At 33.4% G+C, this 57,671-nt stretch carries 58 protein-coding genes and 9 tRNA genes (2 of these 67 cut by a window edge); 38 read left to right on the top strand and 29 right to left on the bottom strand.

The genetic code is table 11. The annotated features are described in order from the left end of the window. A protein-coding gene (locus QY322_00695) for a phosphotransferase (protein WKZ25814.1) crosses the window boundary here: on the bottom strand, positions 1-669 show its 5' portion. It extends 405 nt beyond the left edge of the window; only the first 669 of its 1,074 coding nucleotides appear in the window; its start codon is at positions 667-669; its stop codon lies off the left edge, out of view. Between the two features lie 7 nt (positions 670-676). Beyond that, a complete protein-coding gene (locus QY322_00690) occupies positions 677-1,891 on the bottom strand; it encodes a methyltransferase (protein WKZ25813.1) in 1,215 nt (404 codons plus the stop codon). A 46-nt stretch (positions 1,892-1,937) separates the two neighbouring features. Between QY322_00690 and QY322_00685 the strand changes: the two genes are divergently transcribed. Both QY322_00685 and QY322_00680 read left to right on the top strand, forming a co-directional pair. After that, positions 1,938-2,960 (top strand): hypothetical protein, encoded by a 1,023-nt coding sequence (locus QY322_00685; protein ID WKZ25812.1) that lies wholly within the window; start codon positions 1,938-1,940, stop codon positions 2,958-2,960. A 10-nt stretch (positions 2,961-2,970) separates the two neighbouring features. After that, entirely contained in the window at positions 2,971-3,579 is a 609-nt protein-coding gene (locus QY322_00680) for a hypothetical protein (GenBank protein WKZ25811.1), read from the top strand. A 164-nt stretch (positions 3,580-3,743) separates the two neighbouring features. Here QY322_00680 and QY322_00675 read toward each other — a convergent pair. Then, positions 3,744-3,829: transfer RNA gene (locus QY322_00675), tRNA-Ser, on the bottom strand. A 282-nt stretch (positions 3,830-4,111) separates the two neighbouring features. Here QY322_00675 and QY322_00670 point away from each other — a divergent pair. The 5 genes from QY322_00670 to QY322_00650 all read left to right on the top strand — a co-directional run bounded on the left by QY322_00670 (position 4,112) and on the right by QY322_00650 (position 9,090). Continuing rightward, the gene (locus tag QY322_00670; protein WKZ25810.1) at positions 4,112-7,336 is read left to right on the top strand and encodes an AAA domain-containing protein; all 3,225 of its coding nucleotides are present in this window, start codon (positions 4,112-4,114) and stop codon (positions 7,334-7,336) included. A 15-nt stretch (positions 7,337-7,351) separates the two neighbouring features. After that, positions 7,352-7,780, top strand: a complete 429-nt coding sequence (locus QY322_00665; protein WKZ25809.1) for a hypothetical protein — start codon at positions 7,352-7,354, stop codon at positions 7,778-7,780. Between the two features lie 129 nt (positions 7,781-7,909). Then, positions 7,910-8,167 carry a hypothetical protein gene (locus QY322_00660; protein ID WKZ25808.1) on the top strand — a complete coding sequence of 86 codons (258 nt, stop codon included), beginning with the start codon at positions 7,910-7,912 and terminating at the stop codon, positions 8,165-8,167. Between the two features lie 2 nt (positions 8,168-8,169). Then, the gene (locus QY322_00655; protein ID WKZ25807.1) at positions 8,170-8,562 is read left to right on the top strand and encodes a hypothetical protein; all 393 of its coding nucleotides are present in this window, start codon (positions 8,170-8,172) and stop codon (positions 8,560-8,562) included. A 9-nt stretch (positions 8,563-8,571) separates the two neighbouring features. Then, positions 8,572-9,090, top strand: a complete 519-nt coding sequence (locus QY322_00650) for a thermonuclease family protein (GenBank protein ID WKZ25806.1) — start codon at positions 8,572-8,574, stop codon at positions 9,088-9,090. 1,972 nt (positions 9,091-11,062) lie between these two features. Here QY322_00650 and QY322_00645 read toward each other — a convergent pair. The 7 genes from QY322_00645 to QY322_00615 all read right to left on the bottom strand — a co-directional run bounded on the left by QY322_00645 (position 11,063) and on the right by QY322_00615 (position 16,279). Further along, positions 11,063-11,133: transfer RNA gene (locus tag QY322_00645), tRNA-Gly, on the bottom strand. Positions 11,134-11,187: 54 nt separating this feature from the next. Then, positions 11,188-11,260, bottom strand: a tRNA-Phe gene (locus tag QY322_00640). A 109-nt stretch (positions 11,261-11,369) separates the two neighbouring features. Continuing rightward, a tRNA-Val gene (locus QY322_00635) sits at positions 11,370-11,443 on the bottom strand. A gap of 16 nt (positions 11,444-11,459) precedes the next feature. Further along, positions 11,460-11,541, bottom strand: a tRNA-Leu gene (locus tag QY322_00630). Positions 11,542-12,187: 646 nt separating this feature from the next. Further along, a complete protein-coding gene (locus QY322_00625; protein WKZ25805.1) occupies positions 12,188-13,087 on the bottom strand; it encodes an EamA family transporter in 900 nt (299 codons plus the stop codon). A 29-nt stretch (positions 13,088-13,116) separates the two neighbouring features. Beyond that, positions 13,117-15,054 (bottom strand): arginine--tRNA ligase, encoded by a 1,938-nt coding sequence (gene argS / locus QY322_00620; protein ID WKZ25804.1) that lies wholly within the window; start codon positions 15,052-15,054, stop codon positions 13,117-13,119. 1 nt (position 15,055) lies between these two features. Continuing rightward, positions 15,056-16,279, bottom strand: coding sequence for an arginine deiminase family protein (locus QY322_00615; protein WKZ25803.1), 1,224 nt, complete (start codon positions 16,277-16,279; stop codon positions 15,056-15,058). Positions 16,280-16,434: 155 nt separating this feature from the next. Between QY322_00615 and QY322_00610 the strand changes: the two genes are divergently transcribed. Beyond that, positions 16,435-17,517: a M20/M25/M40 family metallo-hydrolase gene (locus QY322_00610; protein ID WKZ25802.1), complete on the top strand. Its 1,083-nt coding sequence runs from the start codon at positions 16,435-16,437 to the stop codon at positions 17,515-17,517. Here QY322_00610 and QY322_00605 read toward each other — a convergent pair. Next, positions 17,500-18,012, bottom strand: a complete 513-nt coding sequence (locus QY322_00605) for a GNAT family N-acetyltransferase (protein ID WKZ25801.1) — start codon at positions 18,010-18,012, stop codon at positions 17,500-17,502. The two genes, QY322_00610 and QY322_00605, sit on opposite strands and share 18 nt — an antisense overlap. Before the next feature lie 132 nt (positions 18,013-18,144). Beyond that, the gene (locus QY322_00600; protein ID WKZ25800.1) at positions 18,145-18,414 is read right to left on the bottom strand and encodes a hypothetical protein; all 270 of its coding nucleotides are present in this window, start codon (positions 18,412-18,414) and stop codon (positions 18,145-18,147) included. A 59-nt stretch (positions 18,415-18,473) separates the two neighbouring features. On the opposite strand from QY322_00600, the gene QY322_00595 reads away from it, so the two are divergent. Next, complete coding sequence (locus tag QY322_00595; protein WKZ25799.1) at positions 18,474-19,271, top strand: hypothetical protein; 798 nt, start codon at positions 18,474-18,476, stop codon at positions 19,269-19,271. A gap of 1,951 nt (positions 19,272-21,222) precedes the next feature. Here the strand turns inward: QY322_00595 and QY322_00590 are convergent. Beyond that, positions 21,223-21,307, bottom strand: a tRNA-Leu gene (locus QY322_00590). 127 nt (positions 21,308-21,434) lie between these two features. On the opposite strand from QY322_00590, the gene QY322_00585 reads away from it, so the two are divergent. The 6 genes from QY322_00585 (at position 21,435) to QY322_00560 (ending at position 24,660) form a co-directional block, all read left to right on the top strand. Then, positions 21,435-22,055, top strand: a complete 621-nt coding sequence (locus QY322_00585; protein ID WKZ25798.1) for a hypothetical protein — start codon at positions 21,435-21,437, stop codon at positions 22,053-22,055. Positions 22,056-22,178: 123 nt separating this feature from the next. Beyond that, a complete protein-coding gene (locus QY322_00580) occupies positions 22,179-22,940 on the top strand; it encodes a class I SAM-dependent methyltransferase (GenBank protein ID WKZ25797.1) in 762 nt (253 codons plus the stop codon). A gap of 209 nt (positions 22,941-23,149) precedes the next feature. Beyond that, positions 23,150-23,231: transfer RNA gene (locus QY322_00575), tRNA-Leu, on the top strand. Positions 23,232-23,367: 136 nt separating this feature from the next. Then, positions 23,368-23,916 (top strand): hypothetical protein, encoded by a 549-nt coding sequence (locus QY322_00570; protein WKZ25796.1) that lies wholly within the window; start codon positions 23,368-23,370, stop codon positions 23,914-23,916. 12 nt (positions 23,917-23,928) lie between these two features. Continuing rightward, a complete protein-coding gene (locus tag QY322_00565; protein WKZ25795.1) occupies positions 23,929-24,165 on the top strand; it encodes a hypothetical protein in 237 nt (78 codons plus the stop codon). After that, entirely contained in the window at positions 24,166-24,660 is a 495-nt protein-coding gene (locus QY322_00560; protein WKZ25794.1) for a DUF192 domain-containing protein, read from the top strand. It begins immediately after the preceding gene. Here the strand turns inward: QY322_00560 and QY322_00555 are convergent. From QY322_00555 to QY322_00545, 3 genes are all read right to left on the bottom strand, one after another. After that, complete coding sequence (locus tag QY322_00555; protein ID WKZ25793.1) at positions 24,632-25,837, bottom strand: hypothetical protein; 1,206 nt, start codon at positions 25,835-25,837, stop codon at positions 24,632-24,634. The genes QY322_00560 and QY322_00555 overlap by 29 nt on opposite strands. Continuing rightward, positions 25,807-26,037 (bottom strand): hypothetical protein, encoded by a 231-nt coding sequence (locus tag QY322_00550; protein WKZ25792.1) that lies wholly within the window; start codon positions 26,035-26,037, stop codon positions 25,807-25,809. The genes QY322_00555 and QY322_00550 overlap by 31 nt, the downstream gene beginning before the upstream one ends. A 74-nt stretch (positions 26,038-26,111) precedes the next feature. Further along, positions 26,112-26,597: a hypothetical protein gene (locus tag QY322_00545; protein WKZ25791.1), complete on the bottom strand. Its 486-nt coding sequence runs from the start codon at positions 26,595-26,597 to the stop codon at positions 26,112-26,114. Positions 26,598-26,620: 23 nt separating this feature from the next. Here QY322_00545 and QY322_00540 point away from each other — a divergent pair, with 23 nt between their 5' ends. Then, positions 26,621-27,625: a prolyl oligopeptidase family serine peptidase gene (locus QY322_00540; GenBank protein ID WKZ25790.1), complete on the top strand. Its 1,005-nt coding sequence runs from the start codon at positions 26,621-26,623 to the stop codon at positions 27,623-27,625. Positions 27,626-27,637: 12 nt separating this feature from the next. On the opposite strand, the gene QY322_00535 is transcribed toward QY322_00540, so the two are convergent. Then, a complete protein-coding gene (locus QY322_00535) occupies positions 27,638-27,889 on the bottom strand; it encodes an RNA-binding protein (protein ID WKZ25789.1) in 252 nt (83 codons plus the stop codon). A gap of 95 nt (positions 27,890-27,984) precedes the next feature. Here QY322_00535 and QY322_00530 point away from each other — a divergent pair, with 95 nt between their 5' ends. The 7 genes from QY322_00530 (at position 27,985) to QY322_00500 (ending at position 31,815) form a co-directional block, all read left to right on the top strand. Then, positions 27,985-28,161: a hypothetical protein gene (locus QY322_00530; GenBank protein WKZ25788.1), complete on the top strand. Its 177-nt coding sequence runs from the start codon at positions 27,985-27,987 to the stop codon at positions 28,159-28,161. Between the two features lie 44 nt (positions 28,162-28,205). Next, on the top strand, positions 28,206-29,024 hold the full coding sequence (locus tag QY322_00525) for a trigger factor (GenBank protein ID WKZ25787.1): 819 nt from the start codon (positions 28,206-28,208) through the stop codon (positions 29,022-29,024). Between the two features lie 23 nt (positions 29,025-29,047). After that, positions 29,048-29,686 (top strand): DUF5660 domain-containing protein, encoded by a 639-nt coding sequence (locus tag QY322_00520; protein ID WKZ25786.1) that lies wholly within the window; start codon positions 29,048-29,050, stop codon positions 29,684-29,686. A 219-nt stretch (positions 29,687-29,905) separates the two neighbouring features. Then, the gene (locus QY322_00515; protein ID WKZ25785.1) at positions 29,906-30,124 is read left to right on the top strand and encodes a hypothetical protein; all 219 of its coding nucleotides are present in this window, start codon (positions 29,906-29,908) and stop codon (positions 30,122-30,124) included. Between the two features lie 135 nt (positions 30,125-30,259). After that, the gene (locus QY322_00510) at positions 30,260-31,591 is read left to right on the top strand and encodes a M20/M25/M40 family metallo-hydrolase (GenBank protein ID WKZ25784.1); all 1,332 of its coding nucleotides are present in this window, start codon (positions 30,260-30,262) and stop codon (positions 31,589-31,591) included. A gap of 56 nt (positions 31,592-31,647) precedes the next feature. Further along, positions 31,648-31,721 (top strand) — tRNA-Val (locus tag QY322_00505). Positions 31,722-31,744: 23 nt separating this feature from the next. Then, a tRNA-Ala gene (locus QY322_00500) sits at positions 31,745-31,815 on the top strand. A 1,880-nt stretch (positions 31,816-33,695) separates the two neighbouring features. Here the strand turns inward: QY322_00500 and QY322_00495 are convergent. From QY322_00495 to QY322_00465, 7 genes are read right to left on the bottom strand one after another with little or no spacing between them, the layout of a single operon-like run. Continuing rightward, a complete protein-coding gene (locus QY322_00495; protein ID WKZ25783.1) occupies positions 33,696-34,334 on the bottom strand; it encodes a PhzF family phenazine biosynthesis protein in 639 nt (212 codons plus the stop codon). A 2-nt stretch (positions 34,335-34,336) separates the two neighbouring features. Further along, entirely contained in the window at positions 34,337-35,296 is a 960-nt protein-coding gene (locus QY322_00490; GenBank protein ID WKZ25782.1) for a hypothetical protein, read from the bottom strand. Next, a complete protein-coding gene (locus QY322_00485) occupies positions 35,297-36,289 on the bottom strand; it encodes a phosphotransferase (GenBank protein ID WKZ25781.1) in 993 nt (330 codons plus the stop codon). Continuing rightward, positions 36,286-36,792: an SET domain-containing protein-lysine N-methyltransferase gene (locus QY322_00480; protein WKZ25780.1), complete on the bottom strand. Its 507-nt coding sequence runs from the start codon at positions 36,790-36,792 to the stop codon at positions 36,286-36,288. Before QY322_00480 ends, QY322_00485 begins: the two co-directional genes overlap by 4 nt. Continuing rightward, on the bottom strand, positions 36,789-37,364 hold the full coding sequence (locus QY322_00475) for a hypothetical protein (GenBank protein ID WKZ25779.1): 576 nt from the start codon (positions 37,362-37,364) through the stop codon (positions 36,789-36,791). The genes QY322_00480 and QY322_00475 overlap by 4 nt, the downstream gene beginning before the upstream one ends. Before the next feature lie 2 nt (positions 37,365-37,366). Then, the gene (locus QY322_00470) at positions 37,367-37,693 is read right to left on the bottom strand and encodes an ASCH domain-containing protein (GenBank protein ID WKZ25778.1); all 327 of its coding nucleotides are present in this window, start codon (positions 37,691-37,693) and stop codon (positions 37,367-37,369) included. 2 nt (positions 37,694-37,695) lie between these two features. Then, positions 37,696-38,910, bottom strand: a complete 1,215-nt coding sequence (locus tag QY322_00465) for a bifunctional class I SAM-dependent methyltransferase/NUDIX hydrolase (protein ID WKZ25777.1) — start codon at positions 38,908-38,910, stop codon at positions 37,696-37,698. A gap of 640 nt (positions 38,911-39,550) precedes the next feature. Here QY322_00465 and QY322_00460 point away from each other — a divergent pair. Together QY322_00460 and typA are read left to right on the top strand one after the other, a co-directional pair. Further along, entirely contained in the window at positions 39,551-39,883 is a 333-nt protein-coding gene (locus tag QY322_00460; GenBank protein WKZ25776.1) for a hypothetical protein, read from the top strand. A 117-nt stretch (positions 39,884-40,000) separates the two neighbouring features. After that, a complete protein-coding gene (gene typA / locus QY322_00455; GenBank protein WKZ25775.1) occupies positions 40,001-41,815 on the top strand; it encodes a translational GTPase TypA in 1,815 nt (604 codons plus the stop codon). On the opposite strand, the gene QY322_00450 is transcribed toward typA, so the two are convergent. After that, positions 41,808-42,050: a hypothetical protein gene (locus QY322_00450; protein ID WKZ25774.1), complete on the bottom strand. Its 243-nt coding sequence runs from the start codon at positions 42,048-42,050 to the stop codon at positions 41,808-41,810. The genes typA and QY322_00450 overlap by 8 nt on opposite strands. A gap of 190 nt (positions 42,051-42,240) precedes the next feature. Between QY322_00450 and thrS the strand changes: the two genes are divergently transcribed. Beyond that, positions 42,241-44,007: a threonine--tRNA ligase gene (thrS, locus tag QY322_00445; protein WKZ25773.1), complete on the top strand. Its 1,767-nt coding sequence runs from the start codon at positions 42,241-42,243 to the stop codon at positions 44,005-44,007. 80 nt (positions 44,008-44,087) lie between these two features. Here thrS and QY322_00440 read toward each other — a convergent pair whose 3' ends face one another. Next, positions 44,088-44,546: a hypothetical protein gene (locus tag QY322_00440; GenBank protein WKZ25772.1), complete on the bottom strand. Its 459-nt coding sequence runs from the start codon at positions 44,544-44,546 to the stop codon at positions 44,088-44,090. Between the two features lie 34 nt (positions 44,547-44,580). On the opposite strand from QY322_00440, the gene QY322_00435 reads away from it, so the two are divergent. The 9 genes from QY322_00435 to pheT all read left to right on the top strand — a co-directional run bounded on the left by QY322_00435 (position 44,581) and on the right by pheT (position 50,112). Further along, positions 44,581-45,099 (top strand): dihydrofolate reductase, encoded by a 519-nt coding sequence (locus QY322_00435; GenBank protein WKZ25771.1) that lies wholly within the window; start codon positions 44,581-44,583, stop codon positions 45,097-45,099. A 66-nt stretch (positions 45,100-45,165) separates the two neighbouring features. Then, on the top strand, positions 45,166-45,720 hold the full coding sequence (infC, locus tag QY322_00430) for a translation initiation factor IF-3 (protein WKZ25770.1): 555 nt from the start codon (positions 45,166-45,168) through the stop codon (positions 45,718-45,720). Beyond that, a complete protein-coding gene (locus QY322_00425; GenBank protein WKZ25769.1) occupies positions 45,689-45,955 on the top strand; it encodes a bL35 family ribosomal protein in 267 nt (88 codons plus the stop codon). The genes infC and QY322_00425 overlap by 32 nt, the downstream gene beginning before the upstream one ends. 1 nt (position 45,956) lies before the next feature. Next, on the top strand, positions 45,957-46,301 hold the full coding sequence (gene rplT, locus QY322_00420; protein WKZ25768.1) for a 50S ribosomal protein L20: 345 nt from the start codon (positions 45,957-45,959) through the stop codon (positions 46,299-46,301). A gap of 36 nt (positions 46,302-46,337) precedes the next feature. Then, positions 46,338-46,556, top strand: a complete 219-nt coding sequence (locus QY322_00415; GenBank protein ID WKZ25767.1) for a hypothetical protein — start codon at positions 46,338-46,340, stop codon at positions 46,554-46,556. Between the two features lie 34 nt (positions 46,557-46,590). Beyond that, positions 46,591-46,728, top strand: coding sequence for a hypothetical protein (locus QY322_00410; GenBank protein ID WKZ25766.1), 138 nt, complete (start codon positions 46,591-46,593; stop codon positions 46,726-46,728). A 118-nt stretch (positions 46,729-46,846) separates the two neighbouring features. After that, the gene (locus QY322_00405) at positions 46,847-47,026 is read left to right on the top strand and encodes a hypothetical protein (GenBank protein WKZ25765.1); all 180 of its coding nucleotides are present in this window, start codon (positions 46,847-46,849) and stop codon (positions 47,024-47,026) included. A 10-nt stretch (positions 47,027-47,036) separates the two neighbouring features. Then, the gene (gene pheS / locus QY322_00400; GenBank protein WKZ25764.1) at positions 47,037-48,080 is read left to right on the top strand and encodes a phenylalanine--tRNA ligase subunit alpha; all 1,044 of its coding nucleotides are present in this window, start codon (positions 47,037-47,039) and stop codon (positions 48,078-48,080) included. A 4-nt stretch (positions 48,081-48,084) separates the two neighbouring features. Then, positions 48,085-50,112, top strand: coding sequence for a phenylalanine--tRNA ligase subunit beta (pheT, locus tag QY322_00395; GenBank protein WKZ25763.1), 2,028 nt, complete (start codon positions 48,085-48,087; stop codon positions 50,110-50,112). On the opposite strand, the gene QY322_00390 is transcribed toward pheT, so the two are convergent. Beyond that, complete coding sequence (locus tag QY322_00390; protein ID WKZ25762.1) at positions 50,109-52,637, bottom strand: PBP1A family penicillin-binding protein; 2,529 nt, start codon at positions 52,635-52,637, stop codon at positions 50,109-50,111. The genes pheT and QY322_00390 overlap by 4 nt on opposite strands. A 107-nt stretch (positions 52,638-52,744) precedes the next feature. On the opposite strand from QY322_00390, the gene tyrS reads away from it, so the two are divergent. From tyrS to QY322_00375, 3 genes are all read left to right on the top strand, one after another. Beyond that, positions 52,745-53,905, top strand: a complete 1,161-nt coding sequence (tyrS, locus tag QY322_00385) for a tyrosine--tRNA ligase (GenBank protein ID WKZ25761.1) — start codon at positions 52,745-52,747, stop codon at positions 53,903-53,905. A 107-nt stretch (positions 53,906-54,012) separates the two neighbouring features. Then, positions 54,013-55,941: an ATP-dependent DNA helicase RecG gene (gene recG, locus QY322_00380; protein ID WKZ25760.1), complete on the top strand. Its 1,929-nt coding sequence runs from the start codon at positions 54,013-54,015 to the stop codon at positions 55,939-55,941. Between the two features lie 30 nt (positions 55,942-55,971). Next, the gene (locus QY322_00375; GenBank protein ID WKZ25759.1) at positions 55,972-56,640 is read left to right on the top strand and encodes a hypothetical protein; all 669 of its coding nucleotides are present in this window, start codon (positions 55,972-55,974) and stop codon (positions 56,638-56,640) included. A 1-nt stretch (position 56,641) separates the two neighbouring features. On the opposite strand, the gene QY322_00370 is transcribed toward QY322_00375, so the two are convergent. Together QY322_00370 and QY322_00365 are read right to left on the bottom strand one after the other, a co-directional pair. After that, positions 56,642-56,893, bottom strand: coding sequence for a hypothetical protein (locus QY322_00370; protein ID WKZ25758.1), 252 nt, complete (start codon positions 56,891-56,893; stop codon positions 56,642-56,644). Beyond that, a protein-coding gene (locus tag QY322_00365; protein WKZ25757.1) for a radical SAM protein crosses the window boundary here: on the bottom strand, positions 56,877-57,671 show its 3' portion. Its footprint extends 576 nt past the window's final position; the window shows 795 of its 1,371 coding nt (coding positions 577-1,371); its start codon lies beyond the right edge, outside the window — the gene reads right to left on this strand; it ends in the stop codon at positions 56,877-56,879. The genes QY322_00370 and QY322_00365 overlap by 17 nt, the downstream gene beginning before the upstream one ends.

The raw sequence follows: 57,671 nt of genomic DNA, 5'->3' as shown, positions 1-57,671 counted from the left end.
AGGATCTAAGTGAACATAGGCCAGAGGCATCTCACCTAGTATTGTTAGTCGAGCATTTACTAACATTATTAATTTATCAAATTGATCTTGAGATATAATTTTTCTGTTTAAAATATATTTTGCAGCGTGATTAACTTTATCTAATACAATTTTTGAGGGAGTTCTATTCTCAGGCTCAATGATTGGAACAGTCGACAATTTTGATAAAATTCTACCAAACTCATGATATATAGTTAATCTGGATTCAGGCGATCTTGCTAATAGACGGTCAGCACTTATCCCATCAACAAAATTCATTACAATGTATTGTCTTTTTTGGCTGTCGATTATTGTTTCTCCTTTTAATATTATTTCAGGCACAGATATTTTATGCTCATTTAGGTGTGCCATACGTTCTTGAGCACCTTGAAATTTGTTTGGGTTGTTCTTTTCTTCAAATTTAGATACTTTGGTTAAATTTGGAGGTGCAAATTGGCATACGAATAATTTTTGTGAGCTTTTCAACACAAAAGATACAGTGTTAGTACTTCTTGTCAATTGACCCAATATATCCATATTTGGACAAATAATATTTAATGCTTTTTCATATTTACTCACGTCTATTTCTTTTCTTTCCCATTGTGAAGGTAAATATTTTCCCGAAAATATATCACTTGATAAGTCCAACATAATATATTTATTTTTTACTTTTAAATTTGAAGGATATGAAGCTATCTCCTTTATATCTAATTCTTTTTATAGTTTGTAACTCCTTAACTTTTTTTATTTTCCTTTCAATTTGTGTAATTATGTTTGAGCTTGAGACAATATACGCAACCCCTTTGTCAGTCAGTTGGCTTACAATTTGATCAATGGTTAAATCATTTACACTTCTTTCATCCTTTTTGTTAAGTATGCCAACTACACAGTCAATTTTAGATAAATTTATACTAATACCTACTTGGTGTTTTACAATTATATTTTCTTTTAAGAATCCGTTATTTATTAGATTTCTTTCAGTCACTTTTAGTGATTGTAAATTTCTATCAACAACTATCATCTTATCTACCTTAGTCAAAAGAGTAATTGCAACAGGAATGTGGCCTTGATTAACATTAAACACAAGGCAGTTGGAAATATTTTGGTTTTTAATATCTGTAACGTTATTTAAAAGCATTTGAGTTTCATAACTCATTTCATCAAACTCAGGCAAGTTAAAAGATGATTTTAACACTGCTTCCTTGCCACCTATTTTAAGTGTGTTCTCATCTCTATCGTACAATCCTGAATCAAAACTATTAACTACTGTGTTAACTTTTGATGTGTGAGGAGAATTGAATTTGTAATGAAACACTGTATGACCAGGCCAAGATTTTTGCAATACTATTTCAATCTCTGGATTAGACAATATGTCTTTGACATCCTCTAATATTGCATCAACAACGACAATTGCAACAAAACCATCATTGCTTAAAAAATATTTTGAATCAATTAACATGTGTGACAAAACATTTTTACCAACCTTAGCAGGAATGTTTGAAATTATTAAATCAAAGTCTTTGGTATCTACTGAGTCATATCCTAAGCTTGCATATATTTTATAGTTGTTAGTTTTATTTAGGCCAGCATTTATCTGTGCATATTCGAGTGCCAGTGCATCTCTGTCTACCATATGAATTTCTGAGTTAGGATATAAAGTTTTTAATGTTATTCCAATTGGTCCATATCCACATCCCAAATCTAAAATTTTGTTAAAAAAACCGTTACTATTCATGAATGTTCTGAGAAGCCTCTGAGTTCCAGAATCTATAATATGCGAGCTGAATAAGGCTTGTGAAACTTTAAATTTCAATTTTTTATCTTGAAATGTAAAGTCAATTGTTTTTTTATAATATGCGTCTAGTATGTCCATATTTTTGGTTAACTGATATAGTATAATCGATTTCTAAGGAAAATAAATGAAAATAGCATTTGTTGGTAATTATCAATATAACTGTGGATCTAGTAATGCATTGCTGGGATATGTAAATGCCGGCAAGATATTAGGACATGATGTTAGAGTATCTGAGTTTGGTTACATTGATGAAGAAATAAGGAAAGTTGTACCTGTTGCAGAAAGATCTTGGGATTTAGATATTTTAGTTATAGTTTATGAATCCTATCCATTTTTATCAAATGAGGATTTAGACGAAATCAGGAAAAGTATACCAAGATCAAAAATATTACTAATCGATCCTGATTGCAAATATTTGGAACCGTCAGTTTTGGAAAATGATACAAATCATCCAACTCCCGATTCATACGAATACTGGACAACACTTTACGACAGTCTATCAGATAAAATTCTCCAACCGACATTGGATAAAATAACAAAAGAAAAGGTATCCAAATTTATTTATTTTGGAATTGATGCTGATAATAATTTCGAAAATATTAAAAAAGATTTTGATTTTCTTTATGTAGGTAATAATTGGTATCGATGGGATGATATAACAAAACTTGCAAAATCGACAAACTCAATTAGAAATGTATTAAAGAGAATAGGTGTCATGGGAAGTCATTGGGATGAAAAAGTGATGAAAGGTTTTGAAGAAGCCACCTATTCCGATCCAAATTTTCTTAAGGCGAATAATGTAGAAATATTAAAATCAGCACCTTATGGAAAAGTAGAATCATCAATGAGTAGAGGGCTAATTAATCCAATTTACATTAGGCCGATACTTAATAAGTTAAAACTGGTAACACCAAGAATGCTTGAAACTTTTGCAGCCGATACAGTTCCTGTCATTCCTGAATATTTCGCTCACGCATCGGAACTTTATGGTGATACTGTAAAAGAATTGGTTTTGTCTAACGAAAAACTACTGATGATTATGAAGGATTACAAAAAATATTCAGATATTAGTAAAGGTATACGAAACAAATTAGTAGCTGAACATTCCTATGAAGTAAGATTAAAAGAATTAATTAAATTTGTTTAAAATAATTAAAATGGATATCCCAAGTTTAAAATTTGTAAGTAACAAATCAGACACTCTAGATGTTTTACTTCATGGTAGTTCAGGTGGCATGAATTATTCGTTGATGCAAATGATATTTGATGAATGTGTAAAACAAGGCCATTCAGTAGTTAATTTTAATTTTCCATATTATGAAAGAGGGGAAGAACAATCTTCAGGACCAGAATTAAAAGAAGAACTAGAAACATTACGATCTATTTTAGATGAGTGTAGAGCAAAGGAGTATAAACATGTTAGGTTAATAGGAAAATCACTAGGAGCAATAATTGCTAGTTATTATCTAAAATCGTTACCGAAAGAAGAACAATCAAAATATTCAGCAATAGTTTTTGGATATGTTACAGGAAGTATAGATTTAAAAACTTTTGAAGGAAAAATAGATATTATTCAAGGTGAGAAAGACAAGTTTGGAAACATAGAGGTTGTTAAAAATGATTTAAAAACGGCAGTTTCAAAAGATATAAATTATTTTGAAATTAAAAATGCAGATCATAGTTATAGAGTTCCAGAAACCAAAGAACCTATTTACGAAGATGAAGCCGTAAAAATTGCATTTGATAAAAGTACAATAAAAAGTTGAAATCTACTAAAAATATGGGTAAAATCGGAAACCTATCTGATTTACTCCTTCAACGCAGTCGTTGTTGACATCGCAGGGAAATAAATGTTTAATGAAAGTTAGATTAACTTTTGTACAACAATTACAAAAAGCACTTAATTAGTTGAATGTTCTGTTAAGGATACTGGTGAGCTCGACGAGATTTGAACTCGTAATCCTGAGAGGAAATAGTTCTCTGAACTATCGCGTGTACCAGTTTCGCCACGAGCTCCCACTATCCTTAGCAAAGTACTTAACTAAAACTTCAGATACATATAAACACAGATCTAAGTCTTATAGCTAATCTGAGGCTATATGCCTATGTTCTAACACTAGGGATAGTGAGTCAACTAGTAACTTTTAGTGACAAACCATATCACCTTCAAGCCTATGCAGGTTCATAAAAACTGTTTTTATAACTGCTTGCGGATAATATGAGGTAATGTTTCATTTTTTTAGTTACAATATTAGTTAATACAGACAGGCGAGTATTATAATAGTTTAACTGAACCAAATGACTGATAATCAAAACATTATAGATGAGATGATGTTAGCCCTTGATGCTAATATTAAATATCTTCAAAAAGAAGGTGGCTCCAGTATTCGACTAACAAACGGCCAGTTAACATCTGTCGTAGGAGAGTTACATATCTACGAATTTGTTATGGATTTTTTACAAGATATTGACTCTGATTCTGAAATTGAAATTCGTATCAAAAATGAGTCTGTATCTGGTAAAGTTATTGGCATAAATGAAAATATAATTGAGGTCCAATTAGAGAAAAATATTGGGTCAACAATTTCTGAAGCAATGATGATAATATCAAGTTATTATTTGTTGCAGCTTTTGTATAACAAACTCCAAAAAATTAAAAATGGTGAAATCAAAATAACAGATTTAGCCAATAAAACGTTTAATCCTGATACTTCAAAGTCAATGATTGATAATGACTATATTATCCCCTCAGTTGGGGAATCCTTGAACGAATTTCAAGAGAGGGCATTAAGACTCGTAATGGGAAGTGAAGTTTCCTATATCTGGGGACCTCCAGGAACTGGCAAAACACATTTAATTGCTAAAATGCTCGAAGGCATGTTGTCTCTAAACTACAGTACTTTGCTTTTGTCACATACAAATAAGGCAACTGATGAGGCTTTGAACAAAACAGTTCAGTATCTGTTGCAAACGAAGCAGTTAAGTGATCTTGAATCTGGAAACATCATACGTATTGGGAAGGTAAATGCTGATAGTAAGCTCTACGAAACAGAAAAGGATTTAAAATCAATTGATTACGTTGATCCCGGTAAGGCACTAGAAATTAAGGGTAGTCCGATCAGAAAAGAGATTGGAGATCTTAACGCCAAAATTGATAAAATCAATAAAGAATGTGAATACTCAGAAAAAATTGTTGAATTATTTGATAATCTTGATAATTGTGATAAGGATATAGAAAAAATAAGTAGAGAGTTAGTCTCTAACAAAAACAAATTAATATCTTCAAAAGAATTAGTGACGGGACATAAACATAAATTAGCTGATATTAACCAAAGAATCGCAAATTATCAAAATTCAAACAGTATTATGAGGTTCTTTTCTGGAACAAATCTATCCCAATTAATCTCTGAAAAAACAAAGTTACTTGAAAATATTGAAAATCTAAAACAGAAAAATGAAGCAACTATTTATCAAATTGAAACAATTGAAGGTAGGTTGCGAATATTTACGGAGGAGGCAGAAAAGCTTAGAAATGATTTAAGGGATAACTCTAGAGAAGAAAATGAAGCCAAAGTCCTTGCCAATAGAAAGATAATAAAAGATTTAGATTCACAAAAAAGTGAATTAGAAAATCAGTTGAACAACCTCATTTCGTTGGTAGTCAAAAATGCAAAAATAATTGCGACGACGTTAACAAAAAGTTATAGTTCAAGTGAAATATTGAGTCGTGAATACGACTGCGTTATTATTGATGAGGCTTCAATGGCTCCATTACCTGCCGTGTGGCACGCTTGTGGTTTATCAAAAACTAAAACAGTTATTGTTGGTGATTTTCTTCAACTTCCGCCAATTGCAAAACATAAAGTTCTCGATAACAGGAATCTATCTGATGAACAAAAGCAGGCAGAGCAAGACCTCGTGGATAAATGGCTAAAACGAGATGTTTTTAAGGCATCGGGAGTTGAAGACAATCTTAGAAATAAAACATTGGTTAACTGCTTACAGCAACTTAGAAGGCAATACAGAATGCACCCAGACATCTCAAATTTAGTTAACCATCTTGTCTATTCAAAAATCGGTAAAGACTATGAATTAATATCTGACATTAAAGCGACTTCTGATAAAGGTAGTGTGTTACTGTCAAAGCCACCATTACCCGATTTTCATATTGGTGTTTTTGACACGAGCGAAGTGGGAACAATTGCTGTAAAAACTGATTCTGGGTCATATTACAATCTTTATAACGCATTATTGGCAGTAGATATAGCAAAGCAAGCAATCAAGAGCGGTTACAAAACCATCGGAATAATTTCACCATTTAGAGCTCAGGTAAATTTAATTCAAAAAATTCTGAAAGACGAAAATACAGATGATAAAGTTGTGGTAGATACTGTACACAAGTTTCAAGGTGGAGAAAAGCAAATAATTATTTTTGATGTAACGACAGCTAATCAAACGAAACTTACAGACGATAGTCAGGATGGTGGTGATGACGAAAAGCTTATAAATGTCGCTTTTTCGCGAACCCAAGAAAAATGTATTGTAATAGTAGATTCAAAAAGTTTATTAGTGAAACATAGTTTGTCGTCAAAGTTAAGAATGTTTGTAGAATATTCGCGTTTAAATAATTATCCATTCGTTAATGCAAAAGAAATTTTGCCAAAATATGTTGTTACAGATAAGACCGAAAAGTGGCTTTCCAAAATAGTTCAGACAAAAGAACTAGAAAAGGGCGATTCTCAATCAAAGTTGTTTGACGAAACTGATTTTTATAATGTTTTTGTTAACGATCTGCTTAAAGCAAAGAATGAAGTTGTAATCGATAGTCCATATATAACTATGAATCGAGTTAATTTTTTCTTGCCAATTTTTAGGCATCTTATAAGTAAAGGTGTAAATATATTTTTACTAACAAGAATGACGAAGGAACACAGTTCACTTATGAAACAACAAGCAGAATCCGGTATCAAAGAGCTTAGCAAATTGGGAGTTGTGGTCTTACCTTTTGTTGGTTTTATTCATAGAAAATTAGCAATAATAGATAGAAATATACTGTGGGAAGGAAGCTTAAATATATTATCTCAAAAGGATAGCCATGAAGTAATGAGAAGGTTTGAGGGTGAATCCACATGTAATCAAATGTTTAAATTCTTGAAATTAGATAAGAATATTGGAAAAATAGGCACAAATAATCTAAGATTGTGCGAATTTTGCAAAGAAACTGGAGCATATTATTGGACAGACAAAAGTCGCTTCGGTAGTTATTGGACATATTGTTTATTGCGTATGCATAAACCGGGAGTCATACCAAAAACAGATATAGAGACCAAGGAGCAGAAAGAAAAACTTACTAGTTTAAGAAAGATGGTTAAAAAATATACGCCTGCAGGTGAACCGATTTGTCCTAACCCAAATCACGAACCACAGCCAATGATTAAAAGAAAAAGTAGATTCGGTGGATATTTGTGGGGTTGTAAATTTTATCCAAAATGTAAAATTACTGAAAAATATATTGATAAATAATGTTACATATTGAATATGGTTATTATGAAAAAGGTTGAGTTTGAATTAGATACAACACCAAATTTTGCTAGAAACATAATTTTTGAACTATTTAGGTTTTTTATGGTTCCAATTAGTCTGTTTAGTGGATATTTCAAAAAGTTTGAAATTAAGAAAACTTCACGATTTTATAATTTAGTTAATTACCCACTATCTGATTATCTATTTAGAAAAGTGATACACGCAGTTATTGTAATAGGTTTATTTTTTACTGGGCTTCTCGTTTTTGAGTTTGATGAGAGATCAATAATTATTGCATGTGGTTTAATAAGTATTATTCTATATTTTCCTAGCGTTTTAAAAATTATGTTTATAGCAACAATTATGTTTATTGAATTTATATTTAGAATAACAAAAACTATATTTTTTACACTCAAGTCACTTTTTACTGAAAAGGTGTATTAGTTAAATAAATTTAAGCGTAAAGCACAATTAACAACAAAATTTTCTAATTCGACAAAATATTTTGAGTTGTGAAATTTTAAAAAGTTTATGTTTATGTATTTTTTGTAAATATAGTTTTATAATTTGTGTATGTCATTTATCCTTATATACATAGTTTGTTTTATCTTTAATTTTTCTTGGATATATTGGACTTATATCAAGTACAAAGGAAAAATTAGTTTTGAACCAAGCCACAGCTATAGAGGATTAAAAATGAACCGCAGGTTCCATAATCCAAAAAACTACAAGAATAATGAGGAATTCATAAATGTTGAGAAAAGTGCAAGAAAAACATCCTTTTTTGTTTCTGCCATATTGTCTTTAATAATAACTTTAGTACTAATTTAATAATGAAAACTAAAAGAATATTAATACTTGAGGATGATATCCTAACACTCTCTAAAATATTTGACGCATTATATAAAATTGAAACAGCAATGAAGCTTGATTTATCTGTAATTGTTTTGTCTGAGTATATTCAGGTTGAAAAATATATTAATAAGGATTTAGACGTCAGTTTTGACTTAATACTTCTAGATCGTGACTGTAAACTTGGAGGGTCTTTCCATGTTCTTGATTTTAAAAAATTTGTACCAAATAAAATAGTTGGTATCTCGTCTGTTCCTGATTACAATCAAGCGCTAATTAAACATGGAATTACGCAGTCGATTTTAAAAGAATACTCAAAGTTAGATCAATTTGCTATTTCTTTGGAGGATACAATTAAAACTATCTTTAGTTAGTAAAATTATATGAATAACAAATTTGTTTTAGTCCCAGTAGAACTTCTTAAAAACTTAAAAGAACTATCCAAAGGTACAGAATATGAAGATGATGTAAGAAAAGTTTTAGATTCTAGAGAAGCTATAGAAAATCATGATGTTACAAAACTCCCCAAAACTGCAGTTGTTAAAAGAGTGATAGATGGAGACACTGTAGAGTTATTTAACGGTACTGTACTTAGATATGTTGGCATAACAGCTCCAGAAGAGAGTGAAGACTTTGCAGAAGAAGCTTCTAAATTAAACAAAGAACTTGTTGAAGGTAAAGAAATAAAACTTGAATATGATAACTATACTTCTGACAAATTTGGAAGAATTCTTGCATACCCAATCATTGATGAAAAGAACATCTCCATTGAACTTGTCCGAAAAGGTATGGCTGAATTAGTTATATATCAAAAAAGGAAGCCATTTATTTATCAAGTTCAACTTTTAGAAGCACAGGAACAAGCAAAGAGCAAAAAACTAGGAATCTGGAAGAACAGTTAGCTTCAATTGTATAAGCAAAGCTTTTCTTCGAATAAAATAAGTATTTATAAGGTTAAACGAGTATTTTATGTTATCAGTAAGCGTGAGCTAGGTATAACAACAAAACACAGTGGGTAAGCGGAAGGCCGAAACGAGCGAAGCGAGTGGAGGCCTGGAGCGCACACACGATTGGGTTAGCGAAGCTCCGCGAAGCGGAGCTGAGCGAGCAACACGAGCATTCTCCAATTCATTTCCCCTTTAACCCCTCTTCTTGGAGAATGCAAACAAAGATGTTAAACTATACATGTTGGCGAAACCAAGTCAGAGCGGTTTGGAAAAGTCGCTCCCACCCCCGACCTGTCGGGTCGGCACGAAGTGCGGACCAGACATTTATCCCCTGTCCTCGGACAAAACAGAACACAACCTCAAACCAAAATTGATATAAAAAGATCTATTGATACGGATTATTTACGGGCGTATAAATAATATTGCATGAGCAATATTGTAAATAATCCTAGCCTTCAAAAATTTTTCTTGTATGCACGCAAGTCTACAGATGTAGAAGACAAACAAATTCTTTCGATCGAAGCACAACTTGCTGAGTTAAGAGACTTTGCAAAACGTGAGAATTTGTTTGTTGTTGAAGAATTTGTTGAAAAGCAGTCTGCCAAAATTCAAGGAAGACCAATATTTAATAAAATGATGGAAGCAATAGAAAAAGACCGTGCTTCTGGCATAATTTGTTGGCATCCTGATAGACTTGCTAGAAACTCCATGGATGGTGGAAAAATTATTTACTTGATTGATATAGGAAAGTTAAAGTATTTAAAATGTCCTCAATTTTGGTTTGAACCAACTCCACAAGGAAAATTCATGCTTGCAATGGCCTTTGGCCAAAGCAAGTACTTCGTGGATGCTCTCTCTGAAAATACCAAAAGAGGACTACGCCAAAAAGTCAGACGTGGTGAAATGCCAGGTGTTGCACCACTAGGTTACATTAATGATTCTAGGGATAAGTCAATCAAAGTTAATAAAAAGATTTCACCACTTATTGTTAAAGCCTTTGAAATGTTTGCAACAGGTAAGTATAGGCTTTACCAAATTGCTGACTTTTTGTCAGAAAATGGCGTAAATTTACCTAAAGCTAGATGCGCTCGGATAGACAAGATGAATCTTGTTTTAAAAAACCCATTCTACTACGGCCATTTTCGGTATTTAGGAGAGATCCACGAAGGGGTCCATACGCCAATAATCACAAAGAAACTTTTTGATGAAGTACAAGAAGTCCTAAATGGTAGAAGTAAACAGTGGACCAAGGCAAGAATTACTAAACCATTTTTAGGACTTCTAAAGTGTGGAGAGTGTGGAATGGCAATTACAGGAGAAATTAAAAATAAATATTATAAAAACGGTAAAGTAGATATTTTCAAATACTATAGATGTACTAGAAAGTCTAAATTCCATAACTGTCGCCAACCATTTATTAGAGAGGAAAATTTAGACTTTCAACTCTCCACACTCATCAAAAAGTATTCTTTGCGAAACGATTGGGCAAGTAAAATGTTAAAGAAATTAGACAAAGAAAAAATCAATCTTGCCCAATCTGGTCATAGGTTTGTTTTTGAAAAACAAGAGGAAGTTAGAAAGATTTCCTCCAAATTGACAATTCTTTTGGATAGTTACCTTGACCAAGAAGTTGACAAAGAAAGTTATCTTTCTAAAAAGTCAGAACTTCTCTCCCAAAAGAAGAAATTGGAGGAGCAAATCTTTAACTTCCAACAAACCAATGACAGTTGGCTCGGACCCATGAGGAGTTGGATAAATGAAGCAAGAACAGCTACACAAGTTGCCAAGTCTGCGGACTTGCAACTTAAAAAGGTTCTCGCCGCTAAAATCTTCGGCTCGGACCTCTTTCTAAAAAACAGAATTGTCCGAGGACAGGGGATAAATGTCTGGTCCGCACTTCGTGCCGACCCGACAGGTCGGGGGTGGGAGCGGGTAAGGAGAATCGGACTCCTCTATCCTCGTTGGCAACGAGGCGCATTACCACTATGCTATACCCGCGAGCTTCGAGCGGGTGATGAAATTTTAATTTCACATACCCGCATTTACAATTTGTGCCGAGAGTTGGAATCGAACCAACATTTCATCTTCTTCAGAGATGCGCCATGACCAACTAGGCTATCTCGGCAAATATGTTTTGATAAGACAAGATTTTTATTATCTCAGCTTAATTTCAATATTATAGCAAACAATCTTATTCTTGTAGATCCAGTAAGAAACTTGCTGACTCCACTTTGTGGATCCAGTAGGACTCGAACCTACGACCTTTCGGATGTAAACCGAACGCTCTAACCAACTGAGCTATGAATCCATATTAAAGTACATTGTGCGGGAGACTGGACTCGAACCAGCAAGGATTTCTCCACATGCTCCTTAGGCAAGCGCGTCTACCAATTTCGCCACTCCCGCAAATTATCTTTTAGCTTCAAAAATATATTAAAGTACGTCAAGGTGCATATCTATAGTTTAGTCAGAACCTATTTTACCACACATTTTTAATTCTGTAGCGGAGCAACAAGGGAGGGGTTAAAGGGGAAGGAATTGTTGCGGAGCGTGTTTCCTTGCTCGCCGCTTCGCGGCTCGCAAACCCATATCATGTTTGCGCTCCAGGCCTCCACTCGCTTCGCTCGTTTCGGCCTTCCGCTTACCCACTTTAAGGAAAAGGGGTTATTTATAGTCAGGAGGCCTAACGGCTCCTGACGGTAGTTAACGGTATACCGTAAGAAGATCAATCGACTCCGTTAACTGGCCGTAAATACGGCCTTTTGTCCATGTTACCGTCCGCTGGACGGTTAACGGCTAGCCGTTGGGACAAAATATGACATTTCAGTCGCAATTTACCTTAACAGGCAACTATCCAAGTGCTGAAAACAGAACAGGTGCTTACGCACAGCACTTGGTTAGGAAGCTACGGGCACAACAGGCATTGCTCCTGAAATATTCCCTGTCGGGAATTCTGCCCAACACAAAACACGCCAAAGCTTACAGGGGTGATGGCTTACGCCATGTGCATGGGCAGGAGAAAGGAGACTACTAAGAATGTATACAGTTATGATTAATAAATTAACCCTAATCCAACAAGAGTGATAACTCCCAATATTAATTTATTTTTAATACTATTCTTACTGATATCCTCATGAAATATCTTGGGTACAAGTAATGTAAGTACTACTCCAAATAAAGCTCCGAACAGTACTTGTGTTCCAGTTATCACATTAACTAAATAGACTGATCCCAATGAAATTGCAAGAAATAAAAGAAGCTTACTGCCTAAAAACAAAATCTCATTTCCAAATACAATTGCCAATGCAATTTTCTTTAAGGATTTGGTAGTTGTGAAAAAAGCCTTTCTTACGGAGGGAAAAACAGTAAATAAAATTAAACCGCCGATTGCCCAACCCCAGCTTTCATAGGCAACAACTTTTGAAAAACTTCCTGCATCAACAACAAACTTAAATATTACAGCACTGACAGCAGTTAAAAATGTGGAGGCCATTAATAGTATTGTGTTTTTATCTATTGATAGTTTCAGCTTATTGCCATCCGATGATGCCAAAAGAGATGGAATTAAAATTAATGCAAAACCTAACAGCTTCTTTATAGTGATGACTTCATCCAAGAATAACAGTGATAAAATTAAAACAAATACAGGAACTAATTGGAGTAGAAAAAGAACTTTACTTCCATCCTCCTTTTGTATTACATAGAAATATATCGAAGCTGAAAATATCGAAAGCATTCCAGTTATCATAACTAATAATCCATCTTGAAACCCAAGTATTGGTCTTCCAGTCATTAACCAGAGAACACTCCCTGAAATTAATCCAACAATGGCGCTGTACATAGCCATACCCCGATAATCCTTAATTTGTTGAGTTAAATTATATTTGTCAACAAAAATCACAATAACATAAATTGCTGTACCAAGTAAGGAATACAAAATCCATGATTGCATAAAAGTATTATAGTTTATTTTCCAGAGAATTACATTCTTGAAGGAACCTCTATTCCTAAAATCGCAAGTGAATTTTTGATTGTTTGGTATGTTGCAGCGACTAGTTTCAAACGAGATGAGACTATATTTTCATCCTCAATACCCAAAACTCTATTTTTACCATAAAAAGTATTAAATCTTTTTGATAATTCAAATACATACGTTGCAACTTTAGCTGGAGAGTTATTATCTAGAGCATCTTTAATTGCTTTTGGGAAACTAGCTAATTGTCTAATTAATGCTTTTTCAGATATTTCTTGATAATCATTTTCTGAATTAGCATTATTTTTTGATAGCTGCGCTATATCTATTCGTGAAGCTTCAATAATACTATTTGCTCTAACTGCAGTATATTGAACATAAGGTGCTGAGTTTCCATCGAAATTTAAGGCCTTGTCCCAATTAAAGATAACTGACTTTCTTGGATCTTGACATAAATCATTCCATTTCAAAGCCCCAACAGCAATTTGTCTAACAATTTCATCCTTAAGTGATTCATTCTTATTCAACTTTGGACTTTTTGCTTCAATAACCTCATTTGCTTTTCTAAATCCCTCACTTAAAACATCTTTTAATAGAATTACTCTTCCTTTTCTTGTTGACATTTTACCTTCTGGTAAACTCACCATTCCAAAATAAACATGTACTGAATTCTCACCAATTTTATAACCTAGTCTACTTAAGCTTTCGAAAAGTTGTTCAAAATATTGTTTTTGATCATCACCAACTACATAAATCGCCTTGTCCGCTTTCATCTCTTCCTCTCGATAAATTGCACAAGCCAAATCTCTTGTCATATAAACACTTGCCCCGTCAGATTTTTGTACAATTGCAACACCCAATCCTTTATCCTGCATATCAATTACTAATGCTCCATTACTAACGTGACCAGCTTTACTTGAAGCTACTTTGTCTATAACACCACCTAACATACTTTCGTAGAAACTCTCGCCAAACGACTCTTCAAAATTAACTCCTAATACTTCATAAATCTGATTAAATTCTTTTAACGAAAGATCAATGCAAAGTTTCCAAAGTCTTCGAGCTTCTTTATTGCCTTTTTCAAGTTTTAAAAACCAATTCCGTCCTTCTTTTTCTAAACCTGAAACAATTACTCTATCTAATGCATCTTCAGTTATTTTTGTCGTATCCAATTCTGACCTAGATATTTTCTTTCTAGTCATTATTTCCTGACTTATGATCTCGATTGTTTCTTCAAGTCCAGTTACTGATTCAACACCATCCACTTCAATTTTTTTCTTTGCTTCCTCTCTCAAAACACCTTTTTCAATTTCTTCTTCTGAATGAAATTTAACATATAAATCTTGAAGTATACCAATGGGATCATCCGAATTTAATAATTCTTGCTCGTCACCCCAGTTTTTAATCGCAACAATTAATTTTCCAAACTGTGTTCCCCAGTCACCTATATGATTATCTCGAATAACTTCATATCCTGCAGATCTGTGTAGATTTGCTAAAGCATCGCCAATAATTGTAGACCTTAAGTGACCATAGCTCATTCTTTTTGCTATGTTGGGAGAAGACATATCTATAACTACTCTTTGTCCATTTCCTTCATTTTCCTTACCATAGTCAGCTTTCATATCCAAAATTTGATCTACTACTGCATGACCAAATTCAGACATTTCTAATTTAAAATTCAAAAATGACCCAACAGCTTCAGCACCATCTATTTTACTCGCTATTTTTAAAGCTAGATCTTGTGGAGATAATCCTTCTTCACTAGCCAGACTTGTAAGATTAATGCCATAATCAAAACCTGTAGAAAGTGGAGCTTCAATAATATTTGGAGTTTGATTTTTGCTTACTAATTGAGACTCAACAGCTTTTATTAATTGACTCTCTTTTTTGTAAATTGCATACAAAGGGTTATCGTTCATGGGTTCATTTCGTTCTCTTTTCATTTTACTCCCTTTTAATAGCGGCGGTCATGCAATGTAACCCACCATAACCCTTAGTAATATTTTTGAGATTTGCATTAAACACAGTAAAACCACGTTTCTCAAGTTCACCTGTTAAGTTGTTACCATCAGCTAGTGATAAGACTACTGTTTTGTTTCCTAGATTCAAGAAATTTGGTGCGTAGGCTAACTGTTCTTCTTTTGTGAGTGGAATAAGTTCTACATTTCTTTCATTAAGATGATCAATAAAACTACCCCGATCTTCAAGTCTTAATCCCGAAAGAGGATTACCTACAACTTCTAAAATTTGTCTTCTGTTAATTTCATCTCTGCAGGCCACAATTTGATTAATGCCAACAGGCATCCAGAATGTATCAAGATGCATTGCATCCATCTCATTAGCTCCTGAATCACGATCACTGTCAATTGATATCATTACTCTTCCACCCTTCGAGATAATTGATTCAGAAGCCTGCAGCACACCTTCTGTGTTTGATCTACCTCCGACACCAACATAAAAAATCCCTGCGTTTGCAATTCCATCTCCACCCTCAAATCTTCCATTACCGTTAATTTGTACTTGTTGTAGACCTTTTGATTCTAAAATTCCACTATGATTAAGGACTGTTTTGAAAAGATGCACTTCTGGTTGTCTAATCTGATGTCTCATAGATGACCATACAAAAGTCCTACCTAATAAATTTGATTGATCTCTAGCATACAAAACATTTGAGAGTGGTAATTCACTTTTTAATGACAAAACCTCATTCATTAAAGTAGCGGTTTCAACCCCGTATTTTTTTGCATCAGCTTCTAATACTTCATCTAACCAGCTTAGTACTTCTTCAACATCAGAAATTCCCTGACCTTTATATTTTTCGGAATATCCTAATGCTCGCGTCTCAATATTTTTTCGTAATCCTTCAAAGTTCCCCTCAGGCTTCAATCCTTGCTCGTCTATCATTTTAGCCATCAAGTCTTTAACTTGAATAACTTCTACTCCTTGGGAAGTAAGTATTGATTTGGCTGTTTCAAACTCTGTTCTTGCTCCAAGCACATCAAACTGGGTTTCAAAACAACTTATTTTACTAGGGAGTAATTGTCCAAGAACTGTTTCAGAACCAGGAGCACCCCACATTAAAACTTTAGTTAGTTTTGATGTCTCCTCGTTTACTTTGAGTGCTCTATTTTCAGCTTCTCGTTCTTCGTTTTGTATATCGTGTTGCATATTTTTATATTAAAAAACCCGCTATATAAGCGGGTAGGTTTACTAGAGACAAATTTGTCTCCTTCTGTTAATTAATCTAATGTTCATATTGAAATTACCCTGTAATATATATCTACTCATGCGTATTGTCAAGTAGACCAAGGTTAGAGTAAGATATGAATAATATGAAAATAGCCGATATATTTACAACTATTGTAAAAATAGATAGCGTTTCTGGAAATGAACAGGACATGGCTATATATATTAAGAATTGGCTAAAAAAAGTAGGATTTAAGTGGAAGCAAGATAAATTAGGATCAATTTTAGCCATAGAAAAAGGTAACGACAGTCCCGAATTGTTATTAAGTTCTCATATGGACACTGTAGAACCAGGGAATAGCATTAATCCAATTATTCAAAATGACTATATTCAATCTGATGGAAAAACTATTTTGGGAGCTGATAATAAAGCATCAATATCTGCAATAATTTGTGCTATAGAAGAATATAAAGAAAAAAATAACAAACTACCAAATATCGAATTATTATTTTCAGTCAAAGAAGAAACTGGAGGTGGTTTAGAATTTTTTCCATTTGAATGGATTAAATCGAAAGTTGGCTTGACTATTGATTACGCTAGACCATTTGGAAGAATTGTTTTGTCTTCACCTTATATTTACAATTTTAAGGTAACTTTTATAGGTAAGTCTGCGCATTCATCTCGACCAGAGGAAGGTATTAACTCATTATCACCTGCAATTAAATTTATGGATAAAATAAAAATTGGTAGATTTGATAACGGAGAAACAACAATTAACATTGGTGTAGTTAACTCAGGTATAGGTATTAATACAGTTCCGAATAAAACGATTGTTCAAGGTGAAATTAGAAGTTTAAATAAAAAGAAATTTGATGTTCATATCGAAGAATTAAATAAGCATGTTGTTGATATTAAATCTAAATATTCAGATGTCGAAATAGAACTAAAACTTGATGGATATTGCAGTGGTTATAATCACAAAGAAAATGATCCGTTTATATTAAAAATAGTTTCTATTTATAATAAACTTGGTATCAAGACCTCATTTGATAAACCAACAGGAATAAGTGATGCAAACCCATTAGTAAATGCTGGGATTCAAGTTGTAAATCTTAGTGATGGAGTAGAGGATCCACATACTACAAATGAAAAAATATCTATTAAAAATTTAGAGAGACTTACAGAAATAGTATCAGCTTTTCTATCTGATATTGGTTAAGTCATAAGGTGTATCACAACACACAAATGGTTGTCCAGATTTCTGTTTTGGTATTCTAGGGCATGTTTTGCATGGTATCCAAACTTCTGCTGAAAGTTCTGTTGTTGGTATTTTTATGGCACCAATTTTTTCAAACAATGCAGAACTATGTTCATTAGCTAATGCAAATTTCTTGTTACCTGGGTATTTTTCGTCCGCCAAAACTAAAATTTGCTTAACCGCTTGGGTGGCTGCACCATTTTTTCTTTTTTCACGATCTGTGATTACGCACCCAATTTCTACACTACCGTCCGAATATGTATAAGTTATTGCTGCATGACTGACCAAAGCTCCTTCATCGTCAAAAACCAATACAGAGTCATTATTACTAAACAGAGCCATTAAATCATCAACAGTTTTAGGAAGCATTGTTCCAGATTCTTTTGTCCAACCAGATATTTGAGAGGCATATTTCTCATCGTTTGTAGTTGCTAATCTTGATTTTAGTTGTTCCATATTTTTAGATATAAAAAAACTCTCAGGTAAGTGAGAGTTATCTGAACTTTTTAAGTTCCTCCCACTACAAATTAACCTCTCCTAGAGAGAATTATTGTAGCGGTAGTAAAATTCATATTCATAAGGATGATTTTACGCTTCAGTAGAAGCACTGTCAACTGTTGTTGGTGTTGCTGTATAAATTGTGCAGACCCTGCACTTTTTTGGATCAGGGTGTTGTTGTTCAGCAAAATGTTGACCTCGTAAAGCAGCATTGTTGGCAACACAACGTTTTGTTTGGATACCTTTATATTCCGTGGGTAAGCTTTTACTTGAATCTGTTAGGGTTGCAAACTTTTCTTCGCATGGTGTATCACAAGAAATTAAATCCGGATCAGTAAGTCTAAATATTCGATCTGTCATCTTTGTACGTATTATATGTCGAAAGTGAAATATGTCAAATCAATGGTAAAATCAAATTAATGATACTAAATTCAAACACTTTATTAGATATTGTCATCGAAGAAAATTCATTATTATTAAAATCTCAGCAAAAATATGGAGATTTGTATAAACATGTAAATGATGTATATATGCTAGTTAGTAATTTTTTTGATGGTTATCTTGGAAATTTTGATCAAGGAACTGATTTGTTACTTAGATTTCACACCGAGATGCGAAATTTTTATCTTTTGTCAATGTTTTCAATTGTCCGTTTGCATTCAGTGCAGGCATCTTTAAACTTACGATTGTTCATGGAAGCCTCATGCAACCTTGGTTATTCAATTGCTAATCCTAATTATAAAGATTTTGCAGCAACTGATGAATTTGGTATCTTAGATCCGTCCAATGACTTAAAATCAAAAAGATATAAGTGGTTAGATGATAATTATTCAGATAGGTCTATTGATTTAAAGAAGATAAAGAAGCAAATACAATTCAACTCACATTCTAATTTAGTTAATACATTCAAAAATACTAAACATATTTTTGATAAAAACAATCCACCAGAAACACAAACACTATTTTTTGATATTGAAGATGAATACCTAGTTAAAGCTGCTTTGTGGCAACTTTCTAATACTTGTCTTGCTTGTCTTAACTTGATTTACGAAGTTAATCGAGATTTTAAGAAGTTAGTATTAATTAATGATTACGAAAATCAACATGCAAGACTTATGGCCACAAATCTAAAATTTCGAGATAGTTTTATGACAACGGATCGTTTTCAAAAAGCAGATAGTCAGGCGAAGAAAAAAGAAAACAAAAACACTGCCTAGCTTCAATTGTATAAAATAAGTATTCATAAGTTCAAATGAGTATTCTATGTTATCAGTAAGCGTGGGCTAGGCATAACAACAAAACACAGTGGGTAAGCGGAAGGCCGAAACGAGCGAAGCGAGTGGAGGCCTGGAGCGCAAACATGATATGGGTTTGCGAGCCGCGAAGCGGCGAGCAAGGAAACACGCTCCGCAACAATTCCTTCCCCTTTAACCCCTCCCTTGTTGCTCCGCTACAGAATTAAAAATGTGTGGTAAAATAGGTTCTGACTAAACTATAGATATGCACCATTTTGCGACTTGGCGGGTCGGCACGAAGTGCCGACCAAGCGTTTAGCCCATCCCCTCGGACTGAAAACTCCACACAAAAAGCATAACAACAAGTTGATATTATTTGATATCTTGATACGGATTATTTACGGGCGTATAAATGATAGTAGCATGGCTACTAATGTAAATAATCCTAATTCTAGAAAATTTTTCCTCTACGCAAGAAAATCTACAGATGTTGAGGATATGCAAGTTCAATCAATTGATGGTCAACTCGACGAACTTCGTTTGCTTGCCAAACGAGAAGGTCTGGAAATAGTCGAAGAATTAATAGAGAAACAATCTGCCAAAATTCCTGGACGACCAGTTTTTAATAAAATGATAGAAAATATTGAAAAAGGTCGTGCTTCTGGGATAATTTCATGGCATCCGGATCGTTTGGCAAGAAACTCCGTTGATGGAGGAAAAATTATTTACCTCTTGGACACAGGTAAATTGTCTGCCCTCAAATTTAACACCTTTTGGTTTGAACCCACTTCTCAAGGTAAGTTCATGTTGTCAATTTCGTTCTCTCAATCCAAATATTATGTAGATTCTTTGTCAGAAAATACTCGTCGTGGGTTAAGGCAAAAAGCTAGAAATGGTAATTTTCCTTGCAAAGCACCGCTTGGGTATATTAATGATACTCGAAATAAAACTATTATTGTTAATAAAAGAATTGCGCCTGTTATTACCCAAGCTTTTGAAATGTACTCAAAGGGAGATAAATCAATGAAAGATATTTCTAGCTTTTTGGAAACACAAAAGGTCTTAAATCCACAAGGTAATAGAATTGATGAGGATAAAATAAGATATCTACTTAAAAAGACATTTTACTACGGTGTTTTTACATACGGTGGAGATGTGTATGAGGGCAGACACGAGCCAATTATTTCAAAGAAACTTTTTGATGAAGTACAGGAAGTCCTAAATAGGAGAAATCGGCAGTGGAAAGAAGCCAAAGTTAATAGAATTATAAAACCATATTTAGGACTTATTAGGTGTGGTGAGTGTGGCATGATGATATCAGCCGAAGTTCAAGATAAATATTATAAAGGTACTAATAGAAATGTTAGATATACCTACTATCACTGTACTAAAAAGAATAAATATATAAAGTGTAGTCAAAAGTATCTAAGAGATATTTATCTTGAACCACAACTCACCACACTCATCAAAAAATACTCTTTGAAAAAGACTTGGGCTAATCAGATGTTATCTAAACTAAAACAAGAAGAATCAGATATAGCCAAGTCTTGCCTTGAGGTCATAAATGACAAGAGAAAGGATTTAGAAACTATTAATTTAAAATTAAAACTTCTTCTTGACTCATATCTTGATCAAGTAATTGATATAGAAACTTTTCAAAATAAAAAATTGGAATTAGTTTCCAAAAAGAAAACAATCGAGGAACAAATCCTTTCTCTTAAAAGATCACAAGGCAATTGGCTCGAACCCATGAAAAAATGGATAAATGAAGCTAGTGAAGTAGATCAAATAATATCAACTAACGATAAAGAACAAATTAAGGTCCTCGCCTCAAAAATCTTCGGCTCGAACCTGCAACTCCAGAACAAAAAACTCCAAGGGGATGGGCTAAACGCTTGGTCGGCACTTCGTGCCGACCCGCCAAGTCGCAAAATGGTGCCGAGAGAGAGACTTGAACTCTCATGTCTTTCGACACACGCTTCTGAGACGTGCCTGTCTACCAATTTCAGCATCTCGGCTTATTGTGTGTTGAAATTGGCCAAGGTTCTTACCAATTTCAGCATCTCGGCATTTTTTTTGTTTCCAAGAACTATTGGTAGTATATCAAACTTGACTATAACTTTTTAGTATGTCATTCTAAACTATATGCAAACGATTGTGAGTATCGAAGAGAAACCTTCTTTTGATTTTTGGAAAAACTTACTATTAGTTGCAATATTTTTTAGTATTACACCTATTACAATTGCTATTTCTATATTTTCTCTTTTTTCATTTAAAAGTAGTAGTGTAGTTGAAGTTGAAAATACCAGCCAAGGTAGCGTAAAAATATATGCCTCACTACCTAGTGAGTTTCCAACAGTTTCAGGAACATATAATGCAGTTGATGCAAGGCCTGAGCTAATTCGACAGTACCTGATAAGATATAACTCTCCACTTGTTGGTTTAGAAAATTATATGGTTGAAAAAGCTGACGAATATGGCTTAGATTACAGATTAATACCTGCCATAGGACAGCAAGAATCTAATCTTTGTAAAATTATTCCACCAAATACATACAACTGTTGGGGTTGGGGTATCCACAGCAGGGGAACATTAGGTTTTAATTCATATGAAGAAGCAATAGACACAGTTATGAGAGGTTTGAAAAAAGAATATATTGATAAAGGACTAACAACCCCAGACACTATATGGACTAAATATACCCCAAACTCACCAGACGGCGCATGGGCCAAAGGTGTAAATCAGTTCATGATGGCTATGGAATAGACATTACAAGCTTGCTTGCATCGAGTCATCGAGATGTAAGTTTACTTATGACTGCAATGGAATGCTATGAGATTCAGCATATAATGCTATGAGATTCAGCATAAATGCTATAATACCCTTACAATGCCAGCTGCATATGATACATATGATTACCCGTCATATTGGAAGAATAGGGAATACGAACATTTGTCAGAATTTTTTGCAATTAAAGGCTTTCTTACTAAAATATCCAGCATACGCAAGGTTATTGAAATAGGTGCAGGCTACGGGAGACTAGTTCCTGCCTATAAGTTTAGATCTAAGAAAATTGTTTTAACTGATCCGTCTGCGAAACTTCTTTCAAAAGCAATGAGAAGTCAAAAGAAATTTGGAAATATTGAATTTATACAGTCCAGTTTACAAAACTTAAGTAACCGTAAAGACTTACGCAAATTTGACCTTGTTGTTATGGTGAGAGTACTTCACCATATTGATAACATAGACAATGCATTCAAAATAGTTAATAAGCTATTATCCAATAAAGGCTACTTTATATTAGAATTCCCCAACAAAAGTAATTTAAAAGCAAGTTTGAGAAATATAATTAAAGGTGACTTCACATATCCTATTAACATCTTTCCAATCGACCTAAGAAGTAAAAAGTTCATAAAAAGGGGTACTTTACCATTTATAAATTATCATCCTGATCAAATACTTGAAAAGCTTGTTGAAAACGATTTTGAAATCATCCAAGTTAGATCAGTGTCAAACATCAGATCTACTCTTCTTAAAAGATTGTTTCCAATAGCTTCATTAATTGACCTTGAGAAAGCACTTCAGTTGCCACTAGCCAAGGTACTATTTGGACCATCAATGTTTGTACTCGCAAGAAAAAGGGATAGTTAGCTCCAAAGCTTGACATACCCATAGTCATATGCTATAGTACCACTACGTTCCGAGGCTTTCACTGTTTACAGTGTAAGGCGTTTGAATTTTTACAAGTCCCCTCCAAAAGAGGGGGCTTTTTTTTGTTTTAGGTTGTATAATATATTAGTAATGTCGGAGTGGCGAAATTGGTAAGCAAAGCTTGGCCAATTTCTCATAAGATTAAAAATGTCGGAGTGGCGAAATTGGTAGACGCGCAGGTTTTAGGAACCTGTGGAGCAATCCTTGCAGGTTCGATTCCTGTCTCCGACACACAGCAAATATGGATACTATACACAAACTTACAAAAAAGGAGCATAACAGCCTAGAAGTTTTTCTATTATTCATACCAATTATTATCTTTTTCTGTATACTTGCAATCTTTTTAGTATTAGTTTAATATTTATTTATGAAAGTTAAGTTTTTACTTCTAGTTTCATTTCTTTTTTTAGTATTAGCGACTCCAGTTTTAGTTTCCGCTCAAGGTGAAAAATCTAGACCAACCCCAGGAGTTGTAATAAACGCTAAAGTTAGGACTGAACTTAAAAATTCTGGTGAAGAAAATAGAATAAAATTAAGTTTGGTAAGAAAAGAGAGAATTATGTCATACTCCAACAAACTAACTGTTAGGCTTGATGCCATGGTTGAGAGATTAAAATTATTAATTACAAGAATCGAGAATAGGATAAAAATAATTGAGGAAGAAAACGATAATGTCATCTTGGTTGATACAAGAACACTGCTTTCAGAGGCAAAACAATTACTTCTAAGCGTAGAGGCAGATCTTAGATTATTAAAAGAAAAACTCAATAGCATACCTGAAGCACAAGACCCTAAAGTAGTGTTTGAAGAAGTCAGAACCTCGTTAATGGCTATTAAGGATGACCTTAAAGAGGTCCATCGATTGTTAATTGAAGTAATAAGCGACATTAAAGGTCTGAGGGTAGGAGACCAATAATTTTTAAAAACTATGAAAAATAAACTTGTTATCTCACTTTTAGCTATTTTAGTTTTTGTCTTGGGTTTATTTGCCTACGTAATGACAAATAGCAATATGGGGACGGAGAAGAACTATGAAAGAGAAATAACGAAAGTTGAAACTATTTCTGAATCTGACGAAGTTGATGACATCGAAAGTGATCTGGAAGATACTGATTTTGAAAATATTGACTCTGAAATATCTCTCATAGAATCAGAATTGAATTAAATGTTTAAGTCTATTTTTCTCCCCATAATTGCAGTTATGCTATTTATTGTTTTTATTGGCCTTTTCAGCCAAGGTAAATTAGAATTTTTAACAAATAAAATAAGTAAACCAACAACAGTTGATAATATTATTAAAATTGATGAAACTAAAATTAAGGTAGAGGTTGCAAAAACCAATGAAGAAAGGTCGAAAGGACTATCAAATAGGGACTTTTTGGATCAAGATTCTGGTATGCTTTTTGTTTTTGGAGAAAGCTCAAAACCTACATTTTGGATGAAGGACACAAAAATAGCACTCGATATCATTTGGATTAAAGATGACAAAGTTGTTTTAATTAATAAGAATGTTAACCCAGAACCTGATGTAAAAGACTCTGATTTAAAAAAATACCCTGCGCCATCTGAAATTGACTATGTCTTGGAGGTAAATGCAGGATTTTCTGATAAACACAAGATTACAACTGGTTCTACTGTCCAAAAGCTATTCGATCTTTGACCATATCTTTCGTATTTACCATTCTGGCTGGATAAATCGTATAGTCTCCGTATTTAGTATTAATTAAATCTAATGACTTTGTCAGTTCTTCTTTTTTTAAAACATTAAAAAACCCAACTTCGTTGTCAAATATTTCAAGTTGCAACTCACTGTTTTGTTTTAATTTAAATGTTGATATTGCAATATTTCTGATATTGTTTTTAATAGGACTTAACCTTAAAAGGTTATTCATCTCCCTATAGATATCACAAGAATTAGATACATATCTTTTAAGCGTTCTGCCCATATGCCAAGAGGTGCCATTTCTATCTTGTATATAAAGATGAACACCTAAGGCTTTAAGATTTGCGTACCTAAGTCTTAGACCCGTTTTCTCTGTCAACTTGATCATTATTTCTCCTACTTTGTTTGCATGGTTGGGTGGTGGGGCATATGAATTACCTACTACCTTTCTGGTGCTCTTAAAATCATCAATTTCATATCCGTGGAGTCTTAAATGCCAATAAAGACCACCTATACCACCAAATGCAATTTTAAGTTTATAAAGAGGGTAGCTGTAAAAATCATTAACTGTTTTTATACCAACACTTCTCAATCTATTGGAGTTGTTTATCTTTATACCCGTTAAATCTGTCAACTTAAGATTTGAAAACACTTTATGATAGTTACTTTTATTAATTACTGACAACCCATCTGGTTTTTGTAAGTTACTTGCCACTTTTGCCAAGTATCTATTAGTAGAAATGCCTATAGAAACAGTTATATATTCTCCAATTTCTTTTTTTATCCTTTCCTTGATTTGACGACTAACTACAACTGGGCTACCTTTAACAATCTCGAATACAAACTCATCTATGGATTTTGAGGTGACTAGAGGACTATATTTTTCAAGCAGTTTTTTAAGTTTTTTGTGTACAAATCTATATTTTTCAGGATCAGGTTCAAGAACTATCAGGTTCGGACAGATTAATCTACCATCACCAACCCTCATACCAGTTTTAATCCCCATCTTTTTAGCGGTTATGGAGGAGGCCAAAATACAGCCCGAACTTGTAGTATAGGCAGCAACCACTACGGCTTTGTCACGAAGTTTGGGGTTAGCCTGCTGTTCAATTGTTGCAAAGCAAGAATTAATATCAAGATGTACTATTCTTGGTAAATTTGTATTAAATTCCATATTAAATGTTTTGTATTAAACTTAAGTTTTAAAAATAAGTCACCAGAAAGAACAGAAAAAGTATGGTACAAGATATCACCCTCTGTAAAACTATGATGTAAACCAACTTTTGTAATATGATAGTCACGATTTCTCCAAGACATTAAAACTGGAACATTATCTCGCAAGTCTACACTCACTTTTTCGGCTATCGTTTGCATATACTGTATTAAATATATTCCGAACTTTTACCCAAGTCAACAAGAAGATTTGGAAAGAGGATGATGAAATTTTGTTAATTTAAAAATTCGTTAAACTTATCAAAGAATGGATAAGTATGGTCATCGCGACTGGTCATTCTAATATTTCCAAGGTCTTTAACTTCTTCAAAAGTACCATGTGGGTCATTTACATTCTGAAGCACAATTATTTTATCATTCATTTGAGAAATACATCTTTTAACAATTTCTAATTCTTCTGAAGTTATATCTTTTACAGGTATTCCACAAAAAACAACCTTTTCGATCTGGGTAGGGATGATTTGCCAAAGGTAGCCCACAATTAAGGTTCCTAGCGATTTAGCGATAATATTTACTTTATCTCCTCTTATGTGTTTTGCGATGAGTCCAGCCTTTTGTTTTGCATCAAACTTACTGTTTTCGTCTGTCCAGTGCATCCAGTAAAAAGGTCTAATTGTTCCCTCTACCTTTAAATTTTTAACCACATCATCTACCCACTCTTTGTTTGAGGCTGAATATCCTGGAAGAATAAGGGTTTGCATATAAATTATTATATAATAGAAATATGAAATTAAGAATATTATTAATCTATTTTCTAGCATCCATAACCCTTGTTTCTTTTGGTTGGTGGGGGAGTGATAAATACAAAGAATACCTAAATCAAGATTTTGAACTACCCAGCTGGAATAAACCTAAACCTTTGGAAAAGTATACAATTGAGAATCTGTCTCAAACTGAAGTAACTTCAGTAGAAGTAAAGGTTGAAGATAATATCTTTTCTTTTGAATTTGATCCTACATTAGAATACAAAAAAGGTAATGATCTAAAAAAAGTAACTGGACTAATTAACATTCCAGAGTCAAACACAAAATCACCAATAGTTATTTTACTTCGTGGCTATGTTGACCAATCAATTTACCAAACAGGTGTGGGGACAAAACGAGTTGGTGAATATTTTAGAGATAACGGATACATAACTCTTGCACCTGATTTCTTGGGTTATGGTGGCTCAAGTATAGAATCTTCAAATATCTTTGAAACCAGATTTCAAACTTATACAACTGTTTTGACATTACTAAAATCAATAAACAAAGAAAACTTTCCAAACTGGGACGGTAAGAACATTTTTATTTGGGCACATAGCAATGGGGGACAAATAGCTTTAACAGTTCTTGAAATTACAGGTAAAGATTATCCAACAGTCTTGTGGGCTCCAGTTACTGAAAACTTTCCCTATTCCATACTTTATTATACTAACGAGTCTCAAGATGGGGGAAAATTTATAAGAAAGGAATTGGCTAAATTTGAAGATAATTATGATACGGACAAGTTTTCTCTCATTAATTATCTAGAGAAAATAAATGCACCAATAGAATACCACTTGGGGACAGCAGACGATGCGATACCTCTTGAGTGGAGAGATAGATTTTTGAAACGGATGAAAGTCCTGGACAAGGATATTACAAACTACAATCACTCCGGCGCTGATCACAATATGAACCCGCTTTGGAGTGAAGTAATTCTTAAAACTTTTCAGTTTTTAGAAAAACACAAGAAACTTACCACGTAGTGGCAAGCTTGCTTAACGGTTTTCTTGAGGTTTTGCCATATTTACGTTCATAGCTCTACCTTTAAGTTCTTTACCGTTTGCGTCTAATGCCTTGTTTGCTTCGTCTTCAGTTTCCATTTCTACGAAACCAAAGCCTCTGCTTCTTCCAGTCATTCTATCCATAATAACTACGGCGTCAATAACTGTACCAAAGCTTGCAAAAAATGCTCTCAAGTCATCAGATGATACTTCCCACGACAAATTTCCAATAAATAATTTTTTCATATTTTTTAATTTAAGATTAAATTCTTCACCTCATTTCCTGAAGCCGACCTTGGGGACACTAACCTTACAGAGGGCAAATGTAGTATAATCTATTTATGGATAAAAAGCAAAAGACAACAAAAGAAAAGCTGGTAGTATTACCTAGAGTATCTATTTTTGATAAGAGAGCCAGAAATCAGTTTAACCCCACAAGCGATAGAGGCCAAAGTATGCACGGGCAAACTAAAGCAAATTCTCCACAGTTTAGAATTAATCAGCACAAAGGGGCTTAAAAACTCATTATGAATTTTAGCTTTGTTATGCTATACTTCAGCCTATGAAGAATGTGCAAAATATAAAATCTGAGCTCAAAAGGCTTGATAATGGTAATTTAGAAATATCATATACGATTCCAGCAGAAGTTATTTTAAAAGCCAAGAGTGAAGCTTTGATTGAATATGCAAAAACAGCAGTTATTGCAGGCTTTAGAAAAGGTAAGGCACCAATTGCTAAGGTTGAAGAAAATGTTTCAGAAGAGGGATTAACAGAACATATTTTAAACCATCTTTTACCCAATGCTTTTACAAAATCAGTAGAAGAGCACAAATTTAAACCCGCAATGTATCCAAAGTTTGAAGCTCACAAAATCACCTCCTCAAAGAATGTAGCTGATAATACAGAATGGCAAATAAAAGCAGTTACTTGTGAACTGCCTGAAGTCAAAATAGATAAAGATTTAAAGAAAAAACTTTCAAAGGATCCAAAAGATCAAAATGTTTTAATCAAGTCAATAGTTGAACAAGTCAACTTAAAAATTCCAAGACTTCTAATTGAGGAGGAGGTAAATGGCAGATTATCACAAGTTTTAGATAGAATTGAAAAATTAGGTTTAACTCTAGAAGGCTATCTTAAAAGCGTTGGTAAGACTCCTGAAGGATTAAGGAAAGAGTATGAAGATCAAGCTTTTGAGGCAATCTCACTAGAGCTAATATTAAATGAAGTTTCTAATAGTCAAAAAATTGATGTATCAGAATCTGAGATTGACGATTTTATTAAAACCACAGGTGAAGACAAAACAAAAGTTGGAGCAGAACAAAGAAAAGTATTAAAGAGGGTTATCTTAAGACGCAAAGCTTTGGAATTTTTGGAAAAATAAGTGTACAATTGGCTTGTTAAAATATGACCGATAAATCACAAAAGCTTAAAGCTCAAAAACAGATTAAGACAAAAAACATACTTGAGTCCATAAATGATATTGGCTCACAAGTAGTACAAACTGCGCAAAACGAAACAAAACAAATTAGTGAAGACTTTTTTAGACAACTTCTGGGTCAACAGAAAAATGCTCAACCTAGACAACTAGGTGAAATAGAACCCGGAGCGTCACTTCAAATGAATGAGATGGTAAGTGGAGAGGCTGAAAAAAATAAAAAACTACAAGAACAAATATTTTTTGAAAGAAGACTTTTTAGTGAGGAAAAACAAGAAACAGGAAAAAAACTACAGCAATTAAGACTTAGACTTCAGGCAATACAAACAGAAGCTCTAAATCTTATTAATTCAACAGCTAACCTATCAGAGGAAGTTAAAACTGCAGTATTACAAAACACCACAAATGCTTCTGAATATCAAGTTAATTTTTTTGAAAGTATTATTCAAATGATTGTTTCCTTTAGAAAAAAGATTGATAATGCAATTGACTGGATGCAAGGACAAAGTAAAAGAGCAGAAAAGAAAAATTTTTGGTCACAATACAAGAAAAAGGGTTCAAGTTTTCTTCTTTCAGGTGAAACCTATTCTCAAAGATCTGCAGGTTGACAAGTAACTCTTCATTTAATATTATTCTAGCTAGTATGAACTTGATGTCTCACTATCTATTTAGAGCACTTCCAGCTTGGAAGCGTATTTAACGTGGTGAGAGATACAAGATAAAAAGAAAAAGAATACTAAAAGTTTAAAGAAATAACTCTCACCAAACGGCGAGGGTTTTTTTTATTTTTTAAAAAGTACGTTAAAACATATCTAAAGGAGAATCACATGGGCACACATGCAACAACTAAATACAGGTGGGCATATAGACTCGACAGTGAGGAAAAAATTGTAGGAGCATTTGCAATACCAGTTGAAGAAGAGCATTTGGCTGAAGGGTGGTTCAAGCAAGTTATTGAAACCTATTTAGACCGTTCCAAAGGAGAGATTTTTGATAGAACAAGAGGAACACTAATAGACTATGGCAACGATCAAAAATTTAGATAAACATAGCTTGCCTTTAGACAAAAGAGAGAGGACAGGTCCATTACTAAACACTTAAAGATAATTGCGTCATCAAAAGTGAATAGTAAAAATTCCTAGTCCTCTCTCAAGTTCGTATTGTAGTATAATTCAAAAAATATGACAAACAATTATAATTATTACAAGAAACTATTAAATGAGTTTGTTTCATTTAAAAGTATATCAACAGATGAAACTTTTATCCCTGAAATAAATAAAACCGTAGACTGGCTCGAAAAATTATTTAAGTCTTCAGGATTTAAAGTAAAGATATTAAAAGGAAAGACAACAAATCCTGTAGTTTTTGCTGACTACAAAGTTTCAGACAAACTAGAAACAGTACTTATCTATGGTCATTATGATGTACAACCAGCAAACAAGGCTGACGGGTGGCACAAAGATCCATTTACGTTATTTGAAAGAAACAAAAAATTACTTGCTCGTGGAGTTGTGGATAATAAGGGACAGGTATTAATTCACATTGTTACTGCAATTAACTTAATAAAAAGCGGAGGTCTTAAATACAATTTAAAGTTTTTAATTGAAGGAAACGAAGAAACTAGTAATCCTGACCTACCAATACTGATGAAGAAATACAAAAAAGACCTAAAATGTAATATTGTTGTAGTATCCGATGGAGAATTGACAAACAACAAACCATCTATTGAGGTTTCATTGCGTGGTGGTTTTAACTGCACATTAACCTATACAACTGGTAAAAATAATCTACATTCTGGAATTTATGGTGGTGGCGTACCAAATGCTGCTTATGAACTTTCAAAGTTTATCGGCAATCTATATAACTCAAACACTAGTGTAAGTTACAATGACTTTTACAAAAATGTAGATAGAATTGAAAAAAGTCAGATTGTTAATAACGTAAACTTAATTAAGGGAGGTAATAGTATTACAAAACTTGCTGGAGTTAACTCATTACTAACTGAAAACAATTATGACTTCTATACTCAAACCGGTCTTCGCCCAACAATACAAGTTACTGGAATTAAATCGGGTTACATTGACAACGGCTATGCTAATATTGTGCCAGCAACTGCAGAAGTAAGACTAAATTTCAGAATCGTGGAGTCACAAACTGCAAAAAGTGTATTCCTAGGTTTTAAAAAGTATGTAGCTAAAAATACACCAAAATATATTAAGTACGAACTAACTACAAACGGGTTTCATGACCCAATTAAAGTTGATACAAACAACCAATATGTTGTAGATGTTGAGAAACTACTGGAGGAATCATATAAATCAAAAGTTGGTAGAAAATATGTTGGTGGAGCAATACCTTTTGTTGGAGATGTAAAAAAAATATTAGGAGTAGATACTCTATTAATTTCACTAGGTAATGAAGATTGTAATATGCATGGTGCAAATGAAAACTTTGACATTGACCTTATTCAGAAAGCTTTAGAATTTAGTAACTTATTCTTAAGAAACCAATAAATTTCTGGTATAATAACAGCCTAAGAACTCTTTCGCTAAATGCGGGAAGAGTATATGGACTCTTAGCTCAGTTGGCTAGAGCGCTTTCTTGACGTGAAAGAGGTCGCAGGTTCAAGTCCTGCAGGGTCCACACAGAGGAATCTCAAAGTATTGGGGCCTGTCGTTCAATGGTAGGACACGTGGCTGGCAGTCATGTAACGGGAGTTCGATTCTCCCTAGGTCCACCCAACCCCGACCTGTCGGGGTCGAGCGAAGCGAAGACCACGACATTTGCCCATCCCCTCGGACTGTTTTGTTCTCTAGGTAAAGGTTCGAGCCGAAGATTTTCTTCGCGAGGACCTTTAATTGTTCTTTGTTGTTAGTTGATATTATTTGATCTACTTCCCTAGCCTCAGATATCCAATTTCGCATAGGTTCGATCCAACTTCCTTTATGTTGTTGCAAGGAAAGAATTTGTTCTTCAAAAGTTTTCCTTTTGGAAAAAAGCTCCAACTTCTTAACCTTATACATTTCTTTATCAATTGTCTGATCTAAATAAGTATCAAGAAGAAGTTGGAGTTTAGTGTTAATGCTTTCAATTTCTTTCCTTTTTTCTGCAACAACAGGAAGGATTGATTGGGCTATATCCTTTTGTTCTTCATCAAGTTTCTCGTTCATTTTTATAGCCCAATCATTTTTCAAAGAATATTTTTTGACAAGTGTGATGAGTTGGCTTTCTAAACCACTCACTCTAATATGAGACTGTCGGCACTTTATACTTCTATTCTTTTTTGTACATCTATAGTAATTAAAGTAGCCACAAGTACCATTTTTATAATGTTTAACTTTAAAATCAGGAGAAATCATCATGCCACACTCACCACACCTTAGAAGTCCATCAAAGGGTTTAGAAATCTTTTCTACTTTTGCATTTTTCCAAGAGTGATTTCTAACACTCATTACATCTTGGACTTTGTCAAAAAGTTTCTTTGAAATTATTGGATCGTGTCTGCCCTCATACACTTCTCCACCATATACAAAATATCCACAGTAATATGGATTGGTTAAAAGTCTTTTTATTCTATTCAAATCAAATTTCTTACCATTTGGGTTAAGAATCCCATTCTTTGCCAAAAAGCTAGACACATCTTTCATTAGGATATTCCCAACACTATATTTTTCAAAAGCTTCCTGAACAATTGGACTTAATTTTCTATTAAGAACAACAGTTTTACTTCTAATATCATTTATATAACCAAGCGGAGCAACAGTTGGAGAATATCCATTTCTAGCTTTTTGCCTGAGTCCACGACGAGTATTTTCACTTAAACTATCTACATAATATTTAGATTGAGAAAACGCAATTGACAGCATAAACTTTCCTTGTGGAGTGGACTCAAACCAAAAGGTATTAAATTTGAGGGCAGACAATTTACCTGTGTCTAATAGGTAAATAATTCTTCCGCCGTCTACAGAGTTCCTTGCTAGTCTATCAGGATGCCAAGAGAGAATTCCATTTGCATGACCTTGTTCAATAGAATCCAACATTTTATTAAAAATTGACCTTCCGGGAGTTTTGGCAGATTGTTTTTCAATGAATTCATCTACAATGATTAAATTTTCTCTCTTAGCAAGTTCATGTAACTCCTGAAGCTGACCCTCAATAGACTGCACTTGTTTATCTTCTACATCTGTAGACTTTCTTGCGTAGAGGAAGAATTTTGGATGTAATGGATTATTTACAATATTGTGCTTCACAATATCATTTATACGCCCGTAAATAATCCATATCAAGGCATCAAATAATATCAACTTTTTTGTTTTGTCTTGTGTTGTTTTCGTCCGAGGGGATGGGCAAATGTCGTGGTCTTCGCTTCGCTCGACCCCGACAGGTCGGGGTTGGGTGCCTGTTTATAATTTAGCGCGAACCTATTTTACAACAAATTTCTAATTTGTGCTGAGCAACAAGGGAGGGGTTAAAGGGGAAGGAATTGTTGCGAAGCTCGGGTTTCCTCGCTCAGCCACTTCGTGGCTTCGCTAACACAACCTGCAAAGCTCGAAGCTTTGCGCTCACCCCACTTTGTGGGGTTCGCTAACCCAATTGTGTTTTGTTGTTATTACAAAACTAGGTTAGTTTTACTAACCCACCAACTGAACTTGGAGTTGAATGAATAACTGATCCTTTTCCATGATGAATGATTAGATTTCTATTAATTAAACTTGCAAGTTTCATTGCTCCTGATCCATTTGCTTCATCCTCTGGGATATCCCAGTCAGAAGCAAATGTTCTAGCCCTAACCAATCCTTTCTCTTTATCTATCCAACACCAAACTAGAGTGTGTTCTAAAATTGAAGCTTCTTGGATTGTAATTTGTTCTATTTCCTCTGGAGTTTTATATTCTTTTATATTCCAATTAGGTAAAATTGAAAGATCAGCTTCTACAAAAGTTAATTTGTTTTCTTGCCATGATTTAATAACCTTACCCATGCTTATAATTTCAATTGTAGGTAAATTTAAAACATTGTTAAAAAAGTAACTTGTTCCAACTAAAGCATGGCCAGCAAATGGAATTTGTCTTGTTGGAGAAAAGATACTTACATCTTTTGTTTCAAGATTGTTTATGAACACAATTTCACTAAAACCACTATTAATTGCCATTTGCTGACGTTTTTTATCATCTATCTTGTTTTCGGAATCAACAATTATTCCTACAGGATTTCCAAATTCTCCTTTTTCATTTGTGAAGACATTAAGTGTTTTCATAATTAAATCGTTGTTAACTTAAACAAACCACCATCATTCCTTAATTGTAAACCTTTAATACCAAGTTGTTTATAAACAAAGAGCCTTGCTAATTCTTTGATATCATCATGTGTGTCCCAAATATTTAAATAGGATGTAAAATAAAAGGCACCATTCCTATCTTTAGGTAGCGGTTTTATACGCATGTGTGCAATGTCTGAATTATTTCTTATTTCGATGAAATCAGAAATCAGTTTTATTAGATACTTACTTGGCTTAGTAGATTCTGCGCCACCAGCTATCCTTAAAGCTTTTTTGGAAATCTCTGATTTTGCTTTCATTATTTTATTATCAATATACAAATTATTATTAGGTTGATATCTTTTGTCGAAATACTCAAGAATCTTAAAAAATACCAAGAAGCTCTCATCCCAATAATTTAGCACGTCGAGGTCAAATCCTTTTCTCCAATAATTTAACAGTTTAATTGAAGTGTTTTTTATTCGTATTTTTGAAATTAGCACAAATAGATGTCGAATGAAACTAATATCTTTGCTTCTAAAGTTGTGCGAAATTCCAGGACTAACCCTAATAGGCCACTCGTCGACGCTACTACCATGTTGTAATAATTTATTACTTCTGGCTTGTTGCAATAGCTTAGTAAATGGTGTTGTCAAGTCTAAAATGTTAATTTTGTTATTATCATCTACACGAAAAAGTCGGAAGTCTACTTTACAGGAAACCGGTAGGTCTGTAATAAAACTTATACAATCAATCAACAAACCTAATTTATCTGGCGTATTTAAATATTCAAATCCATCAGTCATTTGTCCATTTCCGCTAAATAATTTAGTCGCAGATATGATGGCACAAACGTTATCGTTCGTCCAAAAAAATCTCCAATCGTTAATAGTTGAATCCTCAATACAGAAGTTACTTTGCTCAACTTTAATATTAACTTCAAAAATATATCTTTTATTCATTCACCCCAAAGTAGATAAGTTTGATATCGATATTTTAGATAATTCCAACAGCTTCTTTGATCTATTGTGCCAATCTAGTGTTTCTTCACTAGTATCACCTTCATTTATCATCACAGAAGTTGTCACATAATATGCAGAACAAGAAACTTTAATTAAAAGAGGAAGTGATAATATCTCTTGCTCTGATAGATGGTGTATTGAATTGTAGATATCTAATACCTCTTTATAGATTAAATCTTTATCTTTCCAAGTATCTTTTTGTATGCAAAACCAAGCAAGATAGGTTGCTAACTCAATAACTTTGTAGTCATACGCCATACAACCAAAATCTAAAATACAATATTCGTTGTTACTATTTTTGATAACATGTTTTCTTTGCATGTCTCCATGGATAACTGACTTACTAAAACTAGTCATGTCTAACTTCAGATATTCTTCATAAATATCTTTGATTAATGAGTCTTGTTCAGGAGTTAATTTTTCTTTTTTATTTTTATACTCTTCAGGAAATGCTTTAATTCCCCAAGAATCATAACCCTCTCCAACTTCGAAATTTAAAGTGTTTAATTTTGCTACACACTCGGTAACTTTTCTTATATCTTCAATTGTTGGAGTAGTATTCTGAAAGTTATTACCTTCAAAAAACTTTGTAATTATGTAGTATGTTTTTATACCTTCATTTTCAAATACACCAAGTCCATTATTAAAATCTAATAGTATTTCTGTAGTTGGTACTCCAACTTTTTTACATTCAGTTAGTATTTTTACATAGCTGTTTATGTTTCCTAATTCTCTTTCAGCTAAAAATATTTTTAAAACATATTTACCAGTTGAAGTATTTAAAATAATATTTGCATCTTCATATCCTTCATTGATCGGAGAATAATTTCCAATTTTTCCTATTGATGTAAATTTACCTTCAATATCTTTCAAAAATTCATCAAATGAAATATTTAAATTTGTTCTTTTAATCAATACGTCTAGGTTGTTCATATATTTTTATTATGTTCCTTTACAAATTTCTCCACCCAACTAGGTAAATGACCTTTGTAAGTGTTGTAGATTTCTGGTTCTAAAATGTCATTCCAATGAAGAATCTTTCTACAGTTTTTTGAACCACATTTACATTCCCAATCGTAAGCAACATCTGTCCCTTTAGTTTCATCAATGTCTGAAGTTGCATAATCATATGTTAGCTCTTCATCTTTTTGTATATCTCTTCTTGCTGATAGTTCATCATCTGCTGTCCACCAAGTGTTAGTGTCACAACTATGATTCCATGATTCTCCTTTACCAACTGCAGCCACAAAATTACCATCACTGTCTGGATATGCATCTTTTCTAATTTCATGGGGTAACTTTTCCCATTCTTCTTTTGTAAACTTTTTAGTTTCAGTAAGTTTCCAAATTAATGTTCCTTTTGGTATAAATTCAGAAGCAAAAACACCCATCCCTTTGTCTGGGATTTCTTTTTCGTAGTATTTAACATACATCATATGTTTTTTAATTGTTTCCTCCTAATTATCAAAATACAACTTTCAATGATGTTTATTATTAAATTAGTAACAGGATATAACCATGTTAGTATTGAATAATTTTGGAGAGCAATTATTCCTAAAAAATTACGGACAGCACCCATTTGCCATGTAAATAAAGTTTCAGAATGTGGATCATTCCAAGATTTTCTAATAGTTGGTAAATTTGCTAAAGTATTTATTGTAACAATCAAGAAAGTTGAAATTATTGGTTGCTTGGCAAAAATCCACACTGCAGTTGCTATAAGTGAGATTATAAAAGTTACAGTATCAAATCTTGTTATATCTTTATTGCCATTTTTTAAGCCCAATAAAAATATTATTAAACAAAGAATTGCTGTTGCTAAAGTTGTATATGCACCAGCACCACCTTTGCCAAAAATTTGAAGAGCAAAAATAATAAAAGTGACAAAGGCCCAAGTGAACCAACTATAAATATGAGGTTTTGTTTTACCTTTTACAGTATCCCAAATGTATGGCGCATAACCTACAAAAGTTAAAATAACTGCCAAGATACCTACAAATTCTTTCATTGTTATTTAATGAGTCTAAAGTGAACTATTTTAAATAAAGTATTTTCATCAACAGGCTTGTGATAATATTCCTCAAATTTTTTAGACATTTCTTCTGTGTTAATATATTTCTCATGTCCTTCTTTTTCATCGTCTGTTAAATCCTTAAAGGGCTTTTCTATTACTTTTGTAAGTTCTGCCTTTGAAAATACTTCAAGCGTTTCTGCATTTACGAATTCAACGATATCTCCAGTTTGTAAATCTTTGTCATCCCACAATCTCCAAGTTGAAGTTTTTGTTCCATCAAGAACTAGTTGTACTAAATTTGGAGCAAATTTTATTCTTTTCATAGTTAATCTTTTAAATACATTTCTAAAACTCCTAAATGCAAGGTAAAGAATTTACCTGGAGTTTCTTTAATCATTTGTTTGAGTTCTGATTTTTTAGCCCATCTAACATTTCTCGTCTCATCTTCTTGTTGTTTAGTTTCTCCCTCTTTTACTTTACAAACAAAACAAAATCCAACCCAAGGAAGTCCTGCTTTTAGTTGTTGTGAACAAGCAAAAGGTTTAAAAGCATATGAAGCATCATCTTTTGGAGAGTGAATATCAGTTTTTTCTAAACCTACAATTTCAGTGACATCAAGTCCTGTTTCTTCCTTAACTTCTCTTTTAACTGCATCAAGTACATTCTCATACCCTTTATCTAACACGCCTGCAGGAATTTCAATAGTGTTGTGATAATTCCATTCTGCATTTGGTCTCCATCTTGTTTGAATTAAAACTTCCTTTTCTCCATTATTTTCTCTTTCTACAATTGCTGATACAAAAGGTAATGCAATTTGGTTATTTCTTCTAGCATAGTTTTTACCAACAAATCTAATTAAATTGTGCACTCCTTTTGCTTCATCTTTATATGTCTTTCCGTTGTCATCCAAAAGAACTACCTGAAAATCTTGTGCAAAATAATCCATTGAATACTTTGAGAAAAATCTTTTTTGTATACCTTCTATCTCAAATAGTTCCTGTTCTATTCTTTTCCCCGTGTTAAACTCAGGGTCATTAACTGAGTTTGTAAATACTGCAAGTATTCCACCACCTTTTAGTACTCTTTTGATTTCTTTAAAAATACTTTTTGTTACTTCTTCAGAAAAATAATGTAGAGACAAATGTGCATACACAACATCAAAACTTGCATCATAATACGGAAACCTTTCTCTTAAATCTAATCTTTCAACTGAAATGTTTTTTAAACCCTGCACTTTTATTTTTTCTTTGTTTATGTTTTGTGCCTCTTCTGAAATATCTGCTGAGGTTACTTCATATCCCTTAATTGCAAAAAATCTTCCGTCTTGTCCTTGCCCATCTCCTAAACAAAGTATTTTTCCATTATTTGGTAAATACTCTAATACTTCTTCTGCAAAGATATTTGGCTTTTCAATCCAATCTTGATTTTTATAATGTTTATGAAGTTTGTCCCACTGGTCATTTTTGTTCATACTAAACTGAATTATATTACTAGAGGATTTACAAAACCACCACTTGTTTGTTCTTCCTGCCCTGCACATGGCGGAAGCCAACACCCCTGTAGCTTTGGAGTGTCTTTGTGTTGGGCAGGATTCCCCGTAAAGGGAATATTTCAGGAGCAATGTGTGTGTGCTTGTAGCTTCCTAACCAAGTGCTGTGCATAAGCACCAGTTTTTGTCTTTTAGCACTTGGGTAAGTTGCCCTTTAGGGCAAATTGCGACTGAAATGGGTTAGTTTTTGTGTTCAGCCTTACCCCAACGGTGGCCGTTAACCGACCGTACGGACCGTTAAACGGCAAAAGGGTCGAAAATACGACTAGTCAACGGTATTGATTAAGTACCTTACGGATACCGTAACAGTACCGTTCCACGAAGTGGAACTATAAATAATCCCCTTTTCCTTTAAATTGGGTTAGCGAACCCCACAAAGTGGGGTGAGCGCAAAGCTTCGAGCTTTGCAGGTTGTGTTAGCGAAGCCACGAAGTGGCTGAGCGAGGAAACCCGAGCTTCGCAACAATTCCTTCCCCTTTAACCCCTCCCTTGTTGCTCAGCACAAATTAGAAATTTGTTGTAAAATAGGTTCGCGCTAAATTATAAACAGGCACACAGAGAGATTAATAACCTATATTTTACTACTAATTAGTGTTACTATCCTATCAAGTAGTTAGAATATTTTTTATTAATGCAAAAGGAAAAACTAATAGTCAAACTTTTAGAAATAACATCTGCTACAATATCTCGTGAAGATGGAAGTAGGGTTTCCATAAAATCCTACGATCTTAGAAAAACTTCCGAAGCAGAAAAAATAGGTGTTAAACCTGGATATTATTTTAACCTATATCCAATATCACGATTAGACTTAAACGATGAAAGCTTGATGCACAAATTCTCGGTGGTCTTCTGTCAAAAACTAGAATCAGAACAAATTCCAAGTGAGGGATGGGTGTTTGAGCCTGTGGGGTATCTTGAAGAATATAATCTCTTAATTACTAAAGCAAGTATGGTAGAGCAATAGACCATTTTTTTTAAAAATCTGCTATACTTTTTTTAGGTAAAGAAGTGATTGTCCTCATTGTGTAATTAACACTTTGTTTTAAGCTCGCTATAGGATATAATTGACTTTCCCTTGCATATGGATATACGAAACATTGCTATTATTGCCCACGTTGACCATGGAAAAACCACACTTGTGGATGCACTTTTGCGTCAGTCACACACAGAACTTAAAAAAGAAGTTGCTGATCAAGAAGCAATAATGGACAGTAATGATCTTGAACGCGAAAGAGGAATTACAATTTTTAGTAAAAACGCTTCAGTAATGTACAAGGATACAAAAATAAATATTATAGATACTCCAGGTCATGCTGATTTTGGTGGGGAAGTAGAACGAGTTCTTTCCATGGCTGATGGAGCCCTACTTTTAGTTGATGCTAAAGAAGGGCCTATGCCACAGACAAGGTTTGTGTTAAAACACGCACTTAAAATGGGTTTAAAAATTATTGTAGTTGTAAATAAAATAGATAAACAAGGAGCAAGATCTGAATGGGTACAAGGCAAAACTTTTGACTTGTTTGTTGAACTTGGTGCAGACGAGACAACAGCATTCTTCCCAACAATATACTCAAGTGGTAGAGATGGCCTTGCAGGTTTTGAACCCGATCTTTCCAAGATGAAAGATATTACTCCAATATTTGAAGAGATTCTAAAATATATACCTGCACCTGATGCAGACCCTGAAAAACCACTCCAAATGCTTGTCAGTAATATCGGTAAAGATAACTACAAAGGTAGAATTGCGATAGGAAGAATTAAAAATGGAAAACTATCTAGCAATTCTGACGTTATTCATATAAACAGAGAAGGTATACAAAAAAAGGCAAAGATTACGTCAATTACCACGTTCAAAGGTTTGGCCAAACAAGAGGAAACAGAAGCAATTGCCGGTGACATTGTAGCAGTTACTGGAATTTTAGACGCAACAATTGGAGAAACAATTGCTGATATCAATAACCCAATAGCGCTTCCAGTTATCTCGATTGAAGAGCCAACGGTCAAAATGGTCTTTATGGTTAACGATTCGCCATTTGGTGGTAAAGAAGGTGACTTTAAAACATCAAGCCAAATAAGGGAAAGACTTTATAAAGAATTAGACACTGATGTGGCTTTACAAGTATATGACAACGTGGACGGTACTTGGACAGTTTGTGGTAGAGGAGAACTACATTTAGCCATTCTTATTGAAAGAATGAGGAGAGAAGGATATGAGTTTGCAGTATCAAGGCCATATGTTATTAATAAAACCATTGACGGAAAGGTTTTAACCCCATATGAGAAGGTGTATATAGACGTACCAGAGGAATATTCAGGCGTTGTAATACAACATATGGGTGTAAGGCATGGAAAAATGGATGATATGTACAAAAATGAAGAGGGAATAGTATCCCTTGAGTTTACTGTCTCTACAAAAGAGTTAATAGGTTTTAGAGGGGAACTTATTACTGACACAAAAGGTATGGGTGTTATGAATACCGCATTTTTTGATTACCTACCAGATGATGGTTTTACTAGAAAAAGAGATAGAGGATCAATGGTAGCCCATGAAACAGGAGAAACAAGGCTTTATGGCTTAGTTAATGTTCAAGACCAAGGGCAATTATTTATTGGACCTGCAGTTAAAGTATATAAAGGGCAAGTTGTTGGGCAAAGTAGCAGAGCTGGAGATATGCAAGTTAATGTTTGCAAGGAAAAAGCACTTTCCAATATGAGATCAAAAGGTGATGGATCTGCAGAACATTTCAATACTCCAAAAGAAATGCTTTTAGACGACGCACTAGAATACATTGATGACACAGAGTTAGTTGAAGTAACACCAAAAACAATCAGGATTAGAAAAATAATTCTTGATGAAGCAGAAGCTAAACGTAAAAAATCAATGGGGATTAAGTAATCATTCCGCTTTTTGTAACTTTGGCTACTATCGGGGTCTCCTCAACAACAATTTGGTCGCATGCAGATACATCAGGTTTGATGTTTGAAGACAAAACGTTGCAATAAACAGATTTGCCGAACCCACGACGAGCGCCGGTTGGAAGATTGCCTTTAAATTCGCACTGCCACGAATTTTTAAATTTACAACTATAGATTGTCATTGGAAGATCGGCCATTTGTTTCTCTTTTTCCATAATACGCTGATAGTACTCTCTCTCTCTCTGGACAAATTGCAATATTTTTACTACAATATTTATATTGATTAATTAATTGCTTGTATTTAGGATTAACCAACCTAAAGAAATTAATAATTGATAAAGAGAATAAAGAGAAGTGGAACCACGGCTTCAATAGTCGTCTTCTTAGGTATATAATTTATATATTATGAAGACTGACAAACAATCAAAAGAATATCTAGAAAACTTAAGGCATTCATGTGCTCATCTTTTGGCAGCTGCAGTTTTAGAAATATATCCTTCTGCAAAAAGAACCATAGGTCCTTCAATTGAAAATGGTTTTTACTATGACTTTGATTTTGGTGATACTACAGTTTCCGATGAAGACTTTCCAAAAATAGAAAGTAAAATGAAAGAAATTATCAAAACTTGGAAAGGTTTTGAAAAGAAAAATGTAACTACAGAAGAAGCAAAGGATTATTATAAAGATAATAAATACAAAATTGAACTAATTGAAGAATTTTCAAAAGAAGGAAATGACTTAACTTTTTACAACTCTGGTGAGTATTCTGATCTCTGCCGTGGGGGACATGTTAGTCATCCTGATTCGGAAATCAAGCATTTTAAACTACTATCAGTAGCTGGAGCATATTGGAGAGGTAGTGAAAAAAATAAGATGTTAACCAGAATTTATGGAACTTGTTTTCCAACTAAGATAGAACTTGATAAACATCTTGAAAATATAGAACTTGCAAAAAAGTATGACCATAGAAAGTTGGGTCAGGAATTAGAACTATTCACTATTTCTGAAAAAGTTGGTCAAGGACTGGTTCTTTGGATGCCAAAAGGAAACGTAATTAAAGAACAAATTGAAAAATGGGCCAAAAAGACAGAAGAAGAGTGGGGGTACAAGAGAGTAACAACTCCAAGTATTACAAAATCCGGCCTTTTCCATACATCAGGTCATTTACCATATTACAAAGATGATATGTACCCTCCAATGAAGCTGGATGACAGTGAAGAAGAATATTTCCTAAAACCAATGAATTGCCCACATCATCACATTATTTTTGATGCGACTCAACACAGCTACAGAGATTTACCACTTCGTTTTGCTGAATATGGTAATTGCTACCGTTATGAATCATCAGGTGAGCTGTTTGGACTGATGAGAGTTAGGGGATTCGCACAAAATGATGCTCATATCTACTGTACTGAGGATCAAGCAGTAGATGAATTTGTAAAAGTAATGAAATTGCATGAATACTATTACAAAACGTTAGGTATTACCGATTACCATTTAGAGTTAGCCTTAAGAGATCCTAAGAACACAGAAAAATATCATGGTAATGAAGATATGTGGAAAAGAGCAGAAAAATTAATGAGAGAAGCTGTAAAACAAGTTGATATACCTATGGTAGAAGAAATTGGAAGTGCAGCATTTTATGGTCCAAAAATTGATTTTATAATCCACAGCAAAATTGGAAGGGAGTTTGCAATTTCTACAAACCAAATTGATTTATTTATGGGGGAACAGTTTGGACTTAAATATACAGATAAAGATGGGAAAGAAAAAACACCTGTAATAATCCATAGAGCCCCACTAGGCTCACACGAGAGATTTATAGGATTTCTAATTGAACATTATGGTGGAGCATTCCCAACTTGGCTCTCACCAGTCCAAGTTAAAATACTACCAATTTCTGAAAAACATTTAGATTATGCAAATACCATTTTTGAAAAACTAAAGGAAAACAACATTCGTGTTGAACTAGATGATAGAAATGAAACACTAAGTAATAAAATCAGAAATGCACAAAATGAAAAAGTTCCATATATGTTAGTTTTGGGAGACAAAGAAACTGAGAACGACGAAGTTTCTATCAGAAACAGGGCAGGAGAAAATTCCTCAATACAATTATCTAAATTTATTTCTGATATCTCTTCAAAAATTGACAACAAGACAGATAATTGATATTATTCTATTTGGAGTTATCTGAAGCCCTTGAGGCTGGCGCACTAAACACCGAAAAACGGTTAGATAGTGGAGACAGATTAATTCCTTCTTCTAGGAGATACTTTGGGATTATTTTTTCTGAATTCGCTTATTAATTTTTCGTTTTGTTTATCAACTATTTTTTGCTGTTGCCTTGATAAACTTTTAAACATAACTGAGTATAAAATCTTTTTTCCATCCTTCCCTTTTGAAGTAACAATTACTTTAACACGAGTATTGTCAACAATCGCCTGAATACCATAATAATAAAATTTACCTCTAACCTCCACTGTTTGATAATGGCTTGAAGTTTCTAAAACTTGTCTAGCTAGGTCTAACTTTCTAAGTCTTATTATTTTATCTTTTAGCGACCTCCTTGGGTGATGTACGATATGGTCCCACCCAATTCTATTCACATATACAATTTCATTAAACGCCTGAATTATCTTTTCACTTCCACGCCATTCATTAAAGTAGTAGTTTTTAGCCTTAGCCTCTATGTCTTTGTATTTAGACATTAATTCATTATAATACATTTGTATCAAACACAATATGAAAATTACACTTTGGATGGCAATTTCGTTAAACGGAATAATTGCAACAGATGACTACAAAGAAGATTTCCTGTCACACGAAAACTGGGACGAATTTGTCTCAGCAGTTCAAAAAAGTGGATGTTTAATTTGGGGTAGAAAAACCTACGAATTAATCAAGGAATGGCCTAAATCCTATTTAAAACCATTGAAAAACATAAGTAAGGTAATAATTTCCTCAGATGATAAATTTCAACTGAATGACGGTTTTATTCTGGCAAACTCACCAGAGCATGCAATTGAGATATTAGCAGAAAAAGGTTTTTCCGAAGCAATACTTACAGGAGGATCAACAAACAACTCAGTGTTTGCAGAAAAAAATATGATTGATGAAATTATATTAAATATTGAAGGTGTAATCATTGGGAATGGAATTTCACTTTTTAAACCCTCAGATTTTCAATTAAAACTTAAATTATTAAGCACAACCAGAATATTCGAAAATATAATTCAAGTTCATTACAAAGTAGAAAAATGAAGATATAATGAAAAACCATTTTCTTCTTGCTACTATTGTCATTTTTAGGTACAATAACAGAAGAAATTGAAAAGTATCAATAACAGCAACTGGCGACTAAATGACAGAATTCCTGCTCAAACTTTGAGAGTTTTAGACTCAGAAGGTAAACAGTTAGGAGTTTTTTCCAGGGATGAGGCTATCAAAATGGCCAAGGAGAAGAACGAAGACTTAATTGAGCTTGTTGCAAACGCAAATCCACCTGTTGCTAAAATAATTGAGTTTGGAAAATTTAAGTATCAGGAAGAAAAGAAAAAGAAGGAGGCTTTGAAAAAAAGCAAGCCAAGTGAGCTTAAAGAAATACGTTTTACACCTTTTATAGGTGAAGGAGACTACCAAACAAGGCTAAGGAGGATCAATGAATTTTTGACAGATAAAGATAAGGTTAAACTTGTTGTTTACTTTAAAATAAAACAACTAGGGTCAAAAACCTTTGGTTATGATATACTTGGCAGGATTTTAAAAGATTTGGGAGAGGGAATAAATGTTGACATGAAACCTAAGTTTATGGGAAGAAACTTAATAATGATTATTTCACCAACTAATAAATATGGCAAAGACAAAAACGAAAGTAAAATATAAAAAACTAGTAACTGACAGAATCAGAATTACTAAAAATGGCAAAGTCTTAAGAAGAAAGGCTTTTAAAAGGCATTTGAATGCCTCAAAGAGCAAGAACAGACTTAATAGACTAAGTAGGGTTACAGAAGTTAAAAAGGTATTAGCAAGAAGATTAAGAAAATATTTAGGTAAAGTAATGAAAACCCCTAAGGTAATAAAAAAGGGAGTAATAAAAAAAGGGGTAACTAAAAAATAAAATGACAAGAATAAAATCAAAAGCAGCTATTAAACATAGAAAGGTAAGAAAGCTTGCCAAAGGTTACCATTCTGCAAGATCTAGAAGGTTTAAAACTGCAAATGAAGCAGTTATGCATGCGGGGGCATATGCATTTCATGGTAGAAAGCTTAAGAAAAGAGATCTAAGAAGTTTGTGGATTGTTAGACTTTCAGCTGCTGCAAAATCTTTAGAAACTTCATACTCAAGACTTATCAATAATTTAAAGACAAACAAAATTGAATTAGATAGAAAGATTCTTTCAGACATTGCAGCAAAAAACCCTAGCGTATTTGAAAAAATAGTTGCCAGCTTCAAGACTAAATAGATTCTTCACTTTACACACCATGGTATAATTAGTCATATGAAAAAAGTTAATGTATCTACAAACAAAATGAGCCAATTCGCTGGTAAGTGGGTCGTTGTCGATCCTCTTAAAAACAAAATAATTGCTGTTGGTAATGAGCTCTCTGATATAGATGCACTTGTTACACGACTTGCAACCGATCCGAGAGAGCCTGGTACAGTTCCTGCAGCCTTTAAAGTTCCTTACGCTAATGAGGGTCCCCACTATATTTTATAAAAGTAATGAAAAACTCTGTCAAGATATTCAAATCATGGCAGTTGCAACAAAAGACACTCCTATTTTTTCAAACGACTATCAAGCATCTATAAATATATTGGGAAGATCAGGTTTTTTTGAAAAATTTAAGATCACATTTGATGAAGCAAAAAAGAGTGTTATACTTCAGTAATATGAAATCAGTAAATACATTTGTATTCTTCTTTACTTTCTAACGGAGGTTTAGATGCTGTGCATTTTAAGCTTCCGAAGGGAGGTTTTTTTTATTGGTTTGAAACGAGGTGATGAATATGAAAGAAATAATAATCGTTACTGAAAAAATGACTAAAGCTCTCAAGTTAGAAGATTTACATGCAAAAGTGTTAAAAGAGGAAAAACCTAAAATAGTTATTTTGCTTAAAGAAATTGGGTTCAGGTTCGGAAGAAAGAAAGAAATTACTGTAAAACCCGAAGGTCATAATGTTATATAATAATAAAAATATGAATGAAGATTTAATAAATTTAAAAAATCAGGCAATAGCTAGAATTGCTGATGTCAAAAACGTAAATGAATTAGAGCAGATAAGAATTGACTTATTTGGCAGAAATGGAAAGTTCACATTTCTCTCTAAAAACATATCAAAAATCGATAGTGAAGCTAGAAAGCAATATGGTATTACTTTAAATGAAGTTAAAAATACACTTGAGATTTTAGTTACTGAGAAAAAGAATGAATTAAACAATAACGCAAGAGAGTGGTTTGACCCAACAATGCCAGCCAAGAAAGTAAAATTAGGTAAACTCCATATGGTTACTAATGCAATTAATGAAATAGCCGAAGTTTTTGAAAAAATTGGTTTTACTAGGGTTAAGTATCCTGAAGTTGAATATGACTACTTTGCTTTTGGCGCTTTAAACTTTCCAGATAACCACCCCGCAAGAGATGATTGGGAAACATTTTTTGTCAACGCTCCAGACTCAAAAAAATACGGTCCCATGCTTTTAACACCACACACGTCAAGTGGACAAATTAGAGAAATGCTTAAAGAAAAACCACCAATCCGTATGATTAACATTGCCAAATGCTACAGAAGACAAAGTGATGTAAGCCATTTAATAATGTTTCACCAGTTTGAAGGACTAGTCGTAGACAAAAATATTTCAATTACCCACCTTCGTGGTACTATCGACCACTTTGCAAAAACTTTCTTTGGACCAGAAAGAACAATAAGACTAAGACCTTATCACTTTCAATTTACTGAACCATCGTTTGAAGTTGATATTTCTTGCAATGTTTGTAATGGAAAAGGCCATATTTCATCTGGTGTAACTTGTAAATTATGTAAAAAGGGATGGCTTGAAATAGGTGGGGCTGGAATGGTACACCCACATGTTTTAAAGGAATGTGGTGTTGACTCCAAAATATATACTGGTTTTGCATTCGGCTGGGGAGTTGAACGAACATATATGATGAAATCAGGTCTTTCAGTTCCAGACATTAGACTACTATATAGTTCGGACTTAAGAGTCCTTTCTCAACTTTAATAATATGGATATAAAAATACCTAACAGCTGGCTTAAAAAATACTTAGATACTAAAGCATCTCCTTCTGAAATTGCCAAGTACCTATCTCTTTGTGGACCATCTATTGAGAAAGTTGAGAAAGTTAAAGACGGTGATAGTGTATATTCAATTGAAGTAACTACTAACAGGGTAGATAGTGCCAGCGTCTTAGGCATTGCAAGAGAGGCAGTTGCCATATTGCCAAGATTTGGGATATCGGCGACTTTTAAAAATAAAAAATTAAAAAAGGAAAGATTTAAGTTTGTTAAAAAGGTAAAGTATTTGGAAGTAGTTGTTGATTCTAAACTTTGTCCTAGATTTACCGCCGTTTTAATCAAAGATGTAAAAATTAAAGATTCACCACAAGATATAAAGTCGTTGCTTGAAAAGGTTGATGTCAGACCAATTAACAATATCGTTGATGTAAGTAATTTTATAATGCATGAGCTAGGTCAACCTGTTCATACTTTTGACTTTGACAAAATAGTTGGTGGAAAAATGATACTTCGAGAGAGTAAAAAAAGTGAGGTGATTAAAACACTTGATGAGAAGGAATTTAAATTAGATGGTGGAGATATTGTTATAGCAAATCCTAAAGGATTTGGTATGTCGTCTGACGCCATTGAAGATGGTGAAGGAAAACTAATTGACCTTTGTGGAATTATGGGGGGACAAAACAGTGCAGTTGACAACAACACTAAAAATGTTTTGCTGTTTGTGCAAAATTACGATAAACACAAAATCAGAAAAACATCCATGAACTTAGGTCAAAGGACTGAAGCAGCAGTTCTTTTTGAAAAAGGCTTAGACAGCGAAAATGTAAAACCTGCAATAATTTTAGCAGTTTCCATGATTGAAAAGTTGTCAGGTGGAAAATCAGAAGAAGAAATTTTAGACATCTATCCGTCGCCATACAAAATTAAGAATGTCTCTGTAGCTAAAGAAGAAATAGATAAAATAATTGGAATCGATATTCCTGAAAAGGAAATAAAAAGTTACTTAACAAATTTAGGTTTTGAAGTTAAAACAAATAAAAAAACACTTGAGATAAAGGTCCCATCTTATAGAGCAGATGACATAAATATAAAGGAAGACATAATAGAGGAGATTGCAAGAATATATGGATATCACAATTTACCTTGTCTTCTAATGGATGGCTCACTACCTAAACCAAAAGTTAATAATGAATTTAAATTTGAAAACAATTTAAAAGTAATACTCAGGGCATTGGGAGGAACCGAAATATATAATTCTTCTCTTGTTAGTAAGGAAATGACAAGCGACAATGCACTTGGGCTTAAAAACCCACTAGGCACTGATACAGAATTATTAAGAACAAGCCTTAGAGAATCGCTAATCCAAAACATTAAAGATAATCCACAAGAAAAAGGCCGTTTACACATATTTGAAATTGCAAATGTATACATTCCAATCAAAAATAGTCTACCGCAAGAAAAATTGACTCTTGCTGGTATTATAAAAAATGGAAATTCATCACTAGTGTCTGGTTCAGCACAAATCTTAGATTTTAGAAAAAATAAAGGCATCGTTGAAAAACTGTTGGAAGAATTAAACATTAGTTATATTGAAAAAATAGAGGAAGGGGGAAAGTATCTACCTAATCAGAGGTTGTCTGTCTATTCTGGAAATACTGAGGTGGGGGAGTATGGCAATTTGGAAGTTGGTTATTTTTACTATACTTTTGATTTACAAAAATTAATGGATGCCAAAAAAATTTCAAGAAAATATAAAAGTATTCCTAAATTTCCACCACAGGTAGAAGACCTAACTCTTATTATTCCTGAAAAAACATATATCGGCGATGTAATAGACTCAATCAAATCTGTAAATCAACTGGTTAACAAAGTTGAACTAACGGACACCTATAAAAATAACTATACTGTAAACATTGAGTACCAATCACCTGATCATACTTTAACTGACAAAGAAGTGGAAAGTATTAGGGTCAAAATTCTATCATCTTTAAAATCAAAATTTGGAATTACCGTTTAAGGAGTAGCGTCCCAAGCAGTGTTTACCCCAATAGTAATAGTGTGTTCCTTTTCGTGGCCATCCTTGTCTTTTGCTTTGACTTGAAGTTTATGTACTCCGTCAGCCAAACTAATTTCTGCTTCATAGGGTAAACTGTCAATTGTTCTAATTTTTAAACCATCTGCAAAAATTTCCAAATAATCAATATTTGAAGTAGAACTGGCCTTAATTTTAATTTTAAAAGTATTAGGTAAGTTACTTATCCTGTCTATTGGGTCAACCCATTCAACATTTAATGGATTGGTTGTTCCACAATAATCTGAGGGTGGTTTATATCTACCATCACTTTGGGTATTAATCCAACTTAAAATTGCCTCCTGCCATCTGTTTTTACCATCAGTTGATACAGGGTCTTCTTCCTTTATCACAAAGTATTCCTTGTTATCATAATTACCACCTGAAACATCAGATGGAGTTGCAAGTTTTCCATCGCTTTTACAAACTTTCAAATTAACATGTATATCATCTTCTTGCGGTTCCCTGCCTTTAATAAAAAATTCAGACCTAGATGAAAAACCATCATGAGCTCTTTTACCAGAAAAGTTATCAACTTCTATACTTACTATGCCGCTAGGGGGAGTAAAGCCTACAGGACTTAAACCTGATAGTGATTCAACCATTATCCTTCTCCAGATAGGTGAGGCCCCGGAAATTCCAGAAGCAACTGAAAGCATTGGTGAGTTGTCATTATTCCCTACCCAAACCCCAACAGCTCTTTGTGGCGTACCTCCAACGGTCCAGTTGTCTCTTCTGTCGTTTGTTGTACCTGTCTTAACAGCAACTTGTCTACCTGGAATGTTAAGTAATGAGTTAGTGCCAAAAGTATCACTTCTAGCACTGTTGTCAGATAATATATTTGAAATGATAAATGCTTCTTCAGGGGTTATAACTTTTTTACCTTTTTTAGGTGTAATTTCTTCCAGAACCTTACCGCTACTGTCTTCAACTTTTAAAATACCAGTAGGTTCTGCTTTTGTTCCTCCATTAAAAAATGCAGAATAGGCACCTGTTAATTCAAGAAGTCTGACTTCACCACCACCTAGGGTAAGAGATAACCCCACACGAGCAAGTGTTTCCTTGGTTGGGGGAAGTGAACTTAGTCCCATTTCATAGGCAGTTTCCAATACCTCTTTAATTCCAACCATAGCAATAAACTTGACAGCTGGAATATTTAGAGAATTACCTAAGGCATATCTCATTTGAACAGGCCCCTTATACTTACCATCGTAATTAACTGGAATATAATCAGCCTGACCAGTAACAGGAAAAACAGTTGAAACATCCATTACCATGGTGGATGCGGTATAACCTTGTTTTAATGCAGTAACATAGGTAAATGGCTTAAATGATGATCCTGGTTGCCTTAAGGCGACGGTTACGTTGACTTGACCATCATAGTCTGGGTCATCAAATCTTTTACTACCCACCATTGCAAGTATTTCTCCAGTTTCAGGATTCATTACAACAACACCACCATTTGTGATTTTTTGAGCTTCAACCTTAGAAATCTCTTCAGCTACTATATTTTGTGCCTTTTCTTGTAATTCCAAGTCCAAGGTTGTGGTTACTCTTAAACCTCCTTGTTCAATTACTTTTTCACCATACCTTTCTTCAAGTAGTTTTTGTACATATTGGACAAAATGAGGAGCTTTAAAAGATGAACCTTTGGCTTGAAATTTAAATTCAGGAAGTTCTGCCAAAGCAGCTTCTTCTTGATCTTTAGTTATATATCCATCTTCTCTCATCCTTCTTAATACATTTGTAGTTCTGTCTATATAGGCCTTTGGTGTAGACGAATATGGAGAGTACCTAGATGGTAATTGGGGCATGCCTGAAAGTATGGCAGATTCAACTAAGTTTAAGTCTCTAGCATTTTTACCAAAATAGGTTTCTGAGGCTGACTCAACACCCCAAGCAGTTCCACCATAGGGAGCTTCATTTAAATACATCTGTAAAATTTCATCTTTGGTGTATTTTCTCTCTATTTGAACAGCTAAAATAAATTCTTTAACTTTTCGAAATATACTTCGCTCTGATGAAAGCAAAACATTCTTAACCAATTGCTGGGTTAAGGTAGAACCCCCTTGAGCATAGCCACGAGTGAAGAATCTGGAAAGACCACGCAAAGTACCTAAAATATCAAAACCGTTGTGGGAATAAAAGTTTTTATCTTCAATTGCTATAGTTGCTTGTTTTAAATAGAGTGGAACTTCATCAATTTTAATTGGAGTCCTTCTTTCATTTTCAAAAATATCATATAAAGCTTTTCCATTTCTGTCTAAAATCTTTGTTGAAAAACCCTCTCTTCGAATAACCTCATCTGGAGAAGGTAAACCAAATGATAGAAGTGGTAAAACTATAATCAATAAAACTGTCAAAGCCAATACACCTAAAAGCAAAAGTTTCGCAATTTTTACTATATTTCTAGATTTAGTTAAACCTGAAGCTCTTTGGCTAAATCTTATTCTTCTCCTCTCTCTCCACATATGTCTCATATTAGCACAATGGTCACTATTAAACAAAAGACGTATTCCTAAAAGTCTTCTTTAAAAAAATCTTTGATTAATTACTCCAAAAGCATTAGAATCATATTATGAGTAAAATTGACGAAGTTATAACAAGAAGGGTTACAAACATAATTCCAGACAACGTTAAATTATCAAAGCTTTTAAATTCTGGAAAAAAATTAAATGTCTATTTGGGAATTGACCCAACGGCCACAAGAATTCATATAGGCCACGCAGTGGCTTTAAGAAAGCTTCAAGAGTTTGTAGAATTAGGCCACAATGTTACATTTTTGATTGGTGATTTTACTGCTTTGATTGGAGATACATCAGACAAAGATAAAGAACGTCCGGTACTAACATACCAAGAAATAAGACAAAATTTAAAAACCTATAAAAAACAAGCAAGTAAAATATTAGATTTTAGTAAAGTTAAGGTTAAATTTAATAGTACATGGCTTTCAAAATTAAAATTTGCAGATATAGTTAGACTTGCCCAAGAGTTTTCTTTTGGTGAGTTTGCGGGTAGAGAATTAATCAAGAAACGTTTGAGTGACAAAAAGAAAGTAGGACTCCACGAAGCACTTTATCCTGTAATGCAAGGCTATGATAGTTATATAATGGACACCGATATTCAAATTGGGGGGGCAGATCAAACATTTAATATGCAAGCAGGGAGGTCGCTTCAATCAAGCCTTAGAAATAAAGAGTCATTTATCCTTGTTACCGGATATTTAACAGGCACAGATGGTAGAAAAATGAGTAAAAGTTGGGGAAATGCAATTTGGATGACAGATAGTGCTGAAGAGATATATGGTAAGACTATGTCTTTACCTGACAATTTAATACCTGAGTATCTTGAAAATGCAACAGACTTAGAATCTACCAAAATCAATGATTTTAAAAAAGCATTAAAAAGTGGGGTTAACCCAATTCAAATAAAGAAAGAATTGGCCTTAATTATTGCAACTCAACTAACAAATAAGAGACAAGCCATCAAGGCAAAAAATAATTTTGAAAAATCGTTTGCAAAACATGATCCAGAATATAAACTTAAAATTAAAAAATTAAAATCATTAGCAGAAACAATAGCACCATTTACAAATTTAAAATCTGCAAGTGATGCAAAACGTTTAATTCAACAAGGTGGGCTAACAATAAATGGAGATGTTGTTTCTGATGTAAACTATAAACTTAAAAAGGGTGATAAAATAAAAATTGGGAAGAAAATATTTGGTACACTAGTATAATGATTACAAGAAAACATAAAAGAATATTTAAGGTCTTGGCAGTTATTGCAGGTCTTGCACTTTTAGCAGGAACCTTTATGCCACTTTTGATATATCTTTAAAAACATATGAATCTTACAGACTCCGTATCTGATCTTCCATTTGTTGGACCAAATTATCAAAAAAAATTAAAAATACTGGGGATTGAAACAGTATCTAATTTACTTCATCACATTCCACACAGATATTTGGATTTTAGCAAGGTTACAAAAATTAACGACTTAAAAGTTGATGAAATAGTATCAGTTTTTGGGGAAGTAACTTCAATTAAAAACCAACCAACAAAAACAGGAAGATCAATGCAAATTGGACAAATTAAAGATACAACCGGAAGTATTTACTTGGTCTGGTTTAACCAGTCCTATCTAACCAAAATGCTTTACCCAGGTATCAAACTTATGATATCTGGTAAACCTAGTTGGTTTAACAGAAAACTTGCTTTTTTCTCACCACAATTTGAGAGGATTGATCAAAACCAAGAAACAATTCACACTGCTAAAATTGTAGGGGTATATCCTGAAACTGCAGGCTTAACTTCAAAGTGGCTAAAGGCAAGAATTAAATATGCACTAGATAGAATTGAAGTTAAAGACTTTTTAAGTCAAGACATTTTAAGCAAAAACGATCTGATAAGTTTTAAAGAAGCGATTTATAATATTCATTTTCCTAAAAACCTGAAAAGTTCTGAGAAGGCAAAAGAGCGACTAGCCTTTAATGAATTCTTTGACCTACTTGTTAAAGCTAGAGAAAGAAAAAACAAACTAATTAAGAAAAGGGGAGTAGTAATTAAAGTAAACAAAAAGTTGATTGATACTTTTATCAAATCCTTACCTTTTAAGTTGACTAATTCACAGGTTAAAAATTTAGATGAAATATTTAATGACCTATCCAAAAACACCCCAATGAATAGGCTACTACAGGGTGACGTTGGTAGTGGAAAAACAATAGTCTCTGCAATTTCAGCCTACACAACTTTTCTTTCTGGGTTTCAGACTGTCTTTCTTGCTCCAACCCAGATACTTGCAAACCAACACTATCAAACACTAAAGGAACTATTTAAAAATCTCCCCATTAGAATATCTTTAATAACAGGTACAGTAGTAAAATCAGACCTAGGCGTTAATGACATAATTGTAGGAACACATGCGCTATTAAATAAAACTTTTGAAAAAGTTGGGCTATTAGTAATTGATGAACAGCACAAGTTCGGAGTCAAACAAGTTAACTTTATGCAAAAAATTAATCCACATTTATTAACAATGACAGCTACACCTATACCAAGAACGATTGCCCAAACTTTATTTTCTGATATGGATTTGTCCATTTTAGATGAGTTGCCCAAAAACAGACAGAAAATAAAAACATGGCTTGTTCCAAATGACAAAAGAGAGAAAGCATATGACTGGATTAAAAAAACTATTAAAGACAATAGTTCTCAAGCATTTATCATATGTCCATTAGTTGAAGAGTCAGAAGCAGAAACACTAAAATCAGTTAAGTCTGTAAAAAAGGAATATGAAAACTTAAAGGTTATTTTTCCACAACTTGAAATTGGACTACTTCATGGAAAATTGAAAGAAGTTGAAAAAAATAAAGTACTTGATGAATTTAAAAGTAAAAAACTAGACATTCTACTCTCAACCCCAGTTGTTGAGGTAGGAATAGATATCCCAAATGCAACTATTATGTTAATAGAAGGTGCAGATAGATTTGGCCTTGCCCAACTCCACCAACTTAGAGGTAGGGTAGGGAGAGGTGAAAAAGAGTCATATTGTCTATTGTTCACAGAGAACGACTCAGACAAGGCAACTAAACGGCTTACAGCACTAACTAAGACAACTTCAGGGTTTGAACTTGCAGAACTTGATCTAAAACTGCGTGGGGCTGGTGATGTACTAGGAACAAAACAAAGTGGTTTTGGAAACTTAAAAATTGCAGACTGGTCACAAACTGAAATTATCAAACAAGCTTCAGAAGCTGTAAATCTTACGCACTGAGTTATGCAATAAATTTGGTATAATATAATCATGTTCGAATGCTATATTGCTTCACAAAATGACTTACTTGCAATAGAAAATGCTTTAAAAACACTTTGGAATCCAAAATTGAATTACATATTTAAGTGCAAAGATAGAATCAAAAATATTCCTGTAATCAGTTTTGACTCAAGATATCTTTATGTTTGGTTAAGAACTAATAATAAATACAAGCTATCTAAATTTTTACACAATATTAAAAAAATAGATGATCTATCTCATAAGGTTTGGATGTCTGGTATATACATCGAAGAGTTTAAAAATATTTTGAAACAAAAAACTGGTAAAAACATAAATGGTCCTTGTGGAGGATTACTAACTCCATTTACTAAAATACATAACGAATATTCTAAAACTTTAAATGACCCATATCATACAAAAGAAAGCTATTATGCAACTATTTTACATGAGTTTGGACATGTCTATTCTGATAGATTAGACAAATATGGAGAACTTTTTGCTTCATGTTCTGAATATTCGGCGAGTAAGATCTTTTGGCCAAACCATAAACAAAATCTGGACAAATTTTTTATTAACTTAAACAAATCATTATTTAAAAATAATGACCAACATTATTTTGCAATAATAAACACAACTAAAATAATTACTAAATACCCAAATAATTGGCCTGATTATCTACTCACCACTAATCCAAGTTAACTTAACGAGGATAACAGCTTGATGCTGGTGCACATGGTCCTTGTGTTGGATAACAAGGAGTTGCAGGAGCACAATCTGGCATACATGGTCTTAACGCTGGTGCACAATTAAACGGTGCACAATTAGTGTTAGGATTACATGCAACATTTGGTGTACAAGCACTTGGTGTACATGGTGCTACTATTACCCCATCAGTTGCACCTTGTGCTGTTACTAAAACAATTTCTGGTTCTAAATTAAGTTCTGCTTTCAATTATTTCTTCACCTCCTTTCAAAATATTAATATATATAGGTTTTCCTTCAAAATCTAATTTCCAATATCCCTTTCCCCATTTTCCATCATATGGATTGTAAGCACATTTTGGATAAGGAGCAGTTAGATATTCTCCAGTATTTTGATTTGCCCCTAATGATGAGGGTCTGCAATCTGTACAACAATATCTAAATTCACAATCTTTACAAACTTGAACACTATCTTTTGTATTATCCCAAACACTTTTTAATTTAACTTCATCTATAATTTGCAAGAGTGATTTTTCAAGAACATTACCAACTACTTGATCTCTTGAGAAAACACAAGGTAAAACATCTCCATTATCTGTGATTGCAATTTTTCCAGATAAACAACTATTGTTGTGTAAGTTTTTTGACAACATCTCCTTATTTATATAAAAATTTGGTGCAGTCATAATTCCATTTTTTAATAATGATCTATTACTTGGCAATAAATTAAGATTATCTCCTCTACCATTTTGTCTTAAAACATCAAGCCTTTTGTGAGAAAATCCCATTTGGTCTACTAACTTTTGCGTTTCTTCAGCACTTTCTTCATTCTGTTTCATTAGTATAGTTTCAACCCTAACAGGTACTCCTGTTTCTTTGAGCCTTTCTAAGGCTTCCATAGTCTTTTTATGACTTCCTCGTGTTCTTGTAATTTTGTCGTGAATTTCAGGAGCAGTAGAATATAAAGAAACAGCAATATTAATTCCTAAATCTTTTATACGATCAATTTTTTCTTGAGTAAGTAATGT

It is taken from the genome of bacterium (assembly GCA_030583725.1).
Classification (GTDB): Bacteria; Patescibacteriota; Microgenomatia; order UBA8517; family UBA8517; genus JAUYMM01.
This window is presented reverse-complemented; position numbering and strand designations above follow the sequence as displayed.

Bases quoted from the DNA above. Each gene is read 5' to 3' on its own strand.
- QY322_00570 (WKZ25796.1), top strand. From the start codon at position 23,368: ATGAAAGTTAAGTTTTTACTTCTAGTTTCATTTCTTTTTTTAGTATTA.
- rplT (WKZ25768.1), top strand. From the start codon at position 45,957: ATGACAAGAATAAAATCAAAAGCAGCTATTAAACATAGAAAGGTAAGA.
- QY322_00560 (WKZ25794.1), top strand. From the start codon at position 24,166: ATGTTTAAGTCTATTTTTCTCCCCATAATTGCAGTTATGCTATTTATT.
- tyrS (WKZ25761.1), top strand. From the start codon at position 52,745: ATGAGTAAAATTGACGAAGTTATAACAAGAAGGGTTACAAACATAATT.
- QY322_00545 (WKZ25791.1), bottom strand. From the start codon at position 26,597: ATGCAAACCCTTATTCTTCCAGGATATTCAGCCTCAAACAAAGAGTGG.
- QY322_00440 (WKZ25772.1), bottom strand. From the start codon at position 44,546: ATGTCTAAATACAAAGACATAGAGGCTAAGGCTAAAAACTACTACTTT.
- QY322_00680 (WKZ25811.1), top strand. From the start codon at position 2,971: ATGGATATCCCAAGTTTAAAATTTGTAAGTAACAAATCAGACACTCTA.
- QY322_00540 (WKZ25790.1), top strand. From the start codon at position 26,621: ATGAAATTAAGAATATTATTAATCTATTTTCTAGCATCCATAACCCTT.
- QY322_00585 (WKZ25798.1), top strand. From the start codon at position 21,435: ATGCAAACGATTGTGAGTATCGAAGAGAAACCTTCTTTTGATTTTTGG.
- QY322_00425 (WKZ25769.1), top strand. From the start codon at position 45,689: ATGGCAAAGACAAAAACGAAAGTAAAATATAAAAAACTAGTAACTGAC.
- pheS (WKZ25764.1), top strand. From the start codon at position 47,037: ATGAATGAAGATTTAATAAATTTAAAAAATCAGGCAATAGCTAGAATT.
- recG (WKZ25760.1), top strand. From the start codon at position 54,013: ATGAATCTTACAGACTCCGTATCTGATCTTCCATTTGTTGGACCAAAT.
- QY322_00460 (WKZ25776.1), top strand. From the start codon at position 39,551: ATGCAAAAGGAAAAACTAATAGTCAAACTTTTAGAAATAACATCTGCT.
- QY322_00495 (WKZ25783.1), bottom strand. From the start codon at position 34,334: ATGAAAACACTTAATGTCTTCACAAATGAAAAAGGAGAATTTGGAAAT.
- QY322_00485 (WKZ25781.1), bottom strand. From the start codon at position 36,289: ATGAACAACCTAGACGTATTGATTAAAAGAACAAATTTAAATATTTCA.
- QY322_00580 (WKZ25797.1), top strand. From the start codon at position 22,179: ATGCCAGCTGCATATGATACATATGATTACCCGTCATATTGGAAGAAT.
- QY322_00530 (WKZ25788.1), top strand. From the start codon at position 27,985: ATGGATAAAAAGCAAAAGACAACAAAAGAAAAGCTGGTAGTATTACCT.
- QY322_00550 (WKZ25792.1), bottom strand. From the start codon at position 26,037: ATGCAAACGATAGCCGAAAAAGTGAGTGTAGACTTGCGAGATAATGTT.
- typA (WKZ25775.1), top strand. From the start codon at position 40,001: ATGGATATACGAAACATTGCTATTATTGCCCACGTTGACCATGGAAAA.
- QY322_00510 (WKZ25784.1), top strand. From the start codon at position 30,260: ATGACAAACAATTATAATTATTACAAGAAACTATTAAATGAGTTTGTT.
- QY322_00415 (WKZ25767.1), top strand. From the start codon at position 46,338: ATGAAAAAAGTTAATGTATCTACAAACAAAATGAGCCAATTCGCTGGT.
- QY322_00490 (WKZ25782.1), bottom strand. From the start codon at position 35,296: ATGAATAAAAGATATATTTTTGAAGTTAATATTAAAGTTGAGCAAAGT.
- QY322_00660 (WKZ25808.1), top strand. From the start codon at position 7,910: ATGTCATTTATCCTTATATACATAGTTTGTTTTATCTTTAATTTTTCT.
- QY322_00470 (WKZ25778.1), bottom strand. From the start codon at position 37,693: ATGAAAAGAATAAAATTTGCTCCAAATTTAGTACAACTAGTTCTTGAT.
- QY322_00685 (WKZ25812.1), top strand. From the start codon at position 1,938: ATGAAAATAGCATTTGTTGGTAATTATCAATATAACTGTGGATCTAGT.
- QY322_00465 (WKZ25777.1), bottom strand. From the start codon at position 38,910: ATGTGCAGGGCAGGAAGAACAAACAAGTGGTGGTTTTGTAAATCCTCT.
- QY322_00390 (WKZ25762.1), bottom strand. From the start codon at position 52,637: ATGTGGAGAGAGAGGAGAAGAATAAGATTTAGCCAAAGAGCTTCAGGT.
- QY322_00405 (WKZ25765.1), top strand. From the start codon at position 46,847: ATGAAAGAAATAATAATCGTTACTGAAAAAATGACTAAAGCTCTCAAG.
- QY322_00650 (WKZ25806.1), top strand. From the start codon at position 8,572: ATGAATAACAAATTTGTTTTAGTCCCAGTAGAACTTCTTAAAAACTTA.
- QY322_00615 (WKZ25803.1), bottom strand. From the start codon at position 16,279: ATGCAACACGATATACAAAACGAAGAACGAGAAGCTGAAAATAGAGCA.
- QY322_00595 (WKZ25799.1), top strand. From the start codon at position 18,474: ATGATACTAAATTCAAACACTTTATTAGATATTGTCATCGAAGAAAAT.
- QY322_00670 (WKZ25810.1), top strand. From the start codon at position 4,112: ATGACTGATAATCAAAACATTATAGATGAGATGATGTTAGCCCTTGAT.
- QY322_00435 (WKZ25771.1), top strand. From the start codon at position 44,581: ATGAAAATTACACTTTGGATGGCAATTTCGTTAAACGGAATAATTGCA.
- QY322_00520 (WKZ25786.1), top strand. From the start codon at position 29,048: ATGACCGATAAATCACAAAAGCTTAAAGCTCAAAAACAGATTAAGACA.
- argS (WKZ25804.1), bottom strand. From the start codon at position 15,054: ATGAAAAGAGAACGAAATGAACCCATGAACGATAACCCTTTGTATGCA.
- QY322_00655 (WKZ25807.1), top strand. From the start codon at position 8,170: ATGAAAACTAAAAGAATATTAATACTTGAGGATGATATCCTAACACTC.
- QY322_00480 (WKZ25780.1), bottom strand. From the start codon at position 36,792: ATGATGTATGTTAAATACTACGAAAAAGAAATCCCAGACAAAGGGATG.
- QY322_00565 (WKZ25795.1), top strand. From the start codon at position 23,929: ATGAAAAATAAACTTGTTATCTCACTTTTAGCTATTTTAGTTTTTGTC.
- thrS (WKZ25773.1), top strand. From the start codon at position 42,241: ATGAAGACTGACAAACAATCAAAAGAATATCTAGAAAACTTAAGGCAT.
- QY322_00665 (WKZ25809.1), top strand. From the start codon at position 7,352: ATGGTTATTATGAAAAAGGTTGAGTTTGAATTAGATACAACACCAAAT.
- pheT (WKZ25763.1), top strand. From the start codon at position 48,085: ATGGATATAAAAATACCTAACAGCTGGCTTAAAAAATACTTAGATACT.
- QY322_00600 (WKZ25800.1), bottom strand. From the start codon at position 18,414: ATGACAGATCGAATATTTAGACTTACTGATCCGGATTTAATTTCTTGT.
- QY322_00625 (WKZ25805.1), bottom strand. From the start codon at position 13,087: ATGCAATCATGGATTTTGTATTCCTTACTTGGTACAGCAATTTATGTT.
- QY322_00525 (WKZ25787.1), top strand. From the start codon at position 28,206: ATGAAGAATGTGCAAAATATAAAATCTGAGCTCAAAAGGCTTGATAAT.
- QY322_00475 (WKZ25779.1), bottom strand. From the start codon at position 37,364: ATGAAAGAATTTGTAGGTATCTTGGCAGTTATTTTAACTTTTGTAGGT.
- QY322_00450 (WKZ25774.1), bottom strand. From the start codon at position 42,050: ATGGAAAAAGAGAAACAAATGGCCGATCTTCCAATGACAATCTATAGT.
- QY322_00610 (WKZ25802.1), top strand. From the start codon at position 16,435: ATGAATAATATGAAAATAGCCGATATATTTACAACTATTGTAAAAATA.
- QY322_00690 (WKZ25813.1), bottom strand. From the start codon at position 1,891: ATGGACATACTAGACGCATATTATAAAAAAACAATTGACTTTACATTT.
- QY322_00605 (WKZ25801.1), bottom strand. From the start codon at position 18,012: ATGGAACAACTAAAATCAAGATTAGCAACTACAAACGATGAGAAATAT.
- QY322_00410 (WKZ25766.1), top strand. From the start codon at position 46,591: ATGGCAGTTGCAACAAAAGACACTCCTATTTTTTCAAACGACTATCAA.
- QY322_00375 (WKZ25759.1), top strand. From the start codon at position 55,972: ATGTTCGAATGCTATATTGCTTCACAAAATGACTTACTTGCAATAGAA.
- QY322_00555 (WKZ25793.1), bottom strand. From the start codon at position 25,837: ATGGAATTTAATACAAATTTACCAAGAATAGTACATCTTGATATTAAT.
- QY322_00535 (WKZ25789.1), bottom strand. From the start codon at position 27,889: ATGAAAAAATTATTTATTGGAAATTTGTCGTGGGAAGTATCATCTGAT.
- QY322_00515 (WKZ25785.1), top strand. From the start codon at position 29,906: ATGGGCACACATGCAACAACTAAATACAGGTGGGCATATAGACTCGAC.